Origin of the sequence: Noviherbaspirillum sp., assembly GCF_035254685.1 — a bacterium.
Taxonomy (GTDB): Bacteria; Pseudomonadota; Gammaproteobacteria; order Burkholderiales; family Burkholderiaceae_D; genus Noviherbaspirillum.
Map to the genome: position 1 here is coordinate 288,358 of NZ_DATFAI010000020.1, position 56,728 is coordinate 345,085.

Annotated in this window: 54 protein-coding genes (2 of these 54 running past the window's edge); 15 read left to right on the plus strand and 39 right to left on the minus strand. The window is 61.8% G+C overall.

The features are described 5' to 3' along the window. A protein-coding gene (locus tag VJ698_RS07175; RefSeq protein ID WP_324102033.1) for a DHA2 family efflux MFS transporter permease subunit crosses the window boundary here: on the plus strand, nt 1–947 show its 3' portion. 586 nt of this gene lie to the left of the window's left edge; only the last 947 of its 1,533 coding nucleotides appear in the window; the start codon falls outside the window, past its left edge; the stop codon is at nt 945–947. A 158-nt stretch (nt 948–1,105) separates the two neighbouring features. On the opposite strand, the gene pbpG is transcribed toward VJ698_RS07175, so the two are convergent. Then, on the minus strand, nt 1,106–2,404 hold the full coding sequence (gene pbpG / locus VJ698_RS07180; RefSeq protein ID WP_324102034.1) for a D-alanyl-D-alanine endopeptidase: 1,299 nt from the start codon (nt 2,402–2,404) through the stop codon (nt 1,106–1,108). A gap of 399 nt (nt 2,405–2,803) precedes the next feature. Between pbpG and VJ698_RS07185 the strand changes: the two genes are divergently transcribed. After that, complete coding sequence (locus tag VJ698_RS07185; RefSeq protein WP_324102035.1) at nt 2,804–3,946, plus strand: peptidase M48; 1,143 nt, start codon at nt 2,804–2,806, stop codon at nt 3,944–3,946. 204 nt (nt 3,947–4,150) lie between these two features. On the opposite strand, the gene VJ698_RS07190 is transcribed toward VJ698_RS07185, so the two are convergent. From VJ698_RS07190 to VJ698_RS07215, 6 genes are all read right to left on the minus strand, one after another. Continuing rightward, nucleotides 4,151–4,960, minus strand: a complete 810-nt coding sequence (locus VJ698_RS07190; RefSeq protein ID WP_324102036.1) for a TlpA disulfide reductase family protein — start codon at nt 4,958–4,960, stop codon at nt 4,151–4,153. 40 nt (nt 4,961–5,000) lie between these two features. Further along, nucleotides 5,001–5,369 carry a metalloregulator ArsR/SmtB family transcription factor gene (locus tag VJ698_RS07195; RefSeq protein ID WP_324102037.1) on the minus strand — a complete coding sequence of 123 codons (369 nt, stop codon included), beginning with the start codon at nt 5,367–5,369 and terminating at the stop codon, nt 5,001–5,003. An 81-nt stretch (nt 5,370–5,450) separates the two neighbouring features. Further along, nucleotides 5,451–5,774, minus strand: a complete 324-nt coding sequence (locus VJ698_RS07200; RefSeq protein ID WP_324102038.1) for a hypothetical protein — start codon at nt 5,772–5,774, stop codon at nt 5,451–5,453. A 49-nt stretch (nt 5,775–5,823) separates the two neighbouring features. Then, the gene (locus VJ698_RS07205) at nt 5,824–7,626 is read right to left on the minus strand and encodes a DUF3373 domain-containing protein (protein ID WP_324102039.1); all 1,803 of its coding nucleotides are present in this window, start codon (nt 7,624–7,626) and stop codon (nt 5,824–5,826) included. An 18-nt stretch (nt 7,627–7,644) separates the two neighbouring features. Beyond that, complete coding sequence (locus VJ698_RS07210; protein WP_324102040.1) at nt 7,645–8,274, minus strand: cytochrome b/b6 domain-containing protein; 630 nt, start codon at nt 8,272–8,274, stop codon at nt 7,645–7,647. A gap of 15 nt (nt 8,275–8,289) precedes the next feature. Then, a complete protein-coding gene (locus tag VJ698_RS07215; protein WP_324102041.1) occupies nt 8,290–9,888 on the minus strand; it encodes a tetrathionate reductase family octaheme c-type cytochrome in 1,599 nt (532 codons plus the stop codon). Between the two features lie 421 nt (nt 9,889–10,309). Here VJ698_RS07215 and VJ698_RS07220 point away from each other — a divergent pair, with 421 nt between their 5' ends. Beyond that, entirely contained in the window at nt 10,310–11,377 is a 1,068-nt protein-coding gene (locus tag VJ698_RS07220; RefSeq protein WP_324102042.1) for an AI-2E family transporter, read from the plus strand. Nucleotides 11,378–11,416: 39 nt separating this feature from the next. Here VJ698_RS07220 and VJ698_RS07225 read toward each other — a convergent pair whose 3' ends face one another. From VJ698_RS07225 to VJ698_RS07235, 3 genes are all read right to left on the minus strand, one after another. Further along, entirely contained in the window at nt 11,417–11,791 is a 375-nt protein-coding gene (locus tag VJ698_RS07225; RefSeq protein WP_324102043.1) for a carboxymuconolactone decarboxylase family protein, read from the minus strand. Nucleotides 11,792–11,815: 24 nt separating this feature from the next. Beyond that, nucleotides 11,816–12,007, minus strand: a complete 192-nt coding sequence (locus VJ698_RS07230) for a DUF2892 domain-containing protein (protein ID WP_324102044.1) — start codon at nt 12,005–12,007, stop codon at nt 11,816–11,818. A gap of 65 nt (nt 12,008–12,072) precedes the next feature. Then, nucleotides 12,073–12,432, minus strand: a complete 360-nt coding sequence (locus VJ698_RS07235) for a metalloregulator ArsR/SmtB family transcription factor (RefSeq protein ID WP_324102045.1) — start codon at nt 12,430–12,432, stop codon at nt 12,073–12,075. Between the two features lie 198 nt (nt 12,433–12,630). Between VJ698_RS07235 and VJ698_RS07240 the strand changes: the two genes are divergently transcribed. The 5 genes from VJ698_RS07240 to VJ698_RS07260 are packed head-to-tail and all read left to right on the plus strand — an operon-like array spanning nt 12,631 to nt 18,956. Then, on the plus strand, nt 12,631–13,668 hold the full coding sequence (locus VJ698_RS07240; RefSeq protein WP_324102046.1) for an efflux RND transporter periplasmic adaptor subunit: 1,038 nt from the start codon (nt 12,631–12,633) through the stop codon (nt 13,666–13,668). Nucleotides 13,669–13,677: 9 nt separating this feature from the next. After that, a complete protein-coding gene (locus VJ698_RS07245) occupies nt 13,678–16,902 on the plus strand; it encodes an efflux RND transporter permease subunit (RefSeq protein WP_324102047.1) in 3,225 nt (1,074 codons plus the stop codon). A 2-nt stretch (nt 16,903–16,904) separates the two neighbouring features. Beyond that, nucleotides 16,905–17,114, plus strand: a complete 210-nt coding sequence (locus tag VJ698_RS07250) for a DUF2892 domain-containing protein (protein WP_324102048.1) — start codon at nt 16,905–16,907, stop codon at nt 17,112–17,114. Between the two features lie 10 nt (nt 17,115–17,124). Next, nucleotides 17,125–17,553, plus strand: a complete 429-nt coding sequence (gene trxC / locus VJ698_RS07255; protein WP_324102049.1) for a thioredoxin TrxC — start codon at nt 17,125–17,127, stop codon at nt 17,551–17,553. Between the two features lie 2 nt (nt 17,554–17,555). Next, nucleotides 17,556–18,956, plus strand: coding sequence for a TolC family outer membrane protein (locus VJ698_RS07260; protein ID WP_324102050.1), 1,401 nt, complete (start codon nt 17,556–17,558; stop codon nt 18,954–18,956). Between the two features lie 149 nt (nt 18,957–19,105). On the opposite strand, the gene VJ698_RS07265 is transcribed toward VJ698_RS07260, so the two are convergent. Then, on the minus strand, nt 19,106–19,981 hold the full coding sequence (locus tag VJ698_RS07265) for a DUF4142 domain-containing protein (protein ID WP_324102051.1): 876 nt from the start codon (nt 19,979–19,981) through the stop codon (nt 19,106–19,108). A gap of 157 nt (nt 19,982–20,138) precedes the next feature. Next, complete coding sequence (locus VJ698_RS07270) at nt 20,139–22,724, minus strand: bifunctional aconitate hydratase 2/2-methylisocitrate dehydratase (protein ID WP_324102052.1); 2,586 nt, start codon at nt 22,722–22,724, stop codon at nt 20,139–20,141. A gap of 330 nt (nt 22,725–23,054) precedes the next feature. Here VJ698_RS07270 and VJ698_RS07275 point away from each other — a divergent pair, with 330 nt between their 5' ends. The 4 genes from VJ698_RS07275 (at nt 23,055) to VJ698_RS07290 (ending at nt 25,685) form a co-directional block, all read left to right on the plus strand. Next, complete coding sequence (locus tag VJ698_RS07275; protein WP_324102053.1) at nt 23,055–23,411, plus strand: YciI family protein; 357 nt, start codon at nt 23,055–23,057, stop codon at nt 23,409–23,411. Nucleotides 23,412–23,519: 108 nt separating this feature from the next. After that, entirely contained in the window at nt 23,520–23,933 is a 414-nt protein-coding gene (locus tag VJ698_RS07280) for a YciI family protein (protein WP_324102054.1), read from the plus strand. 37 nt (nt 23,934–23,970) lie between these two features. Next, the gene (locus VJ698_RS07285) at nt 23,971–24,378 is read left to right on the plus strand and encodes a VOC family protein (protein ID WP_324102055.1); all 408 of its coding nucleotides are present in this window, start codon (nt 23,971–23,973) and stop codon (nt 24,376–24,378) included. Continuing rightward, nucleotides 24,378–25,685, plus strand: a complete 1,308-nt coding sequence (locus VJ698_RS07290) for an RNA polymerase sigma factor (RefSeq protein WP_324102056.1) — start codon at nt 24,378–24,380, stop codon at nt 25,683–25,685. The genes VJ698_RS07285 and VJ698_RS07290 overlap by 1 nt, the downstream gene beginning before the upstream one ends. A gap of 416 nt (nt 25,686–26,101) precedes the next feature. Here the strand turns inward: VJ698_RS07290 and VJ698_RS07295 are convergent, their stop codons facing one another. From VJ698_RS07295 to VJ698_RS07350, 12 genes are all read right to left on the minus strand, one after another. Further along, nucleotides 26,102–26,713, minus strand: a complete 612-nt coding sequence (locus tag VJ698_RS07295) for a hypothetical protein (protein ID WP_324102057.1) — start codon at nt 26,711–26,713, stop codon at nt 26,102–26,104. Nucleotides 26,714–26,978: 265 nt separating this feature from the next. Next, complete coding sequence (locus VJ698_RS07300) at nt 26,979–28,040, minus strand: vWA domain-containing protein (RefSeq protein WP_324102058.1); 1,062 nt, start codon at nt 28,038–28,040, stop codon at nt 26,979–26,981. After that, nucleotides 28,037–28,975, minus strand: a complete 939-nt coding sequence (locus VJ698_RS07305; protein ID WP_324102195.1) for a DUF58 domain-containing protein — start codon at nt 28,973–28,975, stop codon at nt 28,037–28,039. Before VJ698_RS07305 ends, VJ698_RS07300 begins: the two co-directional genes overlap by 4 nt. Then, a complete protein-coding gene (locus VJ698_RS07310) occupies nt 28,950–29,966 on the minus strand; it encodes a MoxR family ATPase (RefSeq protein ID WP_324102059.1) in 1,017 nt (338 codons plus the stop codon). The genes VJ698_RS07305 and VJ698_RS07310 overlap by 26 nt, the downstream gene beginning before the upstream one ends. Before the next feature lie 11 nt (nt 29,967–29,977). Beyond that, complete coding sequence (locus VJ698_RS07315; protein WP_324102060.1) at nt 29,978–30,835, minus strand: S1C family serine protease; 858 nt, start codon at nt 30,833–30,835, stop codon at nt 29,978–29,980. Between the two features lie 149 nt (nt 30,836–30,984). Next, nucleotides 30,985–31,227 (minus strand): hypothetical protein, encoded by a 243-nt coding sequence (locus tag VJ698_RS07320; protein WP_324102061.1) that lies wholly within the window; start codon nt 31,225–31,227, stop codon nt 30,985–30,987. 367 nt (nt 31,228–31,594) lie between these two features. Next, nucleotides 31,595–32,080 (minus strand): hypothetical protein, encoded by a 486-nt coding sequence (locus VJ698_RS07325; RefSeq protein ID WP_324102062.1) that lies wholly within the window; start codon nt 32,078–32,080, stop codon nt 31,595–31,597. Between the two features lie 139 nt (nt 32,081–32,219). Next, nucleotides 32,220–33,599, minus strand: coding sequence for an FAD-binding oxidoreductase (locus VJ698_RS07330; RefSeq protein ID WP_324102063.1), 1,380 nt, complete (start codon nt 33,597–33,599; stop codon nt 32,220–32,222). 64 nt (nt 33,600–33,663) lie between these two features. Continuing rightward, on the minus strand, nt 33,664–37,140 hold the full coding sequence (locus VJ698_RS07335; protein ID WP_324102064.1) for an indolepyruvate ferredoxin oxidoreductase family protein: 3,477 nt from the start codon (nt 37,138–37,140) through the stop codon (nt 33,664–33,666). A 150-nt stretch (nt 37,141–37,290) separates the two neighbouring features. Beyond that, complete coding sequence (locus VJ698_RS07340) at nt 37,291–39,993, minus strand: LuxR C-terminal-related transcriptional regulator (RefSeq protein WP_324102065.1); 2,703 nt, start codon at nt 39,991–39,993, stop codon at nt 37,291–37,293. 178 nt (nt 39,994–40,171) lie between these two features. Beyond that, complete coding sequence (locus tag VJ698_RS07345; protein ID WP_324102066.1) at nt 40,172–40,573, minus strand: MarR family winged helix-turn-helix transcriptional regulator; 402 nt, start codon at nt 40,571–40,573, stop codon at nt 40,172–40,174. Between the two features lie 116 nt (nt 40,574–40,689). Next, the gene (locus VJ698_RS07350; protein WP_324102067.1) at nt 40,690–42,246 is read right to left on the minus strand and encodes an MDR family MFS transporter; all 1,557 of its coding nucleotides are present in this window, start codon (nt 42,244–42,246) and stop codon (nt 40,690–40,692) included. Nucleotides 42,247–42,452: 206 nt separating this feature from the next. Between VJ698_RS07350 and VJ698_RS07355 the strand changes: the two genes are divergently transcribed. After that, entirely contained in the window at nt 42,453–43,079 is a 627-nt protein-coding gene (locus VJ698_RS07355) for a LysE family translocator (RefSeq protein ID WP_324102068.1), read from the plus strand. A gap of 156 nt (nt 43,080–43,235) precedes the next feature. Here VJ698_RS07355 and kefC read toward each other — a convergent pair whose 3' ends face one another. Next, nucleotides 43,236–45,041 (minus strand): glutathione-regulated potassium-efflux system protein KefC, encoded by a 1,806-nt coding sequence (gene kefC, locus VJ698_RS07360; protein ID WP_324102069.1) that lies wholly within the window; start codon nt 45,039–45,041, stop codon nt 43,236–43,238. A gap of 371 nt (nt 45,042–45,412) precedes the next feature. Between kefC and VJ698_RS07365 the strand changes: the two genes are divergently transcribed. Both VJ698_RS07365 and VJ698_RS07370 read left to right on the plus strand, forming a co-directional pair. Beyond that, nucleotides 45,413–45,694: a hypothetical protein gene (locus VJ698_RS07365; RefSeq protein WP_324102070.1), complete on the plus strand. Its 282-nt coding sequence runs from the start codon at nt 45,413–45,415 to the stop codon at nt 45,692–45,694. A 50-nt stretch (nt 45,695–45,744) separates the two neighbouring features. Next, on the plus strand, nt 45,745–46,026 hold the full coding sequence (locus VJ698_RS07370; RefSeq protein WP_324102071.1) for a hypothetical protein: 282 nt from the start codon (nt 45,745–45,747) through the stop codon (nt 46,024–46,026). 58 nt (nt 46,027–46,084) lie between these two features. Here the strand turns inward: VJ698_RS07370 and VJ698_RS07375 are convergent, their stop codons facing one another. The 14 genes from VJ698_RS07375 to VJ698_RS07440 all read right to left on the minus strand — a co-directional run. Continuing rightward, complete coding sequence (locus VJ698_RS07375; protein ID WP_324102072.1) at nt 46,085–46,768, minus strand: TorD/DmsD family molecular chaperone; 684 nt, start codon at nt 46,766–46,768, stop codon at nt 46,085–46,087. Between the two features lie 249 nt (nt 46,769–47,017). After that, nucleotides 47,018–47,515: a heme-binding protein gene (locus VJ698_RS07380; RefSeq protein WP_324102073.1), complete on the minus strand. Its 498-nt coding sequence runs from the start codon at nt 47,513–47,515 to the stop codon at nt 47,018–47,020. Beyond that, nucleotides 47,512–48,063: a thioredoxin family protein gene (locus tag VJ698_RS07385; RefSeq protein WP_324102074.1), complete on the minus strand. Its 552-nt coding sequence runs from the start codon at nt 48,061–48,063 to the stop codon at nt 47,512–47,514. Before VJ698_RS07385 ends, VJ698_RS07380 begins: the two co-directional genes overlap by 4 nt. Further along, complete coding sequence (locus VJ698_RS07390; protein ID WP_324102075.1) at nt 48,038–48,535, minus strand: TlpA disulfide reductase family protein; 498 nt, start codon at nt 48,533–48,535, stop codon at nt 48,038–48,040. The genes VJ698_RS07385 and VJ698_RS07390 overlap by 26 nt, the downstream gene beginning before the upstream one ends. A gap of 10 nt (nt 48,536–48,545) precedes the next feature. Beyond that, nucleotides 48,546–49,148: a rhodanese-like domain-containing protein gene (locus VJ698_RS07395; RefSeq protein WP_324102076.1), complete on the minus strand. Its 603-nt coding sequence runs from the start codon at nt 49,146–49,148 to the stop codon at nt 48,546–48,548. 24 nt (nt 49,149–49,172) lie between these two features. Next, nucleotides 49,173–50,885 (minus strand): thiosulfohydrolase SoxB, encoded by a 1,713-nt coding sequence (gene soxB, locus VJ698_RS07400; RefSeq protein ID WP_324102197.1) that lies wholly within the window; start codon nt 50,883–50,885, stop codon nt 49,173–49,175. A gap of 284 nt (nt 50,886–51,169) precedes the next feature. Next, nucleotides 51,170–51,784 carry a sulfur oxidation c-type cytochrome SoxX gene (gene soxX, locus VJ698_RS07405; RefSeq protein WP_324102077.1) on the minus strand — a complete coding sequence of 205 codons (615 nt, stop codon included), beginning with the start codon at nt 51,782–51,784 and terminating at the stop codon, nt 51,170–51,172. An 11-nt stretch (nt 51,785–51,795) separates the two neighbouring features. Beyond that, a complete protein-coding gene (gene soxA / locus VJ698_RS07410) occupies nt 51,796–52,602 on the minus strand; it encodes a sulfur oxidation c-type cytochrome SoxA (protein WP_324102078.1) in 807 nt (268 codons plus the stop codon). An 80-nt stretch (nt 52,603–52,682) separates the two neighbouring features. Next, nucleotides 52,683–52,994: a thiosulfate oxidation carrier complex protein SoxZ gene (gene soxZ / locus VJ698_RS07415; protein ID WP_324102079.1), complete on the minus strand. Its 312-nt coding sequence runs from the start codon at nt 52,992–52,994 to the stop codon at nt 52,683–52,685. Nucleotides 52,995–53,046: 52 nt separating this feature from the next. Continuing rightward, nucleotides 53,047–53,508: a thiosulfate oxidation carrier protein SoxY gene (soxY, locus tag VJ698_RS07420; RefSeq protein WP_324102080.1), complete on the minus strand. Its 462-nt coding sequence runs from the start codon at nt 53,506–53,508 to the stop codon at nt 53,047–53,049. 103 nt (nt 53,509–53,611) lie between these two features. Continuing rightward, entirely contained in the window at nt 53,612–53,926 is a 315-nt protein-coding gene (locus tag VJ698_RS07425; RefSeq protein WP_324102081.1) for a c-type cytochrome, read from the minus strand. A 63-nt stretch (nt 53,927–53,989) separates the two neighbouring features. Next, nucleotides 53,990–55,051 (minus strand): c-type cytochrome, encoded by a 1,062-nt coding sequence (locus VJ698_RS07430; RefSeq protein ID WP_324102082.1) that lies wholly within the window; start codon nt 55,049–55,051, stop codon nt 53,990–53,992. Further along, nucleotides 55,035–56,396 (minus strand): sulfite dehydrogenase, encoded by a 1,362-nt coding sequence (soxC, locus tag VJ698_RS07435; protein WP_324102083.1) that lies wholly within the window; start codon nt 56,394–56,396, stop codon nt 55,035–55,037. The genes VJ698_RS07430 and soxC overlap by 17 nt, the downstream gene beginning before the upstream one ends. Nucleotides 56,397–56,515: 119 nt before the next feature. Continuing rightward, a protein-coding gene (locus VJ698_RS07440; RefSeq protein ID WP_324102084.1) for a metalloregulator ArsR/SmtB family transcription factor crosses the window boundary here: on the minus strand, nt 56,516–56,728 show its 3' portion. 156 nt of this gene lie beyond the right edge of the window; the window shows 213 of its 369 coding nt (coding positions 157–369); its start codon lies beyond the right edge, outside the window — the gene reads right to left on this strand; the stop codon is at nt 56,516–56,518.

A 56,728-nucleotide genomic window follows, 5' to 3' on the forward strand; every position in this document is an offset into this window, starting at 1 on the left:
CGCGCCGCTTCGATCTGCTCGGTTTTGCGTTCCTCAGCATCAGCATCGGCGCACTGCAGATGATGCTCGACCGCGGCGAATCGCTCGACTGGTTCTCGAGCCGCGAAGTGGTGATTGAAGCGATGCTTGCCGGCTTGTGCTTTTATCTATTCGTTGCGCACATCTTCACCGACGAGCATCCGTTCATCGAGCCCTCGCTGTTCAAGGACCGCAACTTCAGCGTCGGGCTGATTTTCATTTTCATCATCGGCATCATCCTGCTGGCGACGATGGCCCTGTTGCCGCCCTTCCTGCAGAACCTGATGGGCTATCCGGTGATCGATGTCGGCTACCTGCTGGCACCGCGCGGCGTGGGCACCATGATCGCGATGATGGTGGTCGGCAAACTGTCCGGCAAGGTCGATGTGCGCTACAAGATCTTCCTCGGATTGATGCTGACCAGTCTCTCGCTCTGGGAAATGACGCATTTCAATACGGACATCACTGGCTGGGACGTGGTACGCACCGGTATCACCCAGGGGCTGGGGCTCGGCTTCATCTTCGTGCCGCTGTCGACCATCACTTTCTCGACATTGGCGCCGCGTTACCGCAACGAGGGCACATCTCTGTTCAGCCTGGTGCGCAACATCGGCAGCAGCATCGGCATTTCGGTGGTGATCACCATGCTGTCGCAGAACCTGCAGGCCAACCATGCGGCGCTGGCGGATTACATCAATCCGTTCAGCCTCGCCTTGCGGCAGGCCGCCGAATCCGGCGCGGTCAACCTTAATTCCGCGCAGGGGCTTGCCATGATCAATGCTGAAGTGACAAAACAGGCTGCGACGCTCGCCTACCTGCAGGATTTCCGTCTGATGATGTGGATCACGCTCGCCGCCCTGCCCCTGATCTTCCTTCTTAAAACGCCATTGAAGAAAGCGCCGGGAGAAGTGCACGCCGCGCTCGATTAAGAGGGTGTCCGAACGATTTGTGAGAACGCATTTTCCCCTCACATAGAGTTTTCTAGACGTCCCTCGAAAACCCAAAACATTTTCGTGTTCTTCGTGGGGCACGCCGAGTGTTTTTCGTGGACAAAAATCGTCCAGTTAACCAGTCAGACGAAGCCAGCTCACATCTGCGGCACGCGGAAGGATTCAAGCCATCGGCGCACGCGACCCGCATCCGCCGCACGGCCATGCTTGCCCTTTGCATCAAGGAAGACCATCACGATGGCCCGGCCCCGGATCATGGTTTGCATGACAAGGCAGCGACCCGCTTCGGAAATGTAGCCCGTTTTCTGCAGGACGATGTCCCAGCCGGGATTGGCGACCAGGTGATTGGAGTTCCGGTATTGCAGCGAGGGACCGCCCGGCTGGACTTCATATTCACGGTTGGTGGAATATTCACGAATGATGGGGTACTTCTGCGCCGCCATCACGAGCCTGGCAAGATCGCGCGCACTCGACACGTTCTCGCTGGAGAGCCCGGTCGGCTCGACGTAATGCGTGTCGTTCATGCCAAGCTCCGTCGCCTTGGCATTCATGGCCGCCACGAATGCTTTCAGGCCGCCCGGGTAGTTGCGCCCGAGCGCCGAGGCTGCGCGATTTTCCGAACTCATGAGCGCGATGTGCAGCATATCGGCGCGGGTGAGCCGTGAGCCGACGCGCAGTCGCGACGAAGTTCGCTTGATCTGGTCGATATCATCGGCCGTTACTTCCAGCACTTCGTCCATGTCCTGGCGCGCCTCGACCACGACCATTGCCGTCATCAGCTTGCTGATGGATGCGATCGGCTGCACTGCGTTCGCGTTCTTTTCGAACAGCACGCTGGAGGTGGACGGATCCCACACCAGCACCGCGTTTGAAAGCAGGTCAAGGCGGTTTTCATTCGAAGATGGCCGTTGCGGCTCGCCAGATTCCGCAGTCAGGGTGGTTCGTGTCGATGTCGACTTTGGCGCATGCGCCAGTGCCACCCGTCGCGAGCGCCGAAGCGCATGCTTCTTCGCCGCAGCCTTTTTTCGCGGGACTGCCGTTGCCTTGGCATGCCGGCTTGATGGCCCTCGTGGAATTGCCCTTGCATTGCGAACATGTCGTCGTCCTTCTGCGGCATGCCCTTTGTGCGATGCGGATTTTCTTGCCGACGACGTCTTCCCGCCCTCGCTCGCCCAGGCTGACGATATGAAAAACGTGAGGTGCAGCGACATCAGCACGATCGCAAGCACAAGCCTGCCCGCCTGCTGCATTTTTGTTCGGTGCATTCGTGACGTCATGAACCGCTGATGCATCATAGTCAACAACGCGTTCTGACCTTCGAGACGATGCAGTTGACGGACAGGGAAGGATTTGAGCCGGAGGCGTGTGATGAAGGCCAGAGCGAATCCGCCGCTTGCCCACATCCATTCATAGATAGAGATATCAGGTGCAATCATTCTTTCGTTCTGGTATCCGCGTACCAGTCGGACGGGCTGCACGCCGCGTCGCGCACACGAAACCAGCTCAGAAATTGCGGGACTTCCGGCGAAGTCGCAGCAACAGGAAAGAAAGGCCTGCAGGACGAGTGTCCGTCATGAACGCCCGATCCTGCGGGCCGATGGGGATCATCGAGCTGTGCCCGGGATGAACAAGCACAATATTGCACCAGGACACTTAGGGGAAACTTAACCGTCGGAAAAATGGTGCAGGAGCAATGCAGAGTCCCTAAGTTTCCCCTAATTTTTCAGGTGCATGCTTTCTGTTCTATGTACTCGACACTGCGATCTCCGGGCTCACCGCGTACGCCATCACGCATGCCATGGTGCATGCCACGACGCGTGCTCCACGCAGCAGGCATGGCAACGCTGGCATTGCTTTCTGCCGCCCTGCTCTCATCCTGCGCATTGGCACCTGTCGCCGAGCCATCCGCCGCTCATTCGCCACCTGCAGCACGGGTGACCGTAGCGCTTGCTCAAGCGCCGTCACCGGCTGTCGATCATGAAGTGCCCGCTCTGCAGTCCGCGCCGCAAGCAGCGCCTCCGGAGCAAACACCCCACGAGTTCGACAAGACAGCAGCATTGCGCACCTGGGTCGAGCAGCAACGGCGCATCTACGAGGTTGCAGCACCCTTGCTGATCAAAAACACGGAGCTGTGCCCTCGACACGCCCGGCAGGTTCTCGGATTTACCGCGAAGAACATGTTTTCCTATTCCGATGCGTTCATCGATGCGGCCAGGTCCGCGCTCGGATTGGGCGACGAATTGCAGATCATGACCGTGCTTCCGGGGAGCGGCGCGGAGCAGGCCGGGTTGCGCAAGGGCGATGCACTCCTCGCCGTCGAAATCGAGCCGGTGCCGGCAGGGCCGAACGCGGAGAGCGCGGCGGCAGAGTTGATCGGTTCCGAGATGCGCAGCAGGACGAGCCTGCACCTGGTGATTCGGCGTGACGGCCAGCGCATCGCAGTCGATGTTCCCCTGACGCCCGCGTGCGCCATGGCGATCGATCTCGGAAACACTGCGGAGCCGATCGCGCTTGCCGATGGCCACCGGGTGATGGTGACGCGCGGCATGCTCGATTTCGTGCAGTCTGATGAAGAGCTTGCTTACGTTCTTGCGAGGGAAATCGCACGCAATGAAACCATGACGACGTATCGCGCCGAAACGCGGGATCTCATCGATCACCTGCATGCCATCGACGCCGGCGCCACGTCAGGCGGCTTCCCGGCAGATGTGCTCGACGCGGCGCGGTCGTACGCATCCGATGTGGACGCCGATACCGCAAAGCTGGCGCTCTACATGCTCGCTCGCGCCGGCTTCGGCATTGAAGGCTTTCAGGCTTTCTGGCAGCACCTGGCGATGGGCGCGACCGACGGGGGCAGCGGGGGCCGCGGCGATACTGTGCCTGCCCAGCCTCCCGTTGCGTTGCGGCTGAGTGCGCTGGAACAGGCAATACGGGATGTCGAATCAAAGATGGCAAGCGGACTTCCGCTGGTGCCCTGATGCATGCAGATTTTTTTTCACGACTGCATGAGGGCCGCCTGGCGTTCATGACGCCGAGGTCCTGAAATCCCCTCTTGTCCGGAGCTGTGAAGGTGTAAGTATTGGATCGCGGAAATGAGGGCCGGGAGATACACCCTGATCCTGTTTGTCACCATTCGGAAGAGTGGCGAACGATGCACTCCACAAGCATGGCTCAGGCGCGCTTCAACGGCCTTTGCGGCCCGCTTCCAGCAGTTGTGCCAGCTTTGCCGCCGACACTTCGCCAACGCGCGAAGCGACGAGTCTTCCGTCGGAATCGAACACCAGCGTCGTCGGCATCGCTGACGCGCCGGTTTGCTTCGCCACGGCGCCGTTCCGGTCCAGCATGACATTGCCAAGCGTCAGTCCCGTGGCATTGAGGAATTCTTTCACCGCCTCGCGCGGCTCGCCCTGGTTGGCGAAGACGAAAACCACATCCGGATTCGCCTGCTGTGCATCGCGCAGAACCGGCATTTCTCGCCGGCATGGTGGGCACCAGGTCGCCCACAGATTGATGACTATCGGTTTGCCGGAAAGAGAAACCAACTTTAGCGGCTTGCCATCCAGTCCTGCCAGTTCCACCTCCGGCAAGCGTCCCTGCATGGATGATGCGAGTAGCAGCGCCGTGCCGCCTGCCCACATGGACAAACCTGCAAACAGGGCAATGGCCAGCGGTTTCCGGGCCGCCTTGCGCAGGCGGAAAAGTAGTACTGCCGCAATCAGTGCCCCGGCGAGCCCGGCAAGGATGCTGAACCCACCGTCCCGCACATCAAGGATGGTCCACGGATTGCCGGCATAGTTCTTCCAGTAAGCAAGCAGGAATGCGCCTCGCCCTGCGACGAGACCCGCGCCAAGTACCAGCCAGAGCGAAATTTCGACGTTCACGCCCTGCTTGCGGGCGATCCAGTTACCGAGCCAGAACGTAAGGATGAGGGAGGCGATCATGATGACGGACGTCATCGGGAGCGCCAGCGGGCCCAGGTGGAGGGAGGTCATGAAGAAGTGACGATGAGGTCAGGGGACGCACCCCGAAGTCTCATCCCTTGCCTGCCATGAACCGGGCAAGTGCGCTTTTGTCCAGCGTTTGCCGGCCTTCGAGTTCCTTCCCGATCTTGCCGCACACCTCGCGGCACAGATCGACCGTGCTCTGATCCTTGATCCGGTAGTAGACCTGCGTGCCTTCCTTGCGCCGCGCCAACACCCCGTAGCGATACAGCATGTTGAGCTGGCGCGAGATGTTCGCCTGGGTCGATTCGACGTGCTGCACGATCTCGCCGACCGGACGTTCACCGTCGCACAAGGCATGCAGGATCTTTAGACGAGTAGGTTCCGAGAGCAAGGAGAAGTAATGCGATACCTCCTCGAACAAGGCATTCATCTGGTCCTGCCCAATATTCTTGTCCATTAAATCATTGTCTTCGCCGGTTTGAGAGACTCATATGTAATCAAAATTGGCGGCAAATTGCAAACGTTAGTGCAAATTCCCTTAGCACCCTGCGGTCTTCTTGAAGAACTTGCTATGGTTTTTGCCGCCCTCCTTGTCAAACTTGGCGCGGATTTCGTCACCCTCCACGATCCGCTTGTCCTTGAACTTGTCGAGGGTCAAGTCGTCGTTGACATCGACGTTGACCGATTCACCGGTCTTGTTGTCCTTGAGAGTGGCCACCGCCGACTTGCCGTCGGCGGCAAGCTTGATCTTCGTGACCGGGCCCACCACGGTGGCCGTCTGAGCCATGGCGGGTGGCACAAGCGCAAATGCACTGGCGGCGAGCAGGGTGGAGAGGATGATGCGCGATAGATGGGTTTTCATGGCAATTCCTTTGGGTTACAGACAGTTGTTCAGGTTAATGGGACGGTTTTCAGAACTTCACCTCGAAGGTGGCGTACAGGTTGTAGGCTTTTTCCAGTGGCGTCATGGTCATCATCTGCCCCCTCACGTCGGAAATCTTGACCGGGGCACCGACCCAGTTGTTGCTGCCGGTGTATTCAAAGTCGTAATACTGGAAGCCGACGCGGAAGAAGGCCTTGCTGAAGAAGGATGAGATCGGGCGGCGGTCTAGTTCCTGGATCAGATAGGTTTCGTACACATTGCCGCGTGTGCCGACCTTGGTGGTCCACATGTCATCGGCTGCAGGCGCGAAGGTGATCCAGTTCTTCGAACCGTGGTTGTACTCGAGGCCGATCTTGGTCCTGCTCGGCAGGTCATAGCGCAGCCCTGTGGCGAATGCCCAGCCGGTCTTGCTGGACGCTGCCTCCGGTGCGAAGAACGCACCGGTCAGCAGGCCCTGGAAGCCGAACTGCGCGGACACGTTCTGGTTGGGATGGGTGATGCTCGTTGCCACGTCCGCGAACCAGTTCAGGTCGCCTGACCCCACTTTCTTGAGCTTGCCCATTGCGCCGCCGCCGAACCAGTCGATGTCGCCGAGATTGGTTTTCGGTACGGTGTTGCCGAAGTATGTGTCGCGCATCGTCGGAGCGTCGAAAATATTGAATCCGCGGTTCCACTGCAACCAGGCCCGCAGCTTGTCCGTATCGATCGGAACGACTGAAATCCCGAGCATGTCGGTGTCGGAGATCGCATTGGCCGGCGTGGAGCGGAAGCCGCTTTCATAGCCGCGTCCGTAGCAAAGCTTGGCGTAGGCACCCGGCAGGGATTCGATATCGGGTGCCCATCCGAGGGTCATGCCGTCGAATGCATAATCGACCAGCAGCGAAGGCGTGCCGCCCTTGCCAGGGCCGGCGGTATTCTGCTTGAGGTTGCTGGGATAGCCGTTGGTGGACGGGCGGCGACCGACCGAGAACCAGATGTCCTGGTCGCCGATATTGCTCCATGTGCCATAGGCACGGTCGACATTCAGATAGCTGGTGGACGGGATGTGCCCGAGCGTACCGTCGAATACGCCGACGCGGTCCGCGAAATACGGGGCAGCCGCGCCGTTGGTCAGCGCGCCTTCATCCTGCGCGCCGAATACTTTGTACATCACCATGCGCGCGTTCACGCTCACGTCCTGCGTGGCCTTGGCGTTGAGGTCGAGACCGAAGCGGTTGGTGTAGAGCGTGGCGTTGTCCGGCTTGTAGCTTGGCACAGGAACCGCGAATGCGCCGATGCCTTGGATCAGGCCCGCGTTCTGCGGATTGGAAACGAATGCCACAGCCTGGTCATGCGTCTTCACCGCATTTATCGCTTGCGAGAAGCCCATCAGCGCTCCCAGCGCGCCGGCGGTGGACATGCCGCCCGCGGCAGGTGCACCGAAATAACTCGACGAACCGGCGGCGGTGGACGGATTGTTGAAGAAGTCCGCCTGCAGTTTCTGCTGCGCATTCGCAAAGGTCGCGTTGACATCGGTGAACGCCTTCGTTTGGCCACGCAGCGAATCCACCCGGAAGCGGTAATCGCCACCGACGGTGAGCCATTTGCCAATCGACTTGTCTTCCACCTTTTTGATCTGGCTCTTCAGCTCCTCGATCTGCACAGCGTCCGCGGTCCGCGCCGCCGCTTTTTCCTCATTCTGCTGCACTTGTTTCTTTAACTGCTCCAGTTCGCTTGACAGCGCCTCGATCTTCTTCAGGAGATCGGCGTCGGCCACGCCCGCCGCGAACGACGGAAATGCCAATCCCGATATCAACGCTGCCAGCACCCGTTTGGACATGGCGTGTTTCATTTTCTTCTCCCTCTGCGGTCATTCGACCGGTTGCGATTGAGCGTGCTCTTCGAGTTCATGCCAGCCGGTGATCATTGCCTTGATATGCGCGAGCGGCGTGTGCCCGGCCGTGGCGAGGTACATGTGGACGATCAGGAAAACAAGCGTCAGGAAGGCGGCCGCGGTGTGCACCAGCGCGATCGTGCCCAAGCTGAGCCCGGAGAGCACCGCAATGCCCGACTTGCCGGCCTCGTTGTAGAACAGGTAGAGCAATCCGCTCGCGCCAACCATGGGAAGGATGAGCATCTTGACCTTGAGATAGACCAGCCTTTGCAGCGGATTGTGCTTCTGTTCCGCGGTGACGTCGTACGGATGGGGTGCGCCGGTGAAGATGCCGTGCAGGTAGTACTGCATCATGGCGCCGACTTTGCGCATGGTCGGGATGTACTGCCGCCATTCGCCGGTCGTGAAGTGCCAGAAGATCGCAAACAGCCACAGCGTCATCAGTGCCCATGCGGCGGTCGAATGCAGATTGACAGCCTTGTCCCATCCTGCAAGGGCATACACGCCGTGGATTTCGAAGCCGGTCAGCAGCATCAGGCCGATGAGTGCCGCCTGTGCCCAATGCCAGAACCGCTCGAAGCGTTTGAACAGGTAAATGCGTGTCATGATGGTTTTCTCCCTTTATTTCCTGCGCATGAATGCGACGATCCGGCCAAGTCCGTGGAGCAGTACGCCTGCGAGCGCCAGCGCCGCGATGGCCCAGCCGACGCCATCGAGCCAGCCTGCGTGGTCGCGAGCACGGCCAGGGATGTAAATGCCGCTGATGTTCTCAAGCCGTCCGCCCGTTGCATGGCAGTCGACGCAGCTGAGCGCACTTCCCTTCGGTGCGACCATGTGGGTGATCGGCCAGGTGCTCTCCGTGCGGATAAAGTCGACCTTGCCCGAGAACGGCGCGTTGACGGCTGCCATACCGGCGGACACGGCCTTTTCCCAGTCCAGGTTGGTCCAGTAGGCGGTGTCGTCATTGCCGGCCAGGTGTGTCACGACCAGGGTCTTGTTGACCGGGTCATACGCCTGTTTGCCGCGGAATACCTTGACCGGCCAGATCATCGACTTGCCGTCGGCCGGGCTGCCTTCAAACCGGTTGACCTGCACCGGTTCGCTGGTCTTCTCAATCCTGTCACCCGGCAGCGTGTACTTCACCGTGCCGTTGAACCAAATGTATTCCGGCTTCACGTCCTCACCCCAGACGAAATCGCCCTTGATCCCCATGTAGGTGTCGTAACCGTCGTCATTCTTGACAACCAGCGGCTTGCCGTCCTTGCCACGCTTGCCTGCGGTCGACCAGTCCCAGGAAAGCTTGGTGGGAACGCCGCCGCGCGCGAACGACGGGATATGGCAGGTCTGGCAGGCGATCTTGTCGGTGTGATCGTTGAGCTTCGCATCCTTTTCATGCGGCGCCTGCCCATGACAGGACTGGCATGTCGTGAGGCCGGCGTGGCCGGTCTTGCCGCGCGGACGCGTGCCCTCCTTGTCCATCGCGGTGGGTGCATACCGGCTGCCGGGCACCTGGTGCGCTTCCGTCTTGTGGCAGGTGGCGCAGGTGAAATTGTTGCCTTTCCGGTCCATGTGGACGTCGAGCACCTTGCCTGGCGCTTCCAGCGAGCTGTCAAGGTCGCCGTGCTTCACGCCGTCACCGCCGCCGCCGTAGAAATGGCAGGCTCCGCACGTCTCACGCCGGGTGTTTCCGACGCGCTGCGCAATCTGCTTCAGGTCAAGGCCCTTGATGATCTTGCCGGAGCCAGGAGGAAATTCGGTGTCCCGTGTAACGACGTTCCCTGCAAGGCCGCCCGGCTTCTTGTACTTGCCCGTATTGTCATGGCAGACCAGGCAGTCGACGTTTTCCTCGGAGGTGAAATCGAAATTGCCATCCTTCATGCCGTAACCAATGTGACATGAGGCGCATGATGCGAGGTTGGATTGCGCGGAGGTGCAGAAATTGTTGATGATGTGGCGCTTTCCCAGTACCTGCCTGGTTCCCGGATTCCGGTATTCCCACTTCCAGTGCTGGGTGGCGTGAACCTGTTTTGCCGCTTCGGTATGGCAAGTCAGGCATGCCCGGGTGACCTCCGGACCGGACTTGAAGTCTTGCTGAAGCGCGGTGAACTTGCTGTGATCGGCGGTCGACGTCGATAATTTCGATGCCAGTCCGCTTGCCGCCTGGGCCAGTGTGATAAACATCGCAAGGCCGGTCGCGACCGTAAGTGCTCGAATACGCATGACTTTCCCCTCTAAAAAGCCGGACTGCGCGTCGATGCCCGAAGGTGCCTGTTTTCAATGCCTTCGTGCGCAATTAGTTATGTAGTTATGCTAACTATGGAAAGGAAAGGAGGTATACGGAAATTTTTATTTCGAATACGTGATATTCATGCACGAAATATCGCGGGCTTTGAGGGGGCTCATCCGGTGAGAGAACCCTGCAGATGGCAAGGCCGAGCCCGATGCCGCTGCAGAAACATGCGCTCCAGTCGCTTTTTCTTTCGGCACAGGCCCTATGATCCTGTGCATGTCCCCTCTGACCGAATCATGAGATATTGTTGAAGAACAATGTCGTTTCATTTAGGGTGAACAAGAGCATGTCCGCTGCGACTGAACACAGGGAGAGAAAGGCCATGCCGGCTTACGTCACCAAGGGATATCGATGAACCATCCGGAACTGCACCAGAAGACCTACCTTTTGCTGCTGACCATCGTCACCCTGGCATTCGGCTGGATACTCTGGCCGTTTTATGGCGCCTTGTTCTGGGCGGCAGTCATTGCGATCCTGTTCGAGCCGCTTTACCGGCAATTGCTGACCAGCATGCGTCAGAGACGCAATCTCGCCGCACTCACCACCCTGCTGCTCTTCCTGATCATCGTTATCTTTCCCCTCGCGCTCGTCACCGCAGTGCTCGCGCGCGAAGCAAATGCGATTTATCAGCAAATGCATTCCGGGAAGCTCGATTACGGCGCCTACTTCCAGCAGGTCATCAGCGCATTGCCGCCATGGATAACCAGCCTTCTCGACCGGTTCGACATGGGTGACATCACTTCGATCCAGAAGAAACTGTCTGCGGTGATGATGCAGGGCAGCCAGCTCATTGCGACGCAGGCGCTGAATGTCGGCCAGAACACATTCGAATTCATCGTCAGCTTCGGCATCATGCTGTACGTGATGTACTTCCTGCTGCGCGACGGCCGTGATCTCACGGCGCGCATCAGGCAGGCCATCCCCCTCGGCACGGACACGAAACGCTATTTCTTCAGCAAGTTCACGACGGTGATCCGTGCCACCGTGAAGGGAAACATCGTGGTCGCCATCGTGCAGGGCGCGTTCGGCGGAATCATGTTCTGGTTCCTCGGCATCCAGGCGCCGCTGCTGTGGGGCACGGTGATGGCCTTCCTGTCGCTGCTGCCGGCGGTAGGCACTGCCATGGTATGGGGCCCGGTCGCGATCTATTTACTGGTCACGGGCGAGATCCTGCAAGGACTCATCATGCTCGCCTTCGGCGTGCTCGTGATCGGGTTGGTGGACAATGTGCTGCGCCCGGTTCTCGTCGGCAAGGATACGCAGATGCCGGATTACGTCGTCCTGGTGTCGACCCTCGGCGGGATGGCCACGTTCGGCCTGCATGGATTCGTCATCGGCCCGGTGATCGCCGCACTGTTCATCGCGGCCTGGGACCTGTTCTCCACTGAAAGGGGAACGCCACCGGACGACCCGGTGTAATGGCGGGATGGCAAGGCGCTCGGAGGCACCTTGCGTGGGTCATGCAGCCTGTTGTGCTTGTGCCTCGTTCGAAAATTCTTCGAAGGCAGCGATGGCATTGGCGGAATACATCAGCGACGGACCGCCGCCCATGTAGACGGCCATGCCCAAGGCTTCCTCGACTTCCGCTTTGGTCGCACCGAGCCGCACCAGCGCCTGCATGTGGAAACCGATGCAGGCATCGCAATGCGCCGCGATGCCAAGCGCCAGCGCGATCAGTTCCTTCGTCTTCTTGTCGAGCGCGCCATCACGCGACGCCGCGCGCGCCAGTTCGCTGAATCCCTTCATCGTGTCCGGAATGTCCGCACGCAAGGTGGCGAGGTTTTTCGATACCGACTGGGTCAGTTCCTTGTAGTTGGGCGGAAATGTGCTCATGGATTTTTCCTCTCGCGCAGATGCTTATTTCTTCATGCGGCAGGTGCGCAGGCCGAACGGCAGGTAGGCCGGGCAGAAGCCGAACAGTCCGGTGGCGAGGGGAACCACGCCGATCCAGCCCCATGGGCCGATGGCGCCCAGCAGGCTCGCGCCGATCAGGCCAGCTCCGAGCACAACACGCAGTGCACGATCGATACCACCAACATTTGCATTCATTCACTTGCTCCCTCAGGTAAAAAACACACGATCAATCTGCGCGGCGGCACTTCTGGCAGGCAATGTCAGCGCCGCGATCTTGATTTCGCCACGGTCTGCACGAACGGCTGATGCTCGCGGGCGTGCTGTTCGAACTGGCGTGCGATGCTGCCGCACACGAGGTCGCACAGCTTGTAAACCGATTCATCGGCGATCCGATAATAGACGCTGGTGCCGCGATTCTCGCGTGCAACCAGTCCATGCTTGCTGAGAATCGCAAGGTGGCGCGAAATGTTCGCCGACGTGTATTCGCACAACTCCGCCAGCTCGCCGACGTTGCGCTCGCTGCTTCTCAGCAGGCTCAGGATGCGCAACCGGGTGGGCTCCGACAGGGCCTGGAAATAGGCCGCCACCTGGTCTAGTGCTTCCAGAGGTAGATCTTCCATATGCGGTACCAATGAACATTCAAAGTTCGTCATTGTGCCTCACTCACCGATTGCTGTACACATAATTGCTCATTAAGGTACTTGCGTATTTAATTAAACGGTTACATAATAGCACAGTGAAATTCAAATGCCAATCGAGCGTACATCGTCTCTATTCGACTCGAACGGCGTTTGCGGCAAATGCATTGGGAGAGAGAAATGTTGAGGAAAATCCTGTACGGCATCGTGATCGCGACAGCGCTTGCCCCGGCTGCCTGGGCCGGAGCGCAGGACGGCTTGCCGACGGCCACCGTCCAGTCCGCCGGGACGGCTGAAGCCGCGCCCTATGACGGCGTGGTGGAAGCCGTGCGTCAGACTGTGATGGCCTCGCAGGTACCGGGCGCCATCATTGCCCTGCCCGTCAAGGCTGGCGATGTCGTGAAGGAAGGCCAGGTCCTGGTGCGCATCGACGCTCGCGCCGCCGCGCAGAACAGCGCGGCAAGCGAAGCGCAGGTTCAGGCCGCGCGTGCCGCGCTCGAACTCGCGACCAAGGATTTTCAGCGCCAGCAGCAGCTCTACAAGAAGGAATACATCAGCCAGGCGGCGTTCGAACGTGCGGAATCGCAGTATCGCGCCACCTCCGCGCAGCTCAGGGCGCAGATCGCGCAGGCCAGCGCCGCCAGCATCCAGTCCGGTTTCTACACCGTCAAGGCGCCCTATGCGGGCGTCATTGCCGACGTGCCCGTGTCGCTCGGCGACATGGCCATGCCCGGCCGCCCACTACTGACCATCTACGCGCCGACCGCCCTGCGCGTGACCGCCTCCGTGCCGCAGACCGCGCTGGCGCGCGTCGCTGCCGGACAGCCTGTCAAGGTCGAATTGCCCGGCCTGCCGGCCGATCGCCAATGGATGACCATCCCGCAGTTGCAGGTGCTGCCGACCATCGATGCCGGTACGCATTCAGCGCAAGTGCGCGTCGATCTTCCGGCTGACGTGAAGGGTGTTACGCCGGGCATGTTTGCACGCGTATGGCTGCCCTCGCAGGGCGCTGGTTCGGGCCGTCTCTACGTACCGTCTTCCGCCGTCGTGCGCCGTGCTGAAATGACAGGGCTGTACGTCATCGACGCGAAGGGACAGGCGATACTGCGCCAGGTGCGAACCGGGCGCGTGGAAGGCGAGCGCATCGAGATCCTGAGCGGTGTCGCTGCCGGTGAGCGGGTCGTCCTCGATCCGCAGGCAGCGGCGCGCTCGCGCTAAGGAGCGACGATGAACACGCAACTCGGCATCTCCGGGCGCATCGCAGCCTTCTTCCAGAACGCGCGCATCACGCCGCTGCTCGCGCTGGCAGCACTGCTGCTCGGCGCCTTCGCCATCATGGTCACGCCGCGCGAAGAAGAACCGCAGATCAACGTCACCATGGCCAACGTGCTGATCCCCTTCCCCGGCGCCTCCGTGGGCGACGTGGAGCAGATGGTATCCACGCCCGCCGAGCAGGTTCTGTCGCAGATCGCCGGTGTCGAACATGTGATGTCCGTTTCGCGACCCGGCATCGCGGTGCTGACGGTGCAGTTCAAGGTCGGCGTGCCGCGCACCGAAGCGCTGGTGCGCCTGTACGACACCGTGCATGCGAACGCCGATTGGCTGCCCAAGGGATTGGGCGTGCTCGAACCGCTCATCAAGCCCAAGGGCATCGACGATGTTCCCATTGTCACCCTCACGCTCTTCAGCAAGAACACCGCTACCGGCGCCTACGATCTTGAACGCGTGGCGCATAGCATCGAAGCCGATCTCAAGCGCGTCCCGGGCACGCGCGAAGTCACGACCATCGGCGGCCCTGGCCGTGCGGTACTGGTTGAACTCGACCCGGCGCGCATGACCGGTTCCGGCGTGACCGTGTCCGACCTGCGCATGGCACTGCAAGCGGCCAATCTCGGCCTGCCGGTCGGCGAGCTGTTGTCGGGCAACCGCTCGGTCGCCGTCGAATCCGGACCTTTCCTTAAGGATGCGCGCGAGGTCGGCGAACTGGTGGTCGCGGCGCACGACGGCAAGCCGGTCTACCTGCAGGACGTCGCCACCGTCCGGGATGGCCCGCTGCCCGCCGCGCACTATGTCTGGCATGGCATCGCTGGCAAGAACGGTGGCGAATATCCGGCGGTGAGCATCGCCGTCACCAAGAAGCCGGGTGAGAACGCCATCGACGTCGCCAATGCGCTGATGCGCCGCGTCGATGTGCTGAAGAACACGGTCATTCCTGCCGATGTGCAGGTCGCCGAAACCCGCAATTACGGCGCGACGGCCAATGACAAGGCGCAGAAGCTGATCCAGAAGCTGCTCTTCGCCACGCTGTCGGTGGTGGCGCTGGTGTTCTTCGCGCTTGGCAGGCGCGAGGCCGCGATCGTCGGCACGGCCGTGATCCTGACGCTCACCGTAACGCTGTTCGCTTCCTGGGCTTGGGGGTTCACGCTGAACCGGGTGTCGTTGTTCGCATTGATCTTCTCCATCGGCATTCTCGTGGACGATGCCATCGTCGTCGTCGAGAACATCCACCGGCACCAGCAGCTGGAACCGGGCAAGCCGCTGCTGGAAATCATTCCGAAGGCGGTCGATGAAGTTGGCGGCCCGACCATTCTCGCCACGCTGACCGTGATTGCGGCGCTGCTGCCAATGGCATTCGTGAGCGGCCTGATGGGGCCGTACATGAGCCCGATCCCGATCAATGCGAGCATGGGCATGCTGCTCTCGCTGGCGATCGCATTCGCGATCACACCATGGCTGGCACGGATCTGGATGAAACCGGTGCACGGTGGTTCCGGCGACGAGGCCGCGCACCACGGCCTCTCTGCACGCCTCGCGCCGGTATTCAAGCGCATCTTCCGTCCCTTCCTTGACGACGTGCGCGGAAAGCGCAACCGCCGCCTGCTCGGCCTCGGTGTCGCCGGCCTGATCGCGCTCTCGATGGCATTGCCGGTCGCCGGCCTGGTGCTGCTCAAGATGCTGCCCTTCGATAACAAGTCGGAGTTCCAGGTGGTGGTCGACATGCCCGCGGGCACCCCGGTCGAACAGACCGCTGCTGTCCTGCATGAACTCGGCGCCTACCTCGCCACCGTCCCGGAGGTGACCGACTACCAGGCGTACGCCGGCACCGCGGCGCCGATCAACTTCAACGGGCTCGTACGCCAGTACTACCTGCGCGCGGGCGGCGACGTCGGCGACATCCAGGTCAACCTCGTGGACAAGCATCATCGCGATGAACAGAGCCATGCCATCGCCACGCGCCTGCGCCCGCCGCTGCAGCAGATAGGGAAGCGTTTCGGGGCAAACGTGAAGGTCGTGGAAGTCCCGCCGGGACCGCCGGTACTTTCGCCGATCGTTGCGGAGATCTACGGCCCCGAAGCCGTGGGACGCCAGCAGATGGCCAAGGCAGTGCGCGCGATCTTCGCGAAGACGCAAGGCGTGGTCGATATCGATGACAGCAGCATTGCCGCTGCGCCGAAGACACTCCTGCTGGTGGACCGTCGCAAGGCCGCGCTGCTCGGCGTGCCGCAGCAGGCCATCGTCAGCACGCTGCGCGCGGGGCTGGCCGGCGAATCGACCATCTATCTGCATGATGACAGCAAGTACCCTGCCGCGGCCACGCTGCAGCTGCCGGCCGACCGTCAGGGCGACCTCGACGCGCTGCTGCAACTGTCGGTTCGATCCGCCTCCGGCAAGCTGGTGCCGATCCGCGAGCTGGTGACGAAGAGCGATACCGTGCGCGAGCAGCCGGTCTATCACAAGGACCTGCTGCCGGTGAACTATGTGGTCGGCGACATGGCGGGCAAGGTGGACAGCCCCTTGTACGGCATGTTCGAAATGCGTTCGGAACTGAATGCACTCAGTACGCCGTCCGGCAACAAGATGACTGAGTACTTCATCCGACAACCGGACGATCCCTACCGCGGCTATGCCGCCAAGTGGGACGGCGAATGGCAGATCACCTACGAGACCTTCCGCGACATGGGTGCTGCCTATGCGGTCGGCCTGATCCTGATCTACCTGCTGGTGGTCGCACAGTTCGGATCCTACCTGACGCCGCTCATCATCATGGCGCCGATCCCGCTGACCATCATCGGCGTGATGCCCGGCCATGCGCTGCTCGGTGCGCAGTACACGGCAACCAGCATGATCGGCATGATCGCGCTGGCCGGCATCATCGTGCGCAATTCCATCCTGCTGGTGGACTTCATCAACCTGCAGGTGCGCGCAGGCATGCCGTTCAAGGACGCCGTCGTCAACTCGGCGGTCACGCGTGCGCAGCCCATCATGCTGACCGGACTGGCGGCAATGCTGGGCGCGTTCTTTATCCTGGATGATCCGATCTTCAACGGGCTGGCAATCTCGCTGATCTTCGGCATCCTGGTCTCCACCATGCTGACGCTGGTGGTGATTCCCCTGCTGTACTTCATTGCCTATCGCAATCGTTTGACCTTCATTACCCAACAAGGAGCTTGACCATGACTACCTGGCAACTGGTTCGCATCATCGCCGGCACTTTCATCCTGCTGTCGCTGGCCCTGGGCATTCCCGGCAGCCCGCTCTTCGTCAGCCAGTGGTGGCTCGCGTTCACCGCCTTCGTCGGCGCCAACCTGCTGCAGAGCGGCTTTACCAAGTGGTGCATGCTGGAGACCATCCTGCGCAAACTGGGCATCCAGCAAGGTTGCTGAGGAGGACAACATGCATCTCGTCTGTCCGGCATGCGCGGCCGTCAATCGCGTGCCCGAGGAGCGACTGCAGGACAATCCGGTGTGCGGCAAATGCGGTACAGCGCTGATGGCTGCCGAGCCGGTCAACCTCACCGACGCCACCCTGCCGGCCTTTGTGGCGAAGACGGAGCTGCCGGTGATGGTCGATTTCTGGGCCGACTGGTGCGGCCCCTGCAAGATGATGGCGCCGCAGTTCGCCGCCGCCGCGCGCCAGATGCCCGGCGTGCGCTTCGCCAAGGTGGATACTGAAGCCTGCCAGCGTGCCAGCATGGCTTACGGCATACGCAGCATCCCTACCCTGATCCTGTTCAGCGGCGGGCGCGAGATCGACCGCCTGTCGGGCGCCGTCCCGGCACAGGAACTGATCGGATGGGTGCGCAGCCATTTTGAGAAAGGCTGATCATGAAGTCCGCATCTCCTGCCCTGCCTTCCGTCCTGTTATCGGCGCTTTTGCTGGTGGCCTCGCAGGTCGCGCATGCGACGACGCTGCAAGAGGCATGGCAGGCCGCACAGCAGCACGACCGTGAGTTTGCCGCAGCACAGGCCGCGCACCAAGCGGGCGATGCACGTCGCGAGCAGGCGCGTGCCTTGTGGCGTCCCTCCGTCATGCTGAGCGCGACGGCTGGCAAGATGAGCAACGACACCCACACGACCGGGGCGCAGTTCGCGGCGCCGGGCTTCGGGCAGTCCAACGGCGTGAATTTCGACACCTCCATCGACACCGGCACCATGACGCGCTACACGCTGTCGGCGAAGCAGCCCTTGCTCAGCCGCGAGCGGCTGGCGCAGAGCCGGCAGCTGTCCCTGTCGGCCGATGTGGCGGAAGCGGAATGGCAGAATGCCCGCCAGTCGCTGATGCTGCGCGTGGCGGAACGCTATTTCGACGTGGTCGTGGCGTCGGAAAACCTGCGGTTGCTGCGGCAACAAGACAAGGCTGTCGAACGCACGTTCAACGAAGCCCGTGACCGCTACAAGCTCGGCTCCTCGCCAGTCACGGATACGCACGAGGCGCAGGCGCGCGCCGAGACAGTCAAGGCGCAAGTCCTCGCCGCGGAAACCGATTTGCAGATCAGGCAGATCGCGCTCACCGACCTGACCGGCATCGCACCGGACAGCATGGCGCTGATGCAGCCGGATGCCACTCCCGCACCGCAGGGGCTGCTGCCGCTCGACCACTGGCTCAAGGCGGCAGACCAGAATAACCCCGCCTTGCGCATGCAGGCAAAGAGCCAGGACGTGGCCGAAGAGGAAGCAGCGAAGCACAGCGCCGCCGGCGCGCCATCAGTAGACCTGGTCGCCCAGATGGGTCGTGACCGGCTGCATGGCAGCGGCGACTACGGCAGCGCGGAGAACACCAGCAGCAACCGAATGATCGGCGTGCAGCTCAACATTCCATTGTTCACCGGCGGCTATCGCAGCGCGAAGCATGAAGAGGCATTGCGCATGGTCGACAAGGCGCGTGCCGATGGCGACCACCTGCGCCAGCAGATCGCGCTGCAGACCCGCTCCGCATGGCTGGGCATCACGACCGGAGGCAGCCGCGTGGCGGCCCTGGAGCAGGCGCTCAAGGCCAGCCGGGCCCGGCTCGACGCAACACGCCTCGGCCGCGAGGTCGGCGACCGTACCACGCTCAATTTGCTCAATGCAGAAAGCGACACGACCGCCGCTGAACTCGCACTACTGCAGGCACGCGTCGCGCTCGTGATGGACCACCTGCGGCTTGCTGCGCTGGCGGGGAATCTTGACGAGAACGAACTGACGTCAGTGAGCCGTACAATCCAAGGCGCTACGACACAACGGTAGATCAGGATGTCCACGGAAAGCACGGAAGACACAGAAATCAATGGTGGTTTTCCGTGCCGTTCGTGGGGCACGCCGAGTGTTTTCCGTGGATGAGGGTTTTTCTGCCGTGGATGCCTCGCATCCGTCGGCATACTCTGTTGCGCTGACGCTTAAGTCGGCAGTTTTTTCTCGATGCCCTTCGCCATATTGAGATGGTGGGTGAGCATCTTGACGCCCTTCTCTGCCAATGACCTGATATCCGCGTCCTGCTCCTGTTCGGCATAGTGCCTGAAGACCTTGATGTCCTTTTCGTGGTCTTTCACGTTGTGCTCGATGAACTGTCGGTCGAAATCCTGACCGTTGAGCTTGGCCATTTCGGCGGTCGATGACTTGTCCTCCGAGGACACCTTCTTCGGCAGGTCGATTTTTTTGCGTGATGCCAGCTGCTCGATCTCGCGTCCCATCTGGCTGTGTTCATCGATCATCTGCTGTGCGAACACTTTCACCTGATCATTGGATGACTTCTGCAGGGCGAGTTCGCAGAGTTCGATTTCCGCCAGCGAATCCTGTGTTGCCTGCGCAAGAAATTCATTGCCTCCAGTCCCGGTAGACGGTGCCCTTTTCTCCCCGGTATCGGACAACTTTCCAAATGCCTGGCTGACGTCTGCAGGCGTCAGGAAGTCTTCGTCGGGCAATTGCTCAAGGGTGGAACAGACGTTTTCATCGGCACCCAGGCTCTTTGCGTTATCGATCAATGCCTGTTTGTTCGCCGGATAATCGACTCCCTTGAGGAATTTTTGAAGCTGGATAGGATTGACATGGGCCATCACATTCTCCTGTGCAAAGTGGAAGCGGAACAGGCACGCCGCCCGCCCCGAAGGAAATGTGTGACCGTTTTTGCCAGAGCTGGTTGCAGCGACGGCGTGTGCCAGTTGGGCTCCGCGGAAACAAAAAGGGCTCGGCAGCAGAATTGGTGGGGGCAGAGAGAAAAAAATGCTGTTCCAGGAAAAACCACCCGAAAAATGCGCCTCGTCATCACTGTTCACACATATACATCAGCCACTTGGCGCTCGGTGCGGGCGAAACGCCAACCGACAGATTCTGCAGACGAGGCACAAAAAAAGGCAGGGCCCGTATCACGAGCCCTGCCTTGCACTCTTGCCGTTCCGCGCATGTTTCTTTGCGCGGAGCGAGCAGTCAGCGTCAGACCTTGACGGTATCCGCCACTTCGCGGAATTCGTCGATCTGGTCGAAGTTCATGTACTTGTAGATGTTCGACGCGTTCTTGTCGATTACGCCGATATTCGCCATGTACTCTTCCTTCGTCGGGATCTTGCCCAGCATCGCGCACACTGCGGCCAGTTCGGCGGAGCCGAGATAGACGCGGGTATCGAGGCCGAGACGGTTCGGGAAGTTGCGCGTCGAAGTCGACATCGCGGTGGAACCCTTGCGGATCTGTGCCTGGTTACCCATGCACAGCGAGCAGCCCGGCAATTCCATGCGAGCACCGGCACGACCGAGGTTGCCGTAGTGGCCTTCGGAGGTCAGCACTTGCTGGTCCATCTTGGTCGGCGGAGCGATCCACAGGCGGACCGGAAGGTCGGTCTTGCCTTCGAGGAGCTTGGACGCAGCGCGGAAGTGGCCGATGTTGGTCATGCACGAACCGACGAACACTTCGTCGATCTTGTCGCCAGCGACGTCGGCCAGGGTCTTCACATCGTCCGGGTCGTTCGGGCAGGCCACGATCGGTTCCTTGATGTCGGCCAGGTCGATCTCGATCACTGCGGCGTATTCGGCGTCGGCGTCGGCCTTGAGCAGCTGCGGGTTCGCGATCCAGGCTTCCATCGCCTTGATGCGGCGCTCCAGCGTGCGCTTGTCCTGGTAGCCGTTCGCGATCATCCACTTCATCAGGGTGATGTTCGAGTTCATGTACTCGGTAATCGGCTCCTTGTCGAGGTGGACCGTGCAGGCAGCGGCGGAACGCTCGGCCGATGCGTCGGACAGCTCGAATGCCTGTTCGACCTTCAGCTTCGGCAGGCCTTCGATTTCGAGGATGCGGCCGGAGAAGATGTTCTTCTTGCCCTTCTTCTCGACGGTCAGCAGGCCTTGCTTGATCGCGTACAGCGGGATCGCGTTGACCAGGTCACGCAGCGTGACGCCCGGTTGCAGGTCGCCCTTGAAGCGCACCAGCACCGATTCCGGCATGTCGAGCGGCATCACGCCGGTGGCAGCCGCGAACGCGACCAGGCCGGAACCTGCCGGGAAGGAAATGCCGATCGGGAAACGCGTGTGCGAGTCGCCGCCGGTGCCGACGGTGTCGGGCAACAGCAGACGGTTCAGCCAGGAGTGGATCACGCCGTCGCCAGGACGCAGCGAGACGCCGCCGCGGTTGGCGATGAAGGTCGGCAGTTCGCGGTGCATCTTCACGTCCACCAGCTTCGGATAAGCGGCGGTATGGCAGAAGGATTGCATCACCAGGTCGGCGGAGAAGCCGAGGCAGGCCAGATCCTTCAGTTCGTCGCGGGTCATCGGACCGGTGGTGTCTTGCGAGCCAACCGTGGTCATCTTCGGTTCGCAGTAGGTGCCCGGGCGGATGCCCGTGCCTTCCGGCAGACCGCAGGCGCGGCCGACCATCTTCTGCGCCAGCGTGAAGCCCTTGTGGGTATCGGCCGGGTTTTGCGGCAGGCGGAACAGCGTGGACGGAGCCAGGCCGAGCGCTTCGCGCGCCTTTGCGGTCAGGCCGCGGCCGATGATCAGCGGAATGCGGCCGCCGGCGCGCACTTCGTCGAACAGCACGTCGGACTTGACCTTGAATTCAGCGATAACTTCGCCATTCTTCAGTGCCTTGCCTTCGAACGGACGCAGTTCGATCACGTCGCCCATGTCCATCTTGGACACGTCGAGTTCGATCGGCAGTGCGCCGGCATCTTCCATCGTGTTGTAGAAAATCGGAGCGATCTTGTTGCCGAGGCAGACGCCGCCGAAACGCTTGTTCGGGATGAAGGGAATGTCTTCGCCGGTGAACCACAGCACGGAGTTGGTCGCGGACTTGCGGGAAGAACCGGTGCCGACCACGTCGCCGACATAGGCGACCAGGTTGCCCTTGGCCTTCAGCGCTTCAATCTGCTTGACGGGGCCAACCTTGCCCGGTTCGTCGGCATTGATGCCCGGACGCGGGTTCTTCAGCATGGCCAGCGCGTGCATCGGGATATCCGGACGGGTGGTGGCATCCGGTGCGGGCGACAGGTCGTCGGTGTTGGTTTCGCCGGTGACCTTGAACACGGTGAGCGTCAGGCTCTGCGGGACTTCCGGACGGGAGGTGAACCACTCTGCGTCGGCCCAGGACTGGATCACGCCCTTGGCGTTGGCGCTGCCCTTGTCGGCCAGTTCCTTCACGTCGTGGAAGTAATCGAACATCAGCAGGGTCTTCTTCAGACCTTCTGCGGCGACGGTGCCCACTTCGGCGTCGTTGAGCAGGTCGATCATCGGCTTGATGTTGAAGCCGCCGAGCATCGTGCCGAGCAACTGGGTTGCGGTCGTGCGCGAAATCAGCGCGCAGGTTTCAGTGCCCTTGGCGACTTTTTCCAGGAACGCGGCCTTGATCTTCGCAGCGTCATCCACACCGGCGGGAACACGGTGGGTGAGCAGGTCGACCAGGAACTTTTCCTCGCCAGCAGGCGGGTTCTTCAGCAGCGCCACCAGCTCTTCTGTCTGTTTTGCGGACAGGGCCAGCGGCGGGATGCCGAGCGCGGCGCGTTCGGCGACGTGTTGACGGTAGGCTTCTAACATGTTGTTCCGATCAGTTGGTTTGTTGGAAAACTCGTGTCCTCGTTCCACGCTGAGGCAAATGGACGCAGGCCAGTCATCATTATACTTGCGATGGAACAAGTCTTCTATAAGATAGAAGACTTTATTTGCGCAAATCGCATTGCAAAAATAATAATTCGTCCGGGAAATAGTGTTCCCGGCGAATTTTCCTGTCGCCGCCCCATTCCGATCGTTACAGCGATTCACCGGCAAGCTTGCGCCTTGGTGTCTGACAAACTCCCTTCCGAATATTCTGGAAAAATTCCCGTTTCAAGGGCCATAATCGAATTTTCTTGCCAATCGGGAAATGCCATGCCTTACATGTTGCTCATCATCGAACCCGTCGGCCAGCGTCAGGCGCGCAGCGAAGCCGAAGGACGCGAAGCCTACGCCCGCATGACGCGTTTTGCGGCAGGCCTGCAGGAGAAAGGCCTGCTGCTCGGCGCGGAATCGCTCAGCCCGCTGACGACGGCCGCCCGTGTCCAGGCGCGCGATGGCAAGGCGCGAGTGCTGGACGGCCCGTTTGCGGAGGCGAAGGAAATGATCGGCGGATTTTTCCTCCTCGACTGCGCTACCCGCGAGGAGGCTGTCGACATCGCGACGCAATGTCCCGCTGCGGAATGGTGCACGGTCGAAGTGCGCAGCCTTGCGCCCTGTTACGAGCATTGAATCCGGGCGCAGAGATTTTTTCACCCGGCCTGTCGATTTCGCCGGGCTTCGTTCGTCGTACTCATGACGGCCCGATTTCGCGGACCGCACAGACAAGGAGAAACGAACATGCGCTACATGATCATTGTGAAGGCCAGCCCGCGTTCCGAAGCCGGTGACATGCCCGAGGAAAAGCTGATCGCCCAGATGGCCGCCTACCACGAAGAACTTGCCAAGGCCGGCGTGCTGCTGGATGCCTCCGGCCTGCAACCGAGTTCGAAGGGCTGGCGTGTCCATTACAAGGACGGGCGGCGTGCGGTCGTGGACGGACCTTTCACCGAGAGCAAGGAGCTTATCGCCGGATACACCATCATCCAGGTGCGCTCGCGCGACGAAGCGCTGGAATGGACGCGGCGCTTCCCGGCCCCGCACGGCGAGGATGTCGAGACCCATATCGAGGTCAGGCAGATGTTCGAGCTGGACGACTTCCCGCCCAGCGAAGCGGTCGAGCAGTTCCGCCAGCTCGGCGTCGGCCAGCAGTGAGGCGCGCCATCCACCACGTTCACAGCGAAGGATTACGATGAATACGCAAATCTATGTCAACCTCCCGGTCCGGAACCTCGAGCGCACGAAGGAATTTTTCACCAGTCTCGGTTTCGGCTTCAATCCCCAGTTCACCAATGACCAGGGCGCTTGCATGGTGGTGTCCGACGACATCTATGTGATGCTGCTGACCGAGCCCTTCTTCCAGACCTTTACCGGCAAGCCGGTCGCGGATGCGAATAAGGTGACCGAAGTGCTGGTCTGCCTGTCCTGCGAAAGCCGGCAGAAAGTGGATGATCTGGTCGCGAGGGCAGTCGCTGCCGGCGGCGCCGCGCCGCGTCCGCCGCAGGACCATGGCTTCATGTATGGCCACGGCTTCGAAGACCTCGACGGCCACATCTGGGAGCTGGTTTACATGGATGCCTCTGCCGCGGGCAAGACCTGATGCATTCTGCCGTCCACCAGGCGATCGATGCGGTATGGCGCATCGAGTCGGCCAAGATCATTGCCGGCGTCGCGCGCATGGTGTGGGATGTCGGGCTGGCCGAAGAACTGGCGCAGGACGCGTTGGTGGCCGCGCTCGAGCACTGGCCGGCAGATGGCGTGCCCGACCGGCCCGGCGCATGGCTGATGGCAACAGCGAAGAACCGTGCGCTCGACCGCCTGCGCCATCGCAAGCTGGCCGACAGCAAGCTGGAGCAACTGGGGCATGAGCTCGATGCGCGGGAGGCCTTGATCGTGCCGGATTTCGTGGATGATCTCGACGCCGCGCGCTCGGATGACATCGGCGACGACCTGCTGCGCCTGATCTTCACCGCATGCCATCCGGTCCTGCCGACGGAGGCTCGCGTGGCGCTGACGCTCAGGCTGCTCTGCGGCCTGACGACGCATGAAATTGCGCGCGCCTTCCTCGTGCCCGAGCCGACGATTGCACAACGTATCGTCCGCGCCAAGAAAAGCCTGAGGGATGCGCGCGTTCCTTACGAAGTGCCGCGCGGCGATGCGCTGCAGGAGCGGCTCGCCTCGGTGCTCGAGGTGGTCTACCTGGTATTCAACGAGGGGTACACCGCTACCAGCGGCGACGACTGGATGCGACCCGTGCTGATGGACGAGGCCCTGCGCCTGGGGCGCGTGCTGGCCGAACTGGCACCGTCCGAGCCGGAGGTGCACGGACTGGCGGCACTGATGGAGCTGCAGGCATCACGCGCAAAAGCCCGCATCGATGCCGCGGGGCAGCCGGTGCTCCTGCTTGAACAGGACCGGTCGCGCTGGGACCATCTGCTCATCCGGAGAGGACTGGCGGCGCTCCATCGCGCCGAGGCCCTCGATGGAACGCCGGGCCCCTACACCTTGCAGGCGGCCATCGCGGCATGCCATGCGCGTGCAGCGACGCCGACGGAGACGGACTGGATCCGGATCGCCGACCTGTATGCGGCACTTGCCCAAGCGGCACCCTCGCCCGTTGTCGAACTCAACCGCGCAGTCGCCGTTGCCATGGCCTTTGGCCCGGCAGCGGGACTGGAAATTATTGATGCCTTGATCGGGGAGCGGTCGCTGCAGTCCTATCACTGGCTGCCGAGCGTGCGCGGCGATCTTCTGGCGCGTCTCGGACGTACGGAGGAAGCAAGCGCTGAATTCGAGCGTGCGGCGCAGATGGCGGGCAATGCAAAAGAGCGTGAACTGTTGCTTAAGCGTGCCCGTGCTATGGACGGTGGTGGATCCGGGCGCGATCAGTACGGAAAAGAAGCGTAGGGAGGACGGCTCAAACCCGACCGGTTCAGCATCAGTTTGTTTTCATCTTGCGAATGACCAGCGCCTTATCAGGCTCCTTTCCCTTCAAGGGCGCCCGGCGCAGGGGAGAGGTTGGGATGGGGGCGGGTTTTACGGAGATGGCCCAACCCATCCCCACCCTAACCCTCCCCCTACGCCGGGCGCCTTTGAAGGGGAGGGAACACGGGGGGAAGCCGCCTCAGTATCGCGTCAGTCAGCAATGTGCCGGACACCATTGGGGAGGGAGAGTGCAGCGATTACCGACCGCCCTGCCCCATCACGACCTTCCCCTTGCAAGAGGGGCAGAGTCGGATACCAGGTCGCTCAGACGCAAAACGGAACACCACGGCGTATCGGCCTTTCAGGAACGCGCTGCGATCCGTCCCTTCATGAATCCGCTACTTGGATTGTTGCGTGCCCGATTGGCTTGAGGACGAAGGCGTGCTCGTGCCTGACGACATTCCCGAGGTGCTGCTGCTGGAAGGCTGGCTTTGTGAGCTGCTCGAAGAACTGCCGGCGGCATTGCCTGATGTATCGCTGCGGCCGCTCGCGGAGCTGCCCGTCGCACCGCTGGATCCGGTTGCGGTCACTTTCTGGGACTGCTTCTTGGCCTCGGCCAGTGCCAGGTTATGTTTCGCCTTGGCTTCCTTCTGGCAGGCGTTCTTTGCGTCGCCGGTCTGGTCGTCGCAACGCTCCTTGGCGACCTTGTAATCGGAATCAGCCTTTGCTTCAGCCAATTTCTCGCGGTTCTTCGGCGTATCGCGCGAGTCCACCTTGGCCTGCGCTTCCGCAATCTTCTTCTGGCCGTCCGCTTCCGCCTTGCACACGTCCTTGGCGTTGCCGCTCATGCTGTCGCATTTCTCCATTGCGGCCTTGTGCTGCTGGTCAATCGTCTGCTTCGAGCTGTGTCCGCTGCTCGATCCGGACATGGCTGTCGAGGATTGCGCGAGAGCGGCCGAAGAGAACGCGAATGCCACCGATGCTGCGAGGATGGTGAGTGTATTTTTCATGGTCTTGCTCCTTCCAATCGTGAGTTGCGGCAATCCGCAAGCAGCGGCCTGCCAGACAGGAGCGCGCAAACGCACCCATGCCGACCGTGCGGACAGCTGTCTGGATTGACGCAAGGTTTATTGAATGTCTGCTTACAGAGTGTGTGACAGTGAAGCCTAGGGTTTGTTAGATTTTTGACGCCCCCGATTTGAAACAATCGGTTTCAACCGGAACATCGCGCGGGGATGTGCAAACGATGCCGCGCGGCTTCCCGGCGGCACCACTTCAGACGACGCGGTTGAACCAGAGCATCGATAATCCAGCGGACAGCAGCGCAAACAGCGCAGCGCCGGCGGCGAACAGGCCGGACACTTCCCGCTCGCGTTTTTCGAGCGTGAGATTCGAGCTGAGTGACTTGTACACCTTCGCCAGGTCGGCGGCGGTGCCGGCATGGAAATACTGCGCCTTGGTGACTTCGGCGATCTTCTTCAGCGGCTCTTCATCGAGCCGCACATGCATCGCCCATCCATCGCCGGTAAGGATCTTGCCGGCTTCGGTGCCAATGCCCACGGTGTAGACGCGCACGCCGCGTTCCGCCGCCATGTAGGCTGCTTCGACCGGATCGGGGCCGGTGGTGGTCTGGCCGTCAGTCAGCAGGATGATGGCCGCGGAGTTGTAGGAACCCGGCGCGACCGGCGTGGCCGGGCCGGGCGGACTGGATTTGGGCGGCTCGCTGCCCAGCGCCTGCGCCTTGTTGCTGTCGTGCGAATCAATCGGGTGCGGATCCAACGAATCCAGGTTGAATTCGACGTCCGGAAAGATGGCTTTCAGCGACACCAGCAGTCCGCTGCCGACCGCAGTACCGCGCTGCAACTGCATGCGACTGAGTGCATCCATCAGGTCGTCGTGGTTTGCCGTCGGAGCCTGCACCACGGCCGCCGTTCCTGCGAATGCCACCAGCCCCACGCGCGAGTTGCGCGGCTGATTGTGCACAAAGGTCTTCACTGCTTGCAACGCCGCTTCCAGCCGGCTGGGTGCCACGTCGTTGGCGCGCATGCTGCCGGACACGTCCACTGCGAGGATCATGGTCTTTTGGTCAGTCGGCAGCATCATGATCGCGGCCGGACGTGCCGCGGCCAGCAGCATCAGCGCCAGCGCGACGAGGAAGAGTGCCGGCGGAATGTGCCGCCGCATGCGGCTGGAACCCTCCATCGCCTGCCGAACGGTTGCGAGGCCGGCGTATTGCAGCGCGTATTTCTTCCTTCGACGAAGGATGATCCAGTATGCCAGCACCAGCAGTGGCAGAAGCAGCAGCAGCCACAGCATATCCGGCCAGATGAAATTCATTCGTGTCTCCTGCCCAAATGCGAAGTGCCGCCCGTCGAAAGGCGGCTGCTGTTCTTGCGCAATTCGGAAAAGCGGAACAAGGCATCGACGATCTCGTCTTCCGTCGAGAGTTCGAGCGCATCGACGCCCGCATAGGAGAATGCCTCGTGCAGCGCATCCTCACGCTCGGTGACGAGCGTGGCGAAGCGGCTGCGGAAAGCCGTGTCGTGCGTGTCGACGAGCAGCTGCTCGGCAGTTTCCGCATCTTCGATCGTCAGCAGGCCGAGATCCGGCAGGCGCATTTCCAGCGGATCGTACAGGTGGATGGCGATCAATTCATGCCGCTGCGCCAGCGTCGCGAGCGGCTTTTCCCAGCCGGGTTGCGTCAGGAAATCCGATATCACGAAGACCAGCGAACGCCGATTCATCACATGCGCAGCGGTTTTCAGCAAATCATGCAGCTTCGTGGTTCCGGCAGGCTGCGTGGCGGCCGGACGCTTGAGCATCCGGTGCATCAATTCCAGCACATGCCGCCGGCCGTTCGCTGCGCGGATCACGGTATCGACATTCGTACCGTAGAACAGTGCGCCAAAACGGTTTCCATGGCGGTTCAGCATGCTGGCAAGAATCGCTGTCAGCTCGACGGCCTGCATGCGCTTGCTGATGCCTTGCGAGCCGAAGTCCTCGGACGGGCTGAGATCGAGCAGGAACCAGGCGGTGAGCTCGCGCTCCTCGTAGTATTCCTTCACGTAGGGCGTCTGCATGCGCGCGGTAACGTTCCAGTCGATGTGCCGCACGTCGTCCTGGTACTGGTACTCGCGCAGGTCCGCGAGATCAATGCCGATGCCACGGAACAAGGTGTGATAATCGCCGTGCAGCAGGCCATCGAGCCGCCGCAGGACGGTCATCTCGAGGCGGCGCAGGATGGCTTCAGGCGTTGGCGTCAACTCTGACATGGCTTTCAAGGACTCTCTCCGGTGGCGGCAACTGTTTCAGAATGCGATGCACGATATGGTCGGCAGTGACCGCGTCGGCCAGCGCTTCATACGAGAGCGAGAGCCGGTGCCGCAGCACGTCAGGCACGAGGTCGACCACGTCTTCGGGCCGTACATGATTGCGCCCGCGCAGCAATGCGAGCGCGCGCGCGCCTTCGACCAGATGGATCGATGCGCGCGGGCTGGCGCCGCAGGTGAGGTAATGCGCGAGATTTGGCACGTGATAGTGGTCAGGGTTGCGCGTCGCGGCCACCAGGCGCACCGCGTAGCGCACCAGCGAAGGGTCGATATAGCAGCTGCGGCACTGGTGCTGCAGGCTCGCGAGTTCCTCCGTGGTGGTCACCGCCATCACCTCCTGGTCCTCGCTCGTGACGCGGTTGACGATCACGAATTCCTCTTCTTCCGTCGGATAATCGATCAGCACCTTCATCATGAAACGGTCGACCTGCGCTTCCGGCAAGGGATAGGTGCCCTCGGTTTCGATCGGGTTCTGCGTCGCCATCACGAGGAAAGGCTCGGGCACACGATGCGTGGTGCCGGCAATCGTCACCTGGCATTCCTGCATCACTTCCAGCAGCGCGCTCTGCACCTTGGCCGGCGCGCGATTGATTTCATCGGCCAGCAGCAGGTTGGAAAACACCGGCCCGAGCGAGGTGCTGAACTCGCCGTTTTTCTGGTTGTAGATGCGCGTGCCGATCAGGTCGGCCGGCACCAGGTCCGGGGTGAACTGGATGCGGTGGAAACTTCCCTGGATGGTGCGCGCCAGCGTCTTCACGGTGAGCGTCTTCGCCAGTCCCGGAACGCCTTCCACCAGGAGATGTCCGCCGGCCAGGATCGCGACCAGCACGCGTTCCAGGAAATGGTCCTGCCCGACGACAACGCGCTTGACTTCATACAGGACGCGCTCCATGCGCAGCGACACGTCCGGCTTGCCTTTTTCGATGTTTTCCATGGTTGGATGTCCTAGAACGGCGATTCGCCCGCCGCGGCCGCTGCGATTTCAATCGGCACCGCAAAGCCGATTCCAATGAAAGTGCCCTGCTCGTGTGGACTGAGGATGGCGGTCACGATGCCGACCACGTCTCCCTCCATGGTGACAAGCGGTCCGCCGGAATTGCCTGGATTGGCTGCCGCATCGAACTGGATCAGGTTGTTCAGCACTTCGCTGCCATCCGGCGCGGCGTAGGTTCGTTTAAGGCCGGAAATAATTCCGGATGAGGCCGACGGCCCGATGTTGAAGGGAAATCCTACTGCCACCACCCTGTCCCCGGTCGCCAGCCCTTGTGTCGAGCGCAAGGTGGCCGGCACCAAGTCATCCGGCACAGTGTTGGCCTCGATCACGGCCAGGTCTTGGTCTGGCATGCGGCGCAGCACGATGGCGTCGGACTCCATGCCATTGGCGAACTGTACCTTGATGCGTGTATTCTCGTCGCCTTCCACCACGTGCAGGCTGGTGAGGATGGCGCCCTTGTCAATGATCACCACGCCGCTGCCCACGCCGCGCGCGCTTTTCTTGCCGGTGCCCGGTTCCTGTTCCACCTGCACCACGCGCACGACCGAGCGTCGTATGCGCTCGAACGCTTTCGACTCGGGCGACGGCAGGGGCGATTTTTCAAGCGTGTGGCGTACGGCGGCGTCGATATCGCGTTGCGTAATTTCCCGCGCCGGCGGCGTGGCAAGTGTGTAGGCAACGAACAGCAAGGCACTGAAAAGTACGGAGGATGCGACCAGCAGAGCCTTTTCATGTCGCGTATAAAAAGCGCGCAAGCCGGCACGGGCCTGGGCAAAATGCGGCTGTCTGGCCGGCGCAGGCGCTGGCATGGCCTGCGCCGGCGAAGCGACGGCAGAAGGTTCTTCACGGCGCTTGCGCGCGGACCTGCTATGGATCGGTGGGCGCCTCATTCAAACTCACTCTCGCAGGATGTGCCGCATGCCGTGGTGCTGGCGCGCAGCGCATCGACGTCAATCATTCATCGCAAATTCTTGTAGCGGCCGACACGATACTTCCACATCTGGTAGTTGGCCGTCGTCCCGAGGACGAGCGCGCCTAACAGCGGAATCAGCAAGACCGACGAGTTGCTGAAGATCGCGCCGCCAAACCCAAGTACTGCACAGAGAGCAAGAAGCTTGCCGAGCTGCCGCATGCCGACCTTCCACGACTGCCACGCAAGATCGAGCGTCATGAGCATGAAAAAGATATTGAGAAGAATCATGATGCTTTCCCGGGCCGAATGCGTCGGCGAGACGCAACGCGCAGGCGAAACGCACTGGCGTTTTTCACCCTGCTTGTTACTTTGTCCTTGCACGATTAGGCAAGTTCAAGGCGATTTGCATGATGCGTCGCAACGGATGTTGGCATGCCTTTCGGCAAGAACGGTCAGACGTGATGTCCAAACGGCGAGTTTGTGCCAGGGTTGGCTGGGACGGTATTGATGTCAGTCCGGGACGGATCTGCTGCGAGAGGAAAACTGATGCCGCGCTCTCGGCGGCAGGACGGCGAGCGCGACCAGGGCATGCTGCATGCGCTGCATGCCCGTCATGCTGCGAGGGAAATGGATTTAGGCAGAGCCCGGGGCGTCCTTAAATGGCGCGGATCTCCGAGGAATTCATCGGTTCGGCAAACGGGCCCCTCGTTTCGAGACGCTCTTCGAAATCCTCATCGATCTGCTGATGCTCCTTCAGGTAATCGCGCACCTCATGCAGCCACAAGCGCTTGTCGCTCAAGCCTGAATCGTCGCCCAAGGTGTAGGTCTCCCTGTCGCCGAACAGGCGATCGGCATCCGCCTCGGGCAGCGCGAACACGCGCGCCATGACGCGCGCGGGAGTCGCGCTTGCAGATGGTTCGTCGCGGAAAAGAAGATGATTTCCGTCATCCGACATGGACAGTCCGAGCGCCATGAACTTCGGATGTTGCGCCAGCCATCCCGCCGGCGAGCAGATGGTCCCCTTGGCCAGAGTCTCGCCGCGCGCGATGCGCAGTGCGCCGAGGGCGATCGCCGTTTCGGGAATGCCATCGATGATGGCGTAGGCGTCTTTGAGCAGTTCGAAGTCAGGGCCGGTTTCCATTGCGCATCCTTTCTGGGGTCATTGTGAAGTGGTCGAAGGTTCCGGGCGAAGTTCTCCCTTCTGTTATAGACCGGAAATTGCCCCGGGAGGTTTCGGCCAGTCCGATTTCATCAAATCCGACGCCGCATTTTTTCAATCGTCAGGTAAAAAGCATCTTGCCCGGATTGAGGATATTGTTCGGATCCAGCGTTCCCTTGAGGGTGCGCATCAGTGCGACTTCTTCTGCCGTCCTGGAGAGCGGGAGATAGGGCTTCTTCTCCAGTCCGATGCCATGCTCTGCGGACACCGAACCGCCGATGCCGGCCAGCGGCATGTAAACGATGCGTTCGACTTCCGCGCGGTCATCCCTGTTGCCGGTGCGTACGACCACGTGCAGATTGCCGTCGCCAAGATGACCAAATACCCAGCAATGGCTTTCCGGCCAGCGCATCGACAGCGTGCGCCGCATGCTGAGGATGTAACGCTCCATGGCCGCGATCGGCAGCGACACGTCAAAGGTGAACGGCATGCCGTAGCGCGCGACCTGCATTACATCGTCGCGCATGGCCCAGATCCCGGCGCACTCGCGCTCCGAGCCGGCGATCACGGCATCTGCAATCAGGCCGCCCTCGATGGCCTTCTCCAGCGCGCCGACGAAACGCGCCGCATCCTGCTCCTGGTCCGCGCCGAGCGATTCCACCAGCACATAAAAAGGACTTCCGTGCGGCAATGGCGGCGAGGACTTTGCCGGTGGCGTCGTGACAAGCTCATAGAAATCGCGCCACATCACTTCGAAGGCAGACAGGGTACCGCCGAGTGCCTGGTCCATGTGCTTGAGGAAAGCAGTTAACGCATCGAAACTGGCCAGCGACGCGAAGGCCACGTTCTGGCTGCGCGGCCGTTCAGACAGGCGCAGCACGAGTCGTGTAATGACGCCGAGCGTGCCTTCGGAACCGATGAACATGTGCTTGAGGTCGTATCCCGCGTTGTTCTTGAGCATGCGGTTGAGCGAGGAAATCACCGTGCCATCGGCCAGCACGACTTCGAGTCCGAGCACCATGGCGCGCATCATGCCGTAGCGGATCACACGATTGCCGCCGGCGTTGGTCGCCGCATTGCCGCCCAGTGTGGCCGATCCGCGCGCGCCGAGGTCCAGCGGGAACGCCAGTCCATGCGGTTCGAGCGACTCCTGCATCGTCTGCAGCGTGACGCCGGCCTGGGCCACCGCCACGCGCTGCACCGGATCGATTTCCTCGACGGTGTTCATGCGTTCCAGCGACAGCACGATCTGCTCGGGCGTGGTGTCCGCTCCATGCACGAGCCCGGTCAGTCCACCCTGCGTCACGACCGCGCACTTTTTTTGGTTGCACAGCTTCAGCACCGCCGCCACTTCCGCCGTGGTCCGGGGCCGCACCAGCAGGCCGGCCTGCAAGGTGTCGGTGCGCAGAAAACCCGCGGGACGCTTCCTGACTTCATCCGCCTCCAGCAGGCCGTCCGCGCCAACGATGGCGCGCAGGCGTTCGGTCAATTCTTCATTCATCTTTCCGCTCCCCCGCGCCGGTATCGTCCAGCTTGTATGTGCTGTCTTGGAAAAAATCGATTGTTCAGGCCGCTACTTCCGGCTGAGTTGCCGCTGCCCAGCGCGCGCGCCAGCCGGTCCGCATGACATCCACTTTGGCGACGCTCGCTTCCCGCACGTGGCCGTAGCCGCGTATCTGCTCGGGCCACTCCGCTATCTCGACGGCAAGCTCGATGCGCCTTGCATCCAGTCCTTCCAGCATCTGCGAAATATCGCTTTCGTACTCTGCCAGCAGGCGTTGCGCCAGCTTGCGTTCGGGGCTGGAACGGAACGGGTCGAGGATGGTGCCGCGCAGTCCGCGCAGGCGTGCCAGAACGCCGAACACCGGCAGCACCCAGGGACCAAGCTCGCGTTTGCGCGGCCTACCAGTGACCGGGTCGCGCTCGGCGAAGGGCCATGCGCCGAGATGGAAATGCAGCTTGTAATCACCTTCAAAGGACTGTTCGAGCTCGGCACGGAATTCCGGCGAGCTATGCAGGCGCGCGACCTCGAACTCATCCTTGTGTGCCAGAAGCTTGAAGTAGTTGCGCGCGACGGCACGTGCCAGCCGTTCGCCGGTGTCGAACAGGCGTTCTGCTTCAGCCACCTGTGTCACCACGCGGCGGTAGCGTTCGGCATAGGCCGCGTCTTGATACGCGGTCAGGCGCGCGACGCGGTCGGCGATGATGTCGGCCAGGCGGTTCAGGCGTGACGGGACGATGCTGATCACGGCGGCCGGCTTCACCAATGCTTCGACCGAAGCCGGATCATGCGCCATGCGGCGGCCCCAGAGGAAACTCTTCAGGTTGAAATCGACGCTGACACCGTTCAGTTCGACCGCGCGCTCGATGGCCGTGCGAGATACGGGAACCCAGCCGCGCTGCCATGCATAACCGAGCATGAGCATGTTGGCGGCGATGGTGTCGCCCATGAGATCCATCGCCAGGCGGGATGCCGGCAGGCAGGCAACGCGGTCATCGCCACCCGCCGCAGTGCGAATGCGCTGCTGCAATTCCTGTGCATCGAGCTGCCAGTCCGGGTTCCTGGTGAAGTCGCTGGTTGGCGTCAGTTCTGTGTTGACGGCAGCGCGGCTCCGGCCGCCGCAGAGCCGCGACAAGGCTTCATCACCGGCGCTCACCACGAGGTCGCAACCGACCAGCAGGTCGGCCTCGCGCGCGGCAAGGCGCGAGGATTGCAGCATCTCCGGATCCCGTCCGATGCGCACGTGGGACATGACTGCGCCATACTTCTGCGCCAGGCCGGTGACGTCGAGCGTGGTCGCCGCCTTGCCGTCGATATGCGCGGCCATGCCAAGGATCGCGCCGATGGTGACGACGCCGGTGCCGCCGATGCCCGTCACCAGCACGCCATAGGCCGAGTCGCCGAGTTGCGGCACGGCGGGCTCTGGCAAGGCCGGGAAATCGCCCACCGGCAGCGAGCGGGTCTTGCCGCGCCTGAGGCTGCCGCCGTGGACCGTGACGAAGCTCGGGCAGAAGCCTTCGACGCAGGAATAATCCTTGTTGCAGGACGACTGGTTGATGCGACGCTTGCGGCCCAGTTCGGTCATCACCGGCTCGATCGACATGCAGTTGGACTTAGTGCTGCAATCGCCGCAGCCTTCGCAGACGGCCGTGTTGATGAAAGTGCGCTTGTCGGGATCGGGATACTTGCCGCGCTTGCGCAGGCGACGGCGCTCGGTGGCGCACATCTGGTCGTAGATCAGCACTGACACGGCGGGAAAATCGCGCAGCTCGCGCTGCACCCTGTCCAGTTCGCGCCGATGCTCGACCTTGACGCCCGCCGGCAGCGTGACGCCGGCGTAGCGGCCCGGATCCTCGGTGACGACCACGATCCTGCCCACGCCTTCGGCGAGCAGTTCGGTTGCCATCTGCGGCACGCTCAGATCGCCATCGACCGGCTGGCCGCCGGTCATCGATACGAAACCGTTGACTAGCAGCTTGTAGGTGATCGGCACTTTGGCGGCGACCGCCTGACGGATCGCGAGGAAACCGGAATGGAAATAGGTGCCGTCGCCCAGGTTCGCAAACACATGCTTTTCTTCGGTGAACGGCGCCTGGCCGACCCACATCGCGCCCTCGCCGCCCATGTGGCACATGGTGCCGGTGTGCTCGGGGCGCTGCAAGGCCGCAATGGCATGGCAGCCAATGCCCGCCAGCGCGCGGCTGCCGGCAGGCACTTGGGTCGAGGTATTGTGCGGACATCCGGAACAGAAGTTCGGCATCCGGATCGGTCCGGGACGGCGCGCTGCTCCCGGCGTCTCGGCAGCGCAGCCCATGCCGAGCAGACGGGCGATCAGACCGCCAACCTGCGGCGGTGACAACTCGCCGACCGAGGGCAGACCCGGCTGGCCACGCGCGGGCGACCATTCGTTCGCGCCGTGGAATTTGCCGACGACGCGGATGCGATGGCCGAACGTCGTGTCGAACAGGATGGTCTTGATCTGGTTCTCCAGCACCGGCCGCTTTTCCTCGACAACGACGATGACGTCCAGCCCCTGCGCGAACTGCTCGATGATCTGTGGATCGAGCGGCCATACCATGCCGATCTTCAGCAGCCGTATGCCTTGCGCGGCAACTTCGTCATCCGTCAGGCCCAGTTCCAGCAGCGCCTGCCGCACATCGGTGTATCCCTTGCCGGCAGCGACGATACCGAGCCGCGGGCTTGCGCAATCCATCACGATGCGGTTCAGTCCGTTGACACGGGCATAATCCAGCGCGGCATGGAGCTTGTGGTTATAGAGGCGCGCTTCCTGGTCGAGCGGCCGGTCGAAACGGCGGATGTTCAGGCCGTCGGCCGGTAGCGGCGCGGATGGCGTCACCGACCTCGGATAATCGGGACTGACATAGACGCTGCCGGACGATTCGACCACATCGGTGACCAGCTTCATGCCCACCCAGCAGCCTGCATGGCGGCTCATGGCGAGGCCATGCAATCCGAAATCGAGGATGTCCTGCACATTGGCGGGATACAGCACCGGGATGCCGGTAGCGATCAGGATGTAGTCCGACTGCGCCGCCTGCGTGGAGGACTTGGCGGCATGGTCATCACCGCACACCGCGAGCGCCCCGCCCCACGGCGAGGTGCCGGCGCCGTTCGCGTGGCGCAGCACATCGCCGCTGCGGTCCACGCCGGGCGTCTTGCCGTACCAAATGCTGAACACGCCGTCGTACTTCGCGCCGGGAAAGACGCCGATGTACTGCGAGCCCCACACTGCCGTGGCGGCGAGGTCTTCGTTGACGCCGGGCTGGAAATGGATGTGGTGTTTCTTCAGCCAGTCCGCATTGCGCCACAGCTCCATGTCGTAGCGACCGAGCGGCGATCCGCGATAGCCGCTGATGAAGCCGGCCGTGTTGCGCCCGGCCGCTGCATCGCGCATGCGCTGCTGCATCGGCAGACGCACCAGGGCCTGGGTGCCGGACATGAAGGCCCAGCCGTCGGTGAGCGCGTATTTTTCGTCGAGGGTGGTGTCGAGGCGTGCTGTCAGGGGGAAAGGTGCGTTCATGGCGCGTGATGACGGCCATCCAGGCACAGGCATGCCCGGAGGGCTGACGCTGTCTCCAATGTGGTTTTATTCGGAGGAAGTGTAAAAGGAACGGGCGTGCTATTCACCACCTGTTCGGGTAGTGACTCGCGCTGCGCTGCAGCACCATACTCAGTCGATCAGGCGCCACTGCCGTCCACGGGCAATGGCCTGTGCCCGATTATGTGCATCCAGCTTGACGTACAGGTTCTTGAGATACCACTTGACGGTGTTCTCGGAAATCTGGAAGCGCGCCGCCAGTTCCCGGTTCTGCTCGCCTTGCGCGAGCGCGCGCAGCATTTCCCGCTCACGGGGATTGAAGGACGCAGGGCCGGCTTCGGCGCCGGCGTTGTCGGACGGCACGGTGCGTCCACCCGCGCGCAGCACGCGTTCAGCGTGTTCGCGCACCACGCCTTGCGGCAACATTTCCCGGCTCGTCAGCCATTGCGCGATGCGGCCCAGGACGGGCTCACCTTCGTCGGCGAAACTGCGAATGAAACCGTGGCTGCTGCCGGCCGCCATGGCCGTCGCCAAGGCGTCGTCAGCTGCTGCCGACTGGCCGATCGCATCAAGGGCGCAGGCACGCATGATGCACAGCTTGAGTGCGCGCCAGCCGCGGTCCAGGGATTGCGCCTGCTGCAGCAAGCGCTCGATGAGCGGCAGCATCGCATCGCCCTTCCCCAAACGGATCTGCAACCTGATCCAGCTGATGTCGCGCGCTTCGGCGTCGGTCGTGAAATGAAAATGTGCCTCCTGCGGCTCATGCTGCGCGGCAGCGGCCAGCGTGGTGGCCACGCGCATCTGGTTCGACAAGGTGGCAAGACGCACCTTTTCCCAGCGGCAGGCAAATGCCAAACGATAAAAGCGCCGCGCCACCGCCCGCGCCAATGTTTCGTCGAGGATCGCCATCGCACCGTTCACGTCCCCCTGCACAAAAAGCAGCCGCGCCGCCGTCAGATGCCCGCCGACCAGCAGGCCCATCTCGAGATAGCCGCCCTCGGCGGGTGCGTGGATCGCAAGTAGCGCCTGTGCCTCATCGAGTCGGTCGGATTCATACAGGATTTCGCTGTGCAATCCGGAGCGGACGCTCGCATATTCGATCTGCGCATGATCGACCGGCGGCGCGCCCACATCGACGCCGGTGTAGCAGGCGATGGCGCGATGCAGGTCGCCGCGCGCGCTCCATGCGGCGGCACGCAGGCCGACGGTCGCGGATAGTCCGAAAAGATTCGACACCTTGCGGTTGTAGCGGTCAGCCTGGTCGAGCAGTTTGAGGGCTGCGTCGAAACGGCTCAGCGCGATCTCGCCATAAGCGCGCACATTGGACATGATGCCAAGCGCGTAATCGCCCGTCACCTTCGGCAGGTTGCGTGCCGTGACCTTCATCACTTGTTCCACGTTTTCGTCCACGGCGGGCATCAGTGCTTCGAGGGCGAGGCAGTCCTCCCACACCAATGTATCGAAGGGCCGGCTCTCCGCCAGCGAAAACAGCTGGCGTAAGCGCGCCTCGGCTTCATCGATCTGGTGGAAGTAGGTATGCGCGCGGGCGGCAGCCCAGACGATATCCGGATGGTCGTCGGCGATGTGCGCCGGCAGACGCTTGATCCAGTGCAGCAGCGTGGCGAGGTTGCCGGCCTTGACGAGCTGCTTGGCACTGCGCTCCAGCATGCCGGCGGCGAACACCGGGTCACCGGCTTCCATTGCATGGCCCACGGCGTCGATCAGCTGTCCATGCTGCTCCAGCCATGTGGCGGCCTTGCGATGCAGCTGCTCGGCCATGCCGGGAAAGCGGCGCTCAAGCCGCGCGCGCAGGAAGTCCGCAAGCAGGGCATGGTAGCGGTAGGCGCCGCTGCGATGGCTATCGAGGGGAATCACGAACTGGTTGCGCCGCCCCATGTCATGCAGCCATTGCGCGCTGTTCTCGCCCTCGCACAAGGCATCGCACAGGTCGGGTTCGAGGTAGCGCAGCACGCTGGTGTGCAGCAGGAAGGATTGCTGTTCCGGCGGCTGCCGCTCGAAAATCTCGCCGGCGAGGTATTCAGCCAGGTCGGATGCGCCGTCCTTCAGCACTTCCGCGAAACCGTGGGGCGCCTCGCTGCGGTTCAGGGCGAGCGCGCTCAGACGCAGGATCGCGGGCCAGCCTTCGCAGCGCTCCGCCAGCAGCGCGTGCCAGGCCGACGGCACCGCAGCGCTGCCGCCCCTGCCCTGCAGGAAGGCGCGGGTTTCGTCCGCATCGAAACGCAACTGGCGCGCGGACCATTCGAGCACCATGCCGCCAGCCTTCATCCGGCTGAGGGCGAGGCCGGATTCGGGACGTGTGCCGATCACGATGCGCAGGTTGTCGGGAGCGAAGCGCAGCAGGCGTCCCAGCAGTGCAAGCGCGGCCGGTTCCTGCACCGATTCCAGTTCGTCCAGAAACAGGATCTGCTGCCCGGGCAGGCGTGCCACTTCGTTCAGCCAGATGCCAAGGTCCGGCATGTGCGGCATGACGAGCGAGCCGCGTGACTCCGGCGACTGGCCGGGATAGGGCTGGCCGATGACCGCCTGAAGGTGCGTCAGCAGATGGTTGATATCGTCATCGCGCGGATCCATGGTCAGCCAGCGGCAGCACGCGCCGCCTACGGCCAGGCGCTCGGACAGCTGGCTCATCAGGGTGGTCTTGCCGTATCCGGCGGGGGCGCGCAGCAGCAGGACACGCCAGTCCGGCGCGGCGTCGAGCGCTTCGAGCAGCTTGCGGCGTGGGAGCGTGCCGGCTGCCAGTGTCGGCGGGCGCAGCTTGCTGCCCAGGATGGTGCCGGCGAGTGGCTCGGCGGAACGCGGGGAAGAGTTCATCATCGACATCATCCGGTCGGCCGTGTCGATGCATCAGCAGAATGGCTGCGGGAAAGCCGGGAAGAAACAGGAAAGACCAGAAGTTGATGCAGCGCGCGTGGCATTGGCCTATCGGACATCGGACAAGTGTTGGAGGAAACCCTGCCGGACATTATGGCAGTTTTCCGGAGAACACAAACTTTCAGGCTACGGCATCCTCCGATGCGGCCTTCTCTTTTCCGGTGGCGTTGAAACGCGCCTCCAGCAGCAGCAAGGCATCCATCAGCTGATGCAGTTGCTGGTCCGGGATGCTGCCGAGGGTACGCTTGATGAAGGCGGCGCGTTTCGGCAGACTTTCCTCGACCTGTTCCTTGCCGGCTTTCGTCAGCATGACGTTGGTGATGCGCTTGTCATGCTGGTCGGTGCTGCGCACGATCCAGCCCAGCGTCTCCAGCGCGCTGAGTTGCCGCGACAGCGCACCGGGGTCCATGTGCGACGCATCGCCCAGCTGCTTCTGCGGACAGGGGCGCTCCTCATTGTAGAGGTAGAGCATCACCCGCCAGCGCGGCAGGAAATGCCCGACGTCCTTTTCGTACGCGCTCATGAACGCGCGGTACGTGCGCCCGAGCTGTTGCAGCACTTTCAATTGTTCAACCGAATCCACTATCCGCCCCCCTCCAGGATCCGCATTATCGCCCATTCCGCTGCCATGTCATCCGTTCAGCGGCGCAGTTGCAGGCGCGGCACGCGGCGCAATTGCAGGACCGCGACCACAGCCACCGCAACCGACAGCATCTGGCCGACGTGGATCGAGGACACCAGCGACACGCGCGCCATCTCGAGCAGAGATAGGCCGTTCAGCCCGGCGTCGTGCAATTGCGCCAGGAGCCGGACCTGCTCTTCCTTGTTGATCAGGATCTGCGGGTCATTCAGGTGCGTGACCCACTGCGAGGCATGCATGGATTGCAGCACCTCGTTCACGCGGCTGACATACATGTGGTTCACCAGCGTGCCCACGAGCGCCGTGCCCAGCATGCCGCCGACCATGCGCAGCGACTGGATCATGGCCGTGGCGATGCCCAGGTGCGCCCGGCCCGCGGCTTCCTGCGTGAAGATGGTCAGGTTCGGCAGGATGAAACCCAGCCCCAGGCCGCTGCCGATGAGATACATAATCACTAGCGCATGCGGGGTGCCCTGCTTCAATGTCGCGATGCCGAGGCTGCACAATCCGAGCAGGGCGAAGCCGGTGAACATGATGTGCGCGGGATTGGGCACATGTGGCAGCAGGCGGCTGTTCGAGATGGAGCCGATGGTGATGCAGACGACCAGCGGCGTGATCAGCATCCCCGCTTCGTTCGGCGACAGGCCGAAGCCGCCCTGCAGCAGCAGCGGCATGTAAAACATCAGCGCGAACATCATGAAGCCCATCAGCACCGAAAGGCTGAACAGCGAAGCGAGCGCCGGATTGCGGAACATGTCGAACGGCAGGATGGGATTGCTCGCATGCTTTTCGCAGAAATACAGGGCGACGAACGCGGCCACGCTGGCGACGAGCAGCAGGATCATGCCGGGGCTCATGCCGTGCCCCGGAAGCAGTTCGACAAACATCTGCAGGCTGCCGAGCGAAGCGGCGATCAGGAAGGCGCCGAGCCAGTCGAGCTTCATGGCTGCCTGGTGCGCGTGGTGCCGGATCAGCGGCATGTGCTTCCAGACGAAATACACACCCAGCATCCCGACGGGCAGGTTGACATAGAAAACGGATCGCCAGCCGGTAAATTCAGTGAGGAAGCCGCCGAGCGACGGCCCTACCGCATTGCCGATGCCGAAGGCCGAGCTGATGAGCACCTGCCAGCGCAGTCGCTCACGCGGCTCGGGAAACAGGTCCGGGATGGAAGCGAAGGCCGTGCCGACCAGCATGCCGCCGCCGATGCCCTGCAAGCCGCGCGCAAGTACCAGGAACAGCATGCTGCTGGCCATGCCGCACAGCGCGGAGGCCAGCGTGAAGATGATGATGGCCGCCAGCACGAAATACTTGCGGCCGAAATGATCGCCGAGCCTGCCGAAGATCGGCACGGTGACGACCGACGCCAGCAGGTAGGACGTGGCCACCCAGGCATACAGGTCAAAGCCCTTGAGTTCGGCGACGATGGTCGGGAGCGCCGTGCCCACGACCGTCTGGTCAAGGGCGACCATCATCACGACAAAAAACAGGCCGAGCATGGCCAGCAGGGATTCGCGGAATGAGCGCGCGGTGTTGCCTCCAACACTGCTTGTCATGGCAATGGCGGCGTCAGCTGCGCGGGTGGCGGAATCAGAAGATCGGGTATCCAATGGAATTGTTTGACATCTCAATCGTTGATATGTCAACGATATTACGCCGCGACGGCCCTGCTGTCAAACGGCCGCCCGCGCGGCATGCAGCTGCAGACAAGATTCCCCGGTCTTCGGTAATATCTTGCCTCCAGCCCACTGCACGTACTGCCATGTTGACGCCTGAACAATTTTTCGGCTTCCTCGCCGCCGCCGTCCTGATCACTGTCTCCCCCGGCCCGGACAACCTGATGGTCCTTGGCGTTGGCATGTCGCGCGGACGTGCCCGCGGCATGGCCTTTGGACTCGGTTGCGCGCTCGGTTGCCTGAGCCACACGCTGCTCGCGGCGCTGGGCGTGAGCGCCATCATCGCCGCCTCACCTTTCGCATTCACGCTCCTGAAAGTGGCAGGCGGCGCCTACCTGATCTGGCTCGGGCTCCAGGCCCTGCGCAGCGGTGGCGGCGCCAAGGCGACGGCCGTCAACGGCATCGACGATTCCGTACCAAGGCTCTTTGCGAAGGGCGTCTTCGCAAACGCAATCAATCCCAAGGTGGTGCTGTTCTTTCTTTCCTTCCTGCCGCAGTTCGTGATCGCCGGAAACGGCAACGTGAACTGGCAGATCGCAGCGCTGGGCGTCACCTTCACCGTGCAAGCCGCCGTACTGTTTGGCCTGCTCGGTTTTTTCTCCGGCACGGTCGGCCAATGGATCAACAGCCGCCCGCGCGCCGGCCAATGGCTCGACCGCATCGCCGGCACCATTTTCGTCGGATTGGGGCTAAGGTTGATCGTCGCGCGCTGACCGAAACGTACATCCTGACGCATCCTGTACGTTGGGTGCGCCATGGATGTCCACGGAAAACACGAAAAGCACAGAAAATGCCCTTGTTTTGATTTCCGTGATTTCTGTGTTTTCCGTGGACAAGAAGTTCTTTCGTGCGGGTGCCTCTACTGTCCTTTATCGATCAGCTTTCTCTCCCCTGCTCTCCGCCTCAAACGCCACTGCGTCGCGCGCGAACATGTCCTCCAGTTCCTTGCGGCCCTGCTTGGCCATCGAGATCATCTGCGGCTGGTCCTTGTAATGCGGATAGGCGGCAAGCAGCATCCGCAGGTTGTGCAAGCGGAATTTCTTCACTACGTCCTGGGCGCGCTTTGGCGCAAACCCCAACTCCTCCAGCACCTTTCCACCGAGTTGCAGCGAAGCTTCGAAGGTTTCGCGTTCGAGGATGGCCACGCCGCGGTCCATGAGGTCGTAGTAATGCGTGAGGTTGCGCGCGCGGGCCAGGATCTTCAGGTGCGGGAAGTCGCGCCTGGCGATGTCGACGAGTTTCAGGCTGTCCTCCACATCGTCGATGGCCACCACCAGCAGGCGTGCGGTCATCGCACCGGCTGCGCGCAGCAGTTCGGGCCGTGAGGCATCGCCGTAAAACACCTTGAAGCCGAACTTGCGCAGCAGGTCGACCTGGTCGGGATCATGATCGAGCACCGTGGCGTGTATGCGGTTGGCCAGGAGCAGGCGGCCGATGATCTGTCCGAAGCGGCCGAAGCCGGCGATGATGACCGGATCCTCCTGCGGCTCAATGCGGTCCGCCGACCGCCTGTCCTGCCGGAAGCGCGGCGCAATCAGCTTGTCATGCAGGACGAGCAACAGCGGGGTCGCCACCATGGACAGCGCCACGACCACCACCAGCAGCGAGCCCGTCTGCGCCGAGAAAACTTGCGCCGTGGCCGCCGCACCGAACACCACGAACGCGAATTCGCCGCCCTGCGACAAGAGGAAAGTGAAAAGTGCCTGCTCGCCGCGCGGTACGGCAAACCATTTCGCAAGCAGGAAAAGGACGGCGCTCTTGAGCGCAAGGAATCCGACTACCAGTCCGAGGATCAGTACCGGTTGGGCGAGGAATACGCCGAAGTCGACCGACATGCCCACTGCGGTAAAGAACAGGCCGAGCAGCAAGCCCTTGAATGGCTCCAGGTCGCTCTCCAGCGCATGCCGGTACTCCGAATCGGCCAGCAGCACGCCTGCCACAAAGGTGCCGAGTGCCATCGACATGCCGACCCATTGCATCAGCCAGCCGATGGCAATCACCAGCAGCAGCGCAAACGAGGTAAAGATTTCGCGGAGTTGCGTCTTCGCGATGAAGCGCAGCAAGGGGCGGATGAGATAACGTCCGCTGAAGACGAGCCCAAGCAGCACGGCCACGATCTTGACCGCGCCCAGCCAGTCGTGGTCGAGCCGGTCTGGTGGCGTCGCGCCGAGGAAAGGAATCAGCGCAATCATCGGAATGGCCGCCATGTCCTGGAACAGCAGGATGGAAAAACCGGCCGCGCCGGCAGGCGTTCCTTTCAGGTTGCGCTCCTCCAGCGTCGCGAGTGCGATCGCGGTGGACGAGAGCGACAACCCGAGCGCCGCGATCAAGGCCACTTTCCAGTCGACGCCGAGCGCGTATGCCGCAACGAACAGCGCCATCGTGCAGGCGCCGACCTGCAGGGCGCCCCATCCGAATATCGGCCGGCGCAAAGACCACAAATGCTTCGGATCGAGTCCGAGACCGATCAGGAACAGCAGCAGGACGACGCCGAACTCGGAGAAATGCAGGATCACGTCGACACCCTGGATCAGGCGCAGGCCCCATGGGCCGATCGCCATGCCGGCCAGCAAATAGCCCAGCACCGCGCCCAACCCAAGACGCTTTGCGATCGGCACGGCAATGACCGTGGCGGCAAGGTAGACCAGGGAGTTGAAGAGCAGGCTGTGTTCCATCGGGTGTCCTTGTCGCGTGGCTGATATCACAATCGCCACACTTTACCGCGAGATGGACAGGCCGGCACGCGGGTGTTCGCAACGCGATGTGCCGGGACGACGATCATTCACCTGCGTGCAGGCAGGTGTCGCCGGCGAACGAACACCGGGTGTCAGAACTGTTGGCCAATACCCACCGGTCGACGACTGCGCTGGCGCCCGCGGAAATGGGCGGATTCATCACATGCCGAGATATTTTCCTTTGTTTTCAATGGGTTGAGAACAGTGCGCGGACATTCGAGGCCGGCTGGCACACTCCCTGCGATAGTGGCTCTCGAGTGCAACGAAACGCTCACCAACCAAACCCAATCATCTTTAAAGGAATGACCACCATGAAAACCCTGATCATCAAAGACCTGTCCGTCACCGAAGAACTCGACCGCGATGCGATGGCTGCCGTGCACGGCGGCACCGGCATGGGCTCCTATCCCTACTACTGGGGCGGCCCGTCGCTGAGCCTGAGCAAGAACGACTTCTCCTTCGATGCCCAGCAACTGCTGTCGCAATCGCAGAACACCGAAGTCAACAACGGCAACAACGTCGCCTTCGCCGACAACATCACTGCCAACGTCAAGCCGACGCAAAACGGCACCAACAAGATCAACTTTCTGTAATCCGCTTTAATCGACTTTAATCCGATTTATCGACCTCAAGGAGAACTGACATGACGACCCTGAAGATCAAAGACCTCGTTGCTACCGAAGAACTCGACCGCAAGGCGATGAGCGCAGTGCGCGGCGGCACCAGCAAAGGACTGAGCTCCTGCTACAACTGGGGCCCGAGCATGAGCATCAGCAAGGACGACTTCTCGTTCAACGCATCGCAGGCGCTCGGCCAGGAGCAGAACACGCTCGTGAACAACGGCAACAACGCGGCCTTTGTGTCCGGCATTACTTCCAACGTCACGCCGACGCAGAACGGCACCAACAAGATCAACTTCGGCTAAGACGCTGGATGCGGCGAGTGGCTCCCTGCCCTCGCCGCAACGGGCCGGCAGGGATGCGCTAATGCACGCTGCGTCCGGGCTGGTTCCCCGGTTCGATGTCCACGCCAAGCCGCGTGCAGATTTCATCGACTGCGACGAGGTCAGCGAGCAGGCATGCCCGGGTCAGCCGGGCAACTGCTTTCATGTACCCGTGTGCCGTCCGCGCTTCAAGGCCTTCGCAGTAGCGCGGTGCCCACGCGGCGAGATGCTCGTTCAGGAAGCGCTTCTGCATTGCAAGCAGGCGATCGGCAATCGCGTCCTTGCCGCTCGCTCGCGCCTTGCTCTCTTCGTAGCAAAGCAGGGACATGAAGCGCAACTGCGCGCCGATATGATCCGGCGCCGGCGCATCATGAGATATGCCGGAAAACCCGGCATCCTGCATCAGGGCGATAACGCGTGCGGTGACATGGCCCGGTGCGGCGCCCACGCGGGTAGCAGATTCATAAGGCATGGGCCCGACGTCCGATTTGCCGGGGGTGACAAGCTGCCGTGTAAACTCGAGGATAGCCTCCTCCGGAGATTCCAGCGCAGCCTCGACCTCGCGCCGCAACTCCGCCAGCGTGCCTTCCAGGTCCGCCAGCGCCAGGTCCCTGCTCAGCTCGCGCAAATGTTCGTCGTCCGGCACGCGCAGGAATAGCCGCGACATCAACCAGTAAGCCTGGCTGCGCTCCTGCGCCACCACATCGTATTCATCGTTCGCCATTGTTTGACGCAAGCCAATGCAGTTAACCACAAAGCTAACATGGTATTTTCCATGCGGCAATTTGGCAGCCCTTAAAGACTGACCCAAGTCAAGTGGCGCCGATCGGGATTTTGTCCACGAAAAACACGAAAACCGCAATCCCGGTTCGCGATTGCCAATCTCTTCCTGAGACATTGCGCGCTGAGCGTGAATTGTGCGTCAGGCCCACGAACTTTTTTGTGTCTTTCGTGTTTTTCGTGGACAAAAAAACTAGAACTCCAACTCCTCTGCAATCGCTTCGATCCCTGCACGGGCGCAACCGTCGTCGGCAGTGCCATTCGGTGCGCCAGAGACGCCGATCCCGCCGTAGAGCGTGCCGCCGACTTCGATCATGAGGCCGCCGCCAATCGCAAGAACGCGGGGTATGCTGCGTATGCCGCTCGACTCCTTGCCCGACTGCGTCGATTCGGCAAACTGACTGGTGTTGGATTTGAAGCTGACTGCGGTCCAGGCCTTGTTTACCGCGGCTTCCGGTGTGTGCATGCCGGCAAAACGGTCGCGCAGCATGACCTGGGTCTGGCCGGCGCGGTCGACCACGGCAATTGCGACCTGGTAGCCGCCTTCGCGGCATTTCTTGAGTCCGGCCTGTGCGGCCTTCAACGCCGTCTCCGGCGTCATCAGTTTGATCGCGTACGTGCTCTCCGCGGCCTGTGCTCCTGCACAGGCGAGCGCCGCAAGCGTGGCACACATGATTTTTTGTGTTGTCATTGTTTTTCTCCCAATGTCTCCGCCAGGCGCGCCGCGGCAAGCTTGCGTCCTGCCTCGGCGAAGGCGTTGTCAAGATAGCCGCCGTACAGTCCGGCAGTATCACCGCCCACGATCGGCGCCGTCAGCAGGTTGCCCGCACGGTCGAGCATGATCACCGTCGGCGCGAACCGGACGCCGTAACGCTGCGCGAACGCATTCTGGCTGATGCGCTCATGCTTGAAATCGAACAAGGTATCGCTGCCGTTCACCTCGACCTCGCGGATGACCGGCCGCTGTGATTCGGGCAGGTCGCGCAGGAGCGGCGCGAGATAGTTGCGGCGCACCACGTTGCAGAAGGAACAGCCCGGCAACGAGAACATGACGACGAGCGGCTTGCTGCGCATGCCCGCAATCCTGCCATCCTGTCCGAGATCGACCGGCGCGGGCAGCATGCCTGCATTCGATGCGGTCGCCGAACTGGCGCTGGATAGCAGGAACACAAGCCCGGCAAACGCAGGCAGGATGGCCGCGCCGAAAACCAGTTTAACGAGCCATGCGCGCGATATCATCGAAGTCCTCGTCAAAGATTTCACCGACGTCTATCCTGGCCACCTTCCCGCTCCGGTCGAACACCTGGTTGACTGGCAAGCCCTTCAACCGCCCCAGCGCGTTTTCGAATGCGGCGAAATCGGTTGTGACCGGATAGCTCAGCTTGTACTTCGCGATCCATTGCTCCGTCCTGGTGCGCTGCTCGGGATTGTTCTTCTCGATGTTCACACCGATGACGACCAGCTTGTCCTTGTTCTCCCGGTAGAGCTTCTGCAGCTTCGGCGCTTCGTTCATGCAGAACGGACAGTTGGACGCAAAATAGCTGATGACGACCACCTTGCCGCGCAATGCCGCGACGTCGATGGTCTTGCCGTCAATTGCCCGCACCACCGGGACCGCAGGCGCATCTCCAACCTGCAGGCCCGCGGCATGCGACACCGCGGCAAGCAGCCACATCGATGCAGCGAGCAGCAGGTTCGAGATGAAGCGCATGGCTTATACCTCAGTACTTGGGAAAGTACAGCTTGTTCTTGTCGAGCTGGTAGGTCCACGGCAGGCCGGCATTCTTCCAGCCATTCACCACCCGCTGGCCAGCCTTCGGGCCATCCTTGGCCAGGTCACCTTCGTAACCATCGACCACGGTATAGACCTTGCGGTAACCGAGCTCACTGAGCAAATTAGCTGCGCGCGCGCTGCGGTCGCCGGAACGGCACATCAGGATGATGGTGTCATCCTTGCCAAGGCCTTTTGCCGCGAGACGGCGCCCGAGTTCCGGTGCGAAGTCATTGTTCGGCTCGAGCTTGAAGCGCCCTGCCTTGTCATCCCAGGGCGCGTCGTCCGGATGTTCGACGTAGGGGATGTTGGCATCCGCCACCGTCGGCATGCCAAGGTAGGACACTTCGGCGCGCGTGCGCACATCGACGAGATACGCCTTGTCGCCGAGCTTCTGCTTGAGCGCATAGGCTTCCGGCGCATCGACGTAGAGCGCCTGCTTCGTGCGCTTGACCTCCGGCACCTTGCCGGCATCGACCGCAAATGCCTGCGCACCTGCGAAGGCCAGTGCCAGCGAGACGGCCGCGAGTGCAACGAATTTTCGTGTGTTCATAATTTCCCTTTACCCTGGCGGGTATCAGACGTCCATACCCGGGTTGCCATCCAGGCCAATGATACGCGGCGTATTCAGCTTGCGCGGCGTGACGGTCTTCTTGTCGCGCAACCACTTCCCGACCACCTCCCACACTGGCTCGCCCTTCGCGCCTTCTGCAACCGGCGCCCAGCCCGCGACCTTGTAGGTCTTGCCGGCTTCGATCAGATTGCCGTTCAGGCGCATGTCCTGGATGCGAGAACCCATCTTCGCGCGCGGATCGATGGCATAGGTCATGCCGCCCACGCGCACCATGTCGCCGCCCTGCTGGTAGTACGGGTCCGGGTTGAACAGGTTGTCGGCCACATCTTCCATCACGGTCTTGATGGTTTCGCCGGTCATCTCGGTCAGCGTGCTGTACGAATACGTCGTCGCGGTCTGGTCGAGCAGGTGCTCCATGAGGATCGGGCTGTTGGGCAGCAGCGAAGTGCCCCAGCGGAAGCCCGGCGAGAACGCCAGGTCCGCGCCCTTCACATCGATCAGCGCATCGACGATCAGCTGATCGAAGGTGCCGTTGAAATTGCCGCGGCGGTACAGCGTGCCTTCGGTCATCGCCAGCTTTTCATTCAGCTTGGATTCATAGGGCGCGCGGACCTTCTTGATCAGCGCATCCATGTCCTTGTCGGCCGGCAGGAAGTTGGAGAACACCGGCAGCAGGCGGTACTTGAAGTCCTGGATCTTGCCGCCGCGCACGTCGAAGTCGAGCACGCCGAGGAATTTGCTGTTGCTGCCTGCATTGGTGACCAGCGTCTTGCCGCCGCTGTTGCTGACGACCACCGGCTGCGGCATGCCGTCATGCGTGTGACCGCCGAGAATGGCATCAATGCCGCGCACGCGCGAGGCCATCTTGATGTCCACATCCATGCCGTTGTGCGAGAGGACCACGACGACCTTCGCGCCCTTGCTGCGCGCTTCGTCAACCATCTTCTGCATGTTCTCGTCCTGGATGCCGAAGCTCCATTCCGGCACCATGTAGCGCGGATTGGCGATCGGCGTGTACGGAAAGGCCTGGCCGATGATCGCGACCTGCACGCCGTTCATTTCCTTCATGACGTAGGGCTCAAACACCTGGTCACCGAAGTCGGTGGTCTTGATGTTCTGCGCGACGAAATCGACCTTGCCCTTGAAATCCTTCTCGACAATTTCCTTCACGCGCTTGTCGCCCAGCGTCATTTCCCAGTGCGCGGTCATCACGTCCACGCCCAGCGCGAGGCAGGCATCGACCATGTCCTGTCCGTTGGTCCACAGCGCGGTGCCCGAGCCCTGCCACGTGTCGCCGCCGTCCAGCAGCAGCGCGCCCGGACGCGATGCCTTCATGCGCTTGACCAGCGTGGCCAGATGCGCGAAGCCGCCCACCTTGCCGTAGGTCTGCGCAGCCTTTTCGAAATCGAGGTACGAGAATGCATAGGCTTCCGCACTGTTCCGGCGGACGCCGACATGCTTCAGCAGTTTCTCGCCGACCAGGTGCGGCATGCGGCCGACGGCTTCACCTACGCCGAGGTTGACGCTCGGTTCGCGGAAATAGATCGGCAGGAGCTGCGCATGGCAGTCGGTGAAGTGGAGTAAGTGGACATTGCCGAAACGCGGCACGTCATACATCTTGCCTGCGGCGGGCGCGGCGAACGCGCTGCCCGCGTTCATCACCATTCCACTCGCAGCGGCAATACCCATGACATGCATGAATTCACGCCGATTCATTCCCATTGCTGTTCCTCGAATTTCTTGATTGGTTGAGTTGGGCGCGGGGGCCGCGCTTTATAAGTCCATTGACGATTTGGTATGCGGGCAGGATCTGGCTTTTCACACATTGGCCACTCCCCCCGTCGTTCCCGCGCAGGCGCGGACCCATAGTGAGTCTGCATTGTCCGGCTCAGCATGGGTCCGCGCCTGCGCGGGGACGACGGGGAAAATCAGACGGTAGATCAATGCCACGCCACCCGCATTCGGGCGCCGGCATCTTCCATCCGCCCGCATTCCTTGCCTTACTTGTTCGCCGGCGAAGCAGGATCCATCAGCAGCGCCATCACGTCTTTGATCTGCGTTTCCGTAAGAATGCCGGAGTGGCCGAAGCGCGGCATGTTGGAGCATGCGTTGAAGGCCTGGGAGTTGTAGATCTTGCCCCAGGTGTACTTCATGATCTCTTCGCTATTGCCGCGCAGCTTGCCGTAGTTATAGAGCGACGGTCCGATGTTGCCGAAGGAAATTTCCTCCTTCGTGATCTGGTGGCAGGCATAGCAGTTACCGCCGTTGGGTGCGCCTACCTTGTCGGAGGACTGCATGCCGCGGCCGTTCTGGGCGATCTTCTCGCCCTCCTGCCACTTGCCGAGATACTTGCCGTCGGACGGATACTTGATCGTCTTCATCTGGCCGGCCTCGATCTGCGCGGCGATCTCTTTCGGGCGCTCGGTCGGATACTCGCTGCAAAGACGCTGCGCTTCATCCTGGTTCAGCATGCGTTCCACCGTCGCTGGACCCTTTGACTTGAAATCGTTCTTGAGCAAGTCCATCGCCAGCTTGCCGTAGTCGCTGTCGGCAGCCACTGTGGCGCATCCCGCGATGGCGAGCGCGCCCGCCATCATGATGACAATATGTTTCATCTCGCTTCTCCTTATCGCTTCAGCGCCGGGGCGTTATACTCGCCGCCCTCTGCATTCTTGGCCAGGAACATCGTCAGCGCGGTGATCGCATCCGACGCATAACCTGGTTCGGGGAAACGCTGCTGGCGGAAGCAGTCGTTCAGGCGGTGCTGCATGGTGCGCACCTCGCCCTGCGAGACGCGATAGGCGGGCCATGTGGTGTACGCGGCCTGGGCGTTCTTCGGGTTGAGGATGTTGGGCAGTTCCTGCAGTCGGATGCGCTGTCCGTCGGTGCCGTGGCAGGTGGCGCAGGAAAAATCATGCGCGCCGGCGCGATAGAAGAAGATCTTCTTTCCTGCTTCGTACGCCGCCTTTTCCGCCGGGTGGCTGGTGGGCACCGCCATCTTCATCCCGCGCGACTCGGCCGTGATGTAGGACACGATGGCTTCGATGTCCGACGGTTTTCCCTGGGTCGCGAAGTGCTGTTTTGTCGCTTCTTCGCGGGTCAGGCCCTGGAGGTTCATGCGGCAGTACATCAAGCGCTGTTCCAGGTCCATGACCTTGCCGACATCCTTGAAGTAGCGCGGCAGTTCGACATAGGCGCCCTTGACGACGCCCGGCCCCTTGCCCAGGTCGCATTGTTCAAGCGAGACATTTTTGGGGCCCGCATTTTTTTTCCACAATTCCTCTCCGCGCATTTCCCACAGCTCGGCGGGGTTGCCATCGGCGAGCATCTGGCGATACTTGGCGATTTCATCCGTTGCGGACGTCTGCGCGAGTGCGGAAGCCGCCGTCGCCGAAGCCGCGATGGCGACCAATACAAGGCCTCTCCAGTTCATGCTGTCTCCTTGATACAAATCTGATTGGGTAAACACCGCTCTTCATGGCGGTGTGACATGGGCGCTGCAGGCACGGACGATCAGGAAATCGTGCCTTCATCGGTACGGGTGTCGCCCTTGGTGTCGACCCAGGTCACGCTGACCTTGTCGCCCTTAGCGCCGCCCTTGAACTTGAACGACAGGAACGGGTCCTTGGAGACCGACGGGCCGAACTGGGCGTCGAGCACCACCTTGTCCTTGCATTTCGCCGTCAGCGTCTTGATGTAGTGCGCCGGAATGATCTTGCCGGACGCGTCTTTGCGCTGACCGGTTTCCATGTCGTGACGCATGAGGATCTTGACTTCGACTACTTCGCCGTTTGCACTGGCGCGGATGCGCATTGGATCTGCCATGATGATTTCCTTCTGGTATTCGTAAAAATGTCTTTTGCGTTCCGGGCTGCGATCAGCCGCCGCAACCGCCGAGGGTGACCTTGATTTCCTTGGTCGCGACCAGCCACTTGCCGTCAGCCTTGACCAGCGCGTGCACGTTGGACGTGGCGCCCATCTTGACGCGGGTGCTGATCGCGGCGTCGGTACCGGCAGGAATGTTGAAGCCGGCGGACATGGCGCTCGGGTTCTTTTCCACGAGGATCGCCATGTATTCGGTGTTCGGCACTTTGCTGCTGACCGATACCGGGACCACTGCGCCGTTTTCGGCGATGTCCGGACCGGTAATGCTGACGTCGCCGCTGACTGCGAACTTGTCGCCGCCGAGCGCCTTCACCACGTCATCCAGGCTTTTCGCATCGAATGCGGTCTGGTTCCAGTCAGCTGCAAATACATCGCTTGCCTTCAGCAGGCCAGCGGTAAACGCCATGCCGAGAACTGCGGAAATACGCAGCATGTCGCGTCGATTCTGATTCATCTCTCTCTCCTATCGTAAAAACAAGGCTATCCGGTTCACTGATTCGCCCTGATGCATCGGGCGCGGCACGGGATACTTTCCCGCACAACGCCCACCAATTTCCTTACTTCGCGCCGGCCAGGACCCAGGTCACGAGGGTCTTGAGGTCGTCGTCCTTAACTTGTGCCTGCGGCGGCATCGGGACCGGGCCCCACACGCCGCTGCCACCGCTCTTGACCTTGGCGGTCAGCGTGGCCGGTGCGCCGGCGTTGCCCTTATATTTCGCTGCAACGTCATTGAAGCCAGGACCGACGATCTTGTTGCTCACGCCGTGGCATGCGGTGCATCCGCTCTTCTTCGCCAGCGCCAGGCCGTCGGAATCCGCGAATGCGCTGCCCGCCAGTGCGGTCAGTGCCGCTGCCATTACAAGTTTCTTCATGCTCTCTCCGTGTTTGATCGAATGTTGGTGTGATGCTTTGCTGCCGTATTGCCTGTCCGAGTGCTATTTCGCGCCGGTGAGGATCCAGGAGACGATGGTCTTGATCTCGTCATCCTTCACGTGGGCCTGCGAAGGCATCGGAACCGAACCCCAGACGCCGCTGCCGCCGCTCTTGATCTTGCCGACCAGGCTGGCCTCGGCAGAGGCGTTGCCCTTGTATTTCGCGGCGATCTCGTTGAAACCCGGACCGACGATCTTGTTCTCGACGCCGTGGCAGGCGACGCAGGCGTTCTTCTTCGCCATGGACAAGCCTGCCGGTTCGGCCGCGGCAGAGCTGCCCGCGGCGCTTGCCTTGGCTTCCTTGCCCGCCGACAGCGGGCCGGTCGGTGCCGGCTTCGTCGTGTCCGCACCGCGCACCTCACCGAAGGTGCGGTTCTGCAGCGCGATGTTGCCGTGCGCGTTGCGCGAGACGTCCGGCAGGGTGGAATGGATCTTCTCGTCGACCGGGCAGTTCTTCATGCAGGCCACGCTCTTGACGTCCGGCTTGCCGTGGATGTCCCACATGCCATGGTTGGTCGTCATGCCGTTACGGTTGGGCATGCGCTTCTGCACTTCCGCGATGTTGTCGTTCGACAGCGTGAAGTCGTCCGGAACGATCTCGGCCATGTTCAGGATGTACGCCACCACTGAATAGACCTCTTCCGTAGTAAGTGTCTTCGGCGCTGTCCATGGCATGGCACGATTGATGAAGTCCCATAGCGTGGAAACCGTCGCCACCTTCATGATGGTCGTCTTCTGCGGCTGGCGGCCATTGGTCAGCGAGGCCACGCGGCCGGTCTTGATGTCCTCCGGCGTGGTGCCGCCGATGATGGGCGTAAACACTTCGTTGGACTCACCGAAAGTGCCGTGGCAGCTGGCACACTTGCCCTCCCACACCTGCTGCCCCTTGGCGACCGTGCCCGAGCCTTTCGGCAGGCCCTTGAAGTCGGGCCGCACGTCGATGTCCCATGCGGCGATCTCTTTCGGGGTCGCGCTGCGGCCGATGTTCGGGAATTTCTCGGCGAACGCCAGGCCACTCGTGGCCGCCAGCGCCAGTACGGCGATGGAATTAATAAACCTGGACATTCGACACCTCTCCCGATTCTGCGACCTTCCAAGACTGGATGGCGTTGTTGTGATAAATGGACTTCGTTCCGCGTACGGCGCGCAGCTCGTTGATCTTTGGCTGCACATAGCCGGTTTCATCGATCGCGCGGGACTGCAGGACGACCGGCGAGCCGTCCCAAACCCAGTCGATGTTGAAGCGGGTGAGGCACTTGGACAGCACCGGCGTTTCAAGCCGCGCGGTGCGCCAGTTGCGGCCGCCATCGACAGAGACATCGACCCGCTTGATCTTGCCGCGGCCTGACCACGCCAATCCGGTGATGTTGAAGAAGCCCTTATCGAGCAGAACTTGCCCCGCGGACGGGGTGGTGATGACGGATTTGCACTCTTGGATCGAGGTGTACTGGCGGAAGGTGCCATCCGGCATGGCGTCCATGTAGTGGACTGCCTCGTCTTTGGTGGCATAGGGCTTGTCGCCGACTTCGATGCGGCGCAGCCACTTTACCCACGATACGCCCTGCACGCCCGGCACCACGAGGCGCAGCGGGTACCCGTTTTCGGGACGCAGCATTTCGCCGTTCATGCCCCATGCAACGATCACATCATCGAGCGCACGGTCGATTGAGATGGTGCGCGTCATGCCAGACCCATCGCCGCCTTCGGCCAGGATCACCTTCGCGTTCTTCTTGTCGAAGCCGCAGTCATCCAGCAGGTAGGACAGCGGGACGCCGGTGAATTCGCTGCAGCTCAGCATGCCGTGCGAATACTGCACCGTCGGCACGGCCACATTGCCCCACTCCATCGCGGTGTTCGCGCCGCATTCGATGAAGTGCATGCGCGATACGGAAGGCATGCGCATCAGGTCGTCCATGGTGTAGACCTTCGGGTTCTTCACCATGCCATTGATCATGAAGCGATGCTTGCTCGGATCGATGTCATACCAGCCCTGGTGATGACGCTCGAAATGCAGGCCGCTCGGCGTGATGATCCCAAACAGGCCTTGCAGCGGCGCGAATGCGACCGAAGCCTGCGACACGCGGGTCAGGCCGGGCGATTCGCGGCGCAGCAGGTTGGTTTCGAATTTGGACGGCATGCCGTAGGCATTGGTCGCAACCGGCTTGCCCAGCGTTTTTGCGTGTTCAGGCAGGTTGAGGATATTCGGATCCCCTTCGAAGCTGCCTGCGGCGGCCTGCGCCAGGGCGGTGCCGCTCGCCATGGCTGCGCCGGCCGCAAGGAAGCTCTTGCGGAGGAATCCGCGCCGTTCCTGGTTCAAGCCTTGCGTGGTAATCTCCTCCGCAAGCTTGCTGTCGACGAAGTTTTCCGGTGCCCTGAGAATCCGGCCCGTTTTCTTGATTTCATGAGACATGCAAAGTCATCCTCGGTGAATTGGATAAATTATTAAACCAATATAAACGTATATACCCACATAAGCATATTAATGGCAAAAAAGTAGGGAACCTTTCACGGTTCCCTGCCTTTTCACCGTTATTCGTCGTCAGTCGTACGGCTTGCGACAGCACCCTTGGCCAACGGATTCTTGACCCCGATCCTGTTCGATACCTGGCCGCATACAGTCAGGCATACATTCACCGTATTCTGGTCGTCGATACGGTAGTAGACCTGTGTTCCATCCTTGCGGCGAGCCAGGATCTTCGAGCGGTACAGCATGTTCAGCTGGCGCGACACGTTGGCCTGGGT

Bases quoted from the DNA above. Each gene is read 5' to 3' on its own strand.
- VJ698_RS07195 (WP_324102037.1), bottom strand. From the start codon at position 5,369: ATGGACAAGAATATTGGGCAGGACCAGATGAATGCCTTGTTCGAGGAG.
- VJ698_RS07315 (WP_324102060.1), bottom strand. From the start codon at position 30,835: ATGCCAGCGCCTGCGCCGGCCAGACAGCCGCATTTTGCCCAGGCCCGT.
- VJ698_RS07200 (WP_324102038.1), bottom strand. From the start codon at position 5,774: ATGAAAACCCATCTATCGCGCATCATCCTCTCCACCCTGCTCGCCGCC.
- soxC (WP_324102083.1), bottom strand. From the start codon at position 56,396: ATGTCTCATGAAATCAAGAAAACGGGCCGGATTCTCAGGGCACCGGAA.
- VJ698_RS07320 (WP_324102061.1), bottom strand. From the start codon at position 31,227: ATGATTCTTCTCAATATCTTTTTCATGCTCATGACGCTCGATCTTGCG.
- VJ698_RS07430 (WP_324102082.1), bottom strand. From the start codon at position 55,051: ATGTCCAGGTTTATTAATTCCATCGCCGTACTGGCGCTGGCGGCCACG.
- VJ698_RS07190 (WP_324102036.1), bottom strand. From the start codon at position 4,960: ATGACCTCCCTCCACCTGGGCCCGCTGGCGCTCCCGATGACGTCCGTC.
- VJ698_RS07395 (WP_324102076.1), bottom strand. From the start codon at position 49,148: ATGAACACACGAAAATTCGTTGCACTCGCGGCCGTCTCGCTGGCACTG.
- pbpG (WP_324102034.1), bottom strand. From the start codon at position 2,404: ATGATTGCACCTGATATCTCTATCTATGAATGGATGTGGGCAAGCGGC.
- VJ698_RS07205 (WP_324102039.1), bottom strand. From the start codon at position 7,626: ATGAAACACGCCATGTCCAAACGGGTGCTGGCAGCGTTGATATCGGGA.
- soxY (WP_324102080.1), bottom strand. From the start codon at position 53,508: ATGAATCAGAATCGACGCGACATGCTGCGTATTTCCGCAGTTCTCGGC.
- VJ698_RS07355 (WP_324102068.1), top strand. From the start codon at position 42,453: ATGTTGACGCCTGAACAATTTTTCGGCTTCCTCGCCGCCGCCGTCCTG.
- VJ698_RS07250 (WP_324102048.1), top strand. From the start codon at position 16,905: ATGACTACCTGGCAACTGGTTCGCATCATCGCCGGCACTTTCATCCTG.
- VJ698_RS07370 (WP_324102071.1), top strand. From the start codon at position 45,745: ATGACGACCCTGAAGATCAAAGACCTCGTTGCTACCGAAGAACTCGAC.
- VJ698_RS07290 (WP_324102056.1), top strand. From the start codon at position 24,378: ATGCATTCTGCCGTCCACCAGGCGATCGATGCGGTATGGCGCATCGAG.
- VJ698_RS07380 (WP_324102073.1), bottom strand. From the start codon at position 47,515: ATGACAACACAAAAAATCATGTGTGCCACGCTTGCGGCGCTCGCCTGT.
- VJ698_RS07350 (WP_324102067.1), bottom strand. From the start codon at position 42,246: ATGACAAGCAGTGTTGGAGGCAACACCGCGCGCTCATTCCGCGAATCC.
- VJ698_RS07235 (WP_324102045.1), bottom strand. From the start codon at position 12,432: ATGGAAGATCTACCTCTGGAAGCACTAGACCAGGTGGCGGCCTATTTC.
- VJ698_RS07215 (WP_324102041.1), bottom strand. From the start codon at position 9,888: ATGCGTATTCGAGCACTTACGGTCGCGACCGGCCTTGCGATGTTTATC.
- VJ698_RS07310 (WP_324102059.1), bottom strand. From the start codon at position 29,966: ATGGAAAACATCGAAAAAGGCAAGCCGGACGTGTCGCTGCGCATGGAG.
- VJ698_RS07385 (WP_324102074.1), bottom strand. From the start codon at position 48,063: ATGATATCGCGCGCATGGCTCGTTAAACTGGTTTTCGGCGCGGCCATC.
- VJ698_RS07210 (WP_324102040.1), bottom strand. From the start codon at position 8,274: ATGACACGCATTTACCTGTTCAAACGCTTCGAGCGGTTCTGGCATTGG.
- VJ698_RS07330 (WP_324102063.1), bottom strand. From the start codon at position 33,599: ATGAATGAAGAATTGACCGAACGCCTGCGCGCCATCGTTGGCGCGGAC.
- kefC (WP_324102069.1), bottom strand. From the start codon at position 45,041: ATGGAACACAGCCTGCTCTTCAACTCCCTGGTCTACCTTGCCGCCACG.
- VJ698_RS07275 (WP_324102053.1), top strand. From the start codon at position 23,055: ATGCCTTACATGTTGCTCATCATCGAACCCGTCGGCCAGCGTCAGGCG.
- VJ698_RS07295 (WP_324102057.1), bottom strand. From the start codon at position 26,713: ATGAAAAATACACTCACCATCCTCGCAGCATCGGTGGCATTCGCGTTC.
- VJ698_RS07260 (WP_324102050.1), top strand. From the start codon at position 17,556: ATGAAGTCCGCATCTCCTGCCCTGCCTTCCGTCCTGTTATCGGCGCTT.
- VJ698_RS07375 (WP_324102072.1), bottom strand. From the start codon at position 46,768: ATGGCGAACGATGAATACGATGTGGTGGCGCAGGAGCGCAGCCAGGCT.
- soxZ (WP_324102079.1), bottom strand. From the start codon at position 52,994: ATGGCAGATCCAATGCGCATCCGCGCCAGTGCAAACGGCGAAGTAGTC.
- VJ698_RS07390 (WP_324102075.1), bottom strand. From the start codon at position 48,535: ATGCGCTTCATCTCGAACCTGCTGCTCGCTGCATCGATGTGGCTGCTT.
- VJ698_RS07340 (WP_324102065.1), bottom strand. From the start codon at position 39,993: ATGATGAACTCTTCCCCGCGTTCCGCCGAGCCACTCGCCGGCACCATC.
- VJ698_RS07240 (WP_324102046.1), top strand. From the start codon at position 12,631: ATGTTGAGGAAAATCCTGTACGGCATCGTGATCGCGACAGCGCTTGCC.
- VJ698_RS07280 (WP_324102054.1), top strand. From the start codon at position 23,520: ATGCGCTACATGATCATTGTGAAGGCCAGCCCGCGTTCCGAAGCCGGT.
- soxX (WP_324102077.1), bottom strand. From the start codon at position 51,784: ATGAAACATATTGTCATCATGATGGCGGGCGCGCTCGCCATCGCGGGA.
- VJ698_RS07220 (WP_324102042.1), top strand. From the start codon at position 10,310: ATGAACCATCCGGAACTGCACCAGAAGACCTACCTTTTGCTGCTGACC.
- VJ698_RS07335 (WP_324102064.1), bottom strand. From the start codon at position 37,140: ATGAACGCACCTTTCCCCCTGACAGCACGCCTCGACACCACCCTCGAC.
- VJ698_RS07225 (WP_324102043.1), bottom strand. From the start codon at position 11,791: ATGAGCACATTTCCGCCCAACTACAAGGAACTGACCCAGTCGGTATCG.
- VJ698_RS07425 (WP_324102081.1), bottom strand. From the start codon at position 53,926: ATGAAGAAACTTGTAATGGCAGCGGCACTGACCGCACTGGCGGGCAGC.
- soxA (WP_324102078.1), bottom strand. From the start codon at position 52,602: ATGAACTGGAGAGGCCTTGTATTGGTCGCCATCGCGGCTTCGGCGACG.
- trxC (WP_324102049.1), top strand. From the start codon at position 17,125: ATGCATCTCGTCTGTCCGGCATGCGCGGCCGTCAATCGCGTGCCCGAG.
- VJ698_RS07185 (WP_324102035.1), top strand. From the start codon at position 2,804: ATGGCAACGCTGGCATTGCTTTCTGCCGCCCTGCTCTCATCCTGCGCA.
- soxB (WP_324102197.1), bottom strand. From the start codon at position 50,885: ATGAATCGGCGTGAATTCATGCATGTCATGGGTATTGCCGCTGCGAGT.
- VJ698_RS07285 (WP_324102055.1), top strand. From the start codon at position 23,971: ATGAATACGCAAATCTATGTCAACCTCCCGGTCCGGAACCTCGAGCGC.
- VJ698_RS07365 (WP_324102070.1), top strand. From the start codon at position 45,413: ATGAAAACCCTGATCATCAAAGACCTGTCCGTCACCGAAGAACTCGAC.
- VJ698_RS07245 (WP_324102047.1), top strand. From the start codon at position 13,678: ATGAACACGCAACTCGGCATCTCCGGGCGCATCGCAGCCTTCTTCCAG.
- VJ698_RS07230 (WP_324102044.1), bottom strand. From the start codon at position 12,007: ATGAATGCAAATGTTGGTGGTATCGATCGTGCACTGCGTGTTGTGCTC.
- VJ698_RS07345 (WP_324102066.1), bottom strand. From the start codon at position 40,573: ATGAGCGCGTACGAAAAGGACGTCGGGCATTTCCTGCCGCGCTGGCGG.
- VJ698_RS07270 (WP_324102052.1), bottom strand. From the start codon at position 22,724: ATGTTAGAAGCCTACCGTCAACACGTCGCCGAACGCGCCGCGCTCGGC.
- VJ698_RS07325 (WP_324102062.1), bottom strand. From the start codon at position 32,080: ATGGAAACCGGCCCTGACTTCGAACTGCTCAAAGACGCCTACGCCATC.
- VJ698_RS07300 (WP_324102058.1), bottom strand. From the start codon at position 28,040: ATGAATTTCATCTGGCCGGATATGCTGTGGCTGCTGCTGCTTCTGCCA.
- VJ698_RS07305 (WP_324102195.1), bottom strand. From the start codon at position 28,975: ATGTCAGAGTTGACGCCAACGCCTGAAGCCATCCTGCGCCGCCTCGAG.